This is a genomic window from Alteromonas sp. MTD1 (assembly GCF_042848195.1).
Taxonomy (GTDB): domain Bacteria; phylum Pseudomonadota; class Gammaproteobacteria; order Enterobacterales; family Alteromonadaceae; genus Alteromonas.
In genome coordinates, this window is the sequence record NZ_BTGG01000006.1 from 1 (window position 1) to 57,671 (window position 57,671).

Below are 57,671 nucleotides of genomic sequence, written 5' to 3' on the forward strand. Positions count from 1 at the left end.
AAAGAAACCCGCCTTACGGCGGGTTTTTTGCTTTCTAGCGTCCTAATTTCTTCGTTTCAAAAATCAGCGTTATTGATTTAATGAAAGTCTCTAGAGGGAAGTGTGATGTCTTCCAACCAAGGGGTACGATCAATAAGTTTCCCTGCAATAATATGAATCACACCTTCTTTTGAGCACTCTATAATACCGTTCACTTGCAGTAATTTAGCTTTCAAAAAGGTTTGCTGCTGAGCACGTGCTGTGGCCTGCCAAACAACTACATTCATATTTCCGCTATCATCTTCTAAAGTTAGAAAAGTAACACCCGCAGCGGTACCAGGGGCTTGTCTGCCTGTTACAGCGCCAAGTACCTTAACTACCGATTTATTCTTTTTACCCTTTAAAGTATTCGACCAGCTAATATTGTTAAGTTTATGCTTTTTCTTTAGCAGTGCGATTGGATGATTTTTTACAGAAAGACCGGTAGAAGCATAGTCCTCTAACAGGTTGTCTGCGTCAGAGGGTTGTTTAGATAAGCCATCATTGTGTAAGTCTTCATGCTCTTCAAACAGCGGTAATGAACCCTGCGTGTCCATCATCTTCCAACGTGTCTCGTATCTATTGCCACTTATACTCTTAAGCGCATCAGCGCTAGCCAGTGCCTGAAGGTCGCTGCGTGTTAAGCCCAACTGTTGAATTTCATGCATGGCTACATAACCATGAGTAGGGCGATAGGTAACAACAACAGAAGCACCTGACTCACTTAGCCCTTTTATAAGGCATAACCCCAGCTGAATTTCTTTTTGCTGACCATTCACAACCATGGTGTGCTCAACACTTGATTGGTTAACACAAGGCGCGTGTACAGTTATGCCATGGCGCTTTGCATCTTGCATTAGTTGAGAAGGTGAGTAGAAGCCCATAGGCCAGCTATTTAGTAGCGCAACATAGAATTCGACAGGGAAGTAGTGCTTAAGCCAACAAGACACATAGGCAAGCACAGCAAAAGAAGCAGAGTGTGACTCCGGAAATCCATAGCCCGCAAACCCTTTAATTTGTTCGAATAGGTTATGGGCAAACGTAGGGTCGTAACCTCTATCGGTCATCCCTTTAATAAGCTTGTCTCTAAACTCGAAAATACGTCCGTCTTTCTTCCAACTGGCCATTGCTCGTCTTAGCTGATCGGCTTCACCACCACTAAACCCAGCGCCCACCATAGCAAGCTGTATAACTTGTTCTTGGAATATAGGTACGCCCATTGTGCGGGCCAGAACACGTTCAACGTCTTTTGAAGGGTATGTGATAGTTTCATTGCCATGGCGACGAATAAGGTAGGGGTGCACCATATCACCCTGAATTGGCCCAGGTCTTACTATGGCTATTTGTACAACAAGGTCGTAATAGGCACGGGGCTTAAGCCTTGGCAACATTGACATTTGAGCTCGAGACTCTATTTGAAATACGCCCACTGTATCGGCTTTACAAATCATATCGAATACTTGTGCGTCATCACCTAGTTTAGTGATAAAAGGAATGCTGACGTCTACAGGGTATTGTTTATTAATAAGCTCGAAAGTACGCCTAATTGCACTTAGCATTCCCAAGGCCAACACATCTACTTTCAATAACCCCAGTGTTTCAATATCGTCTTTGTCCCACTGAATAATGGTTCGTGCTTCCATGGCTGCATTTTCAATGGGCACTAAATCGTAAAGCGGTCCTGCACTAATAACAAAACCACCAACGTGTTGCGATAGATGCCGCGGTGTACCTAACAGCGCCTCGGTTAACGTAATAAGCTGCGTTACTTTGGGGTCTTCTGCATTAAGGCCCAAATTGGCTAGCTGAGATTTCCACGGAATAACGCTGTCTCTGCGATTAATTTGTTTTACGATAAAGTCGAGCTGAGACTCACTAAAACCGAGCGCCTTTCCGACATCTTTAAATGCTGATTTAAAGCGGTAGCAAATAACTGTAGCAGCAATGGCTGTGCGCTCTCTGCCATACTTTTCGTAAATATATTGAATAATCTCTTCACGTCGTTGGTGTTCGAAGTCAACGTCTATATCTGGTGGCTCATTACGTTCTTTTGAAATAAAACGCTCAAACAGAACGCTAATTTGTCGTGGATCGACGGCGGTAATTTCAAGGCAATAACATACGACCGAGTTGGCTGCAGAGCCTCGCCCCTGATACAAAATATGCTGCCGCTTAGCAAATTGAACAATGTCGTAAATGGTTAAGAAAAAGTATTCATACTCTTGCTCTTCAATAAGCGTGAGTTCTTTCTCAATAATGGCACGTATATCTGGTGTAATGCCTTCTGGGAAGCGTATTTTTATTCCGGCCTCAACACGCTCACGTAAATACGAAGTAGGCGTGTAGCCATCGGGCACAAGCTCCGCTGGATATTGATATTTCAGCTCGCTTAATGAAAAAGAAAATTGTGCGGCTAGTGTGTTGGTATTCGCTACCCACTTTTCAGGGTATAGCTTTTGTATTTTAGGCAATGTTCGCAAACTACGCTCAGCATTACTTATGGCATTTCTGCCAATGCGTTCTACAGTAGTATGTGCCTGTGTGGCATGTAAAACATGTTGTAATGGCAGCCTGTCGGCATGGTGCATAAGTACACCCGTACACGCAATAACCGGAAATGCATAGGTGGCCTGTAGCTGATTATAATGAGCGAAACGATGGTGATCCCGTCCGTCCAATAATCGTTGAGCCCCAATGTAGGCATCTATGGCGGTGTGGTTTTGTAGCCACTCTCCCCAGTGCTTATCTTTCTCCTCATTGCCATTGGGAAGCCATATTAGTTTACAGTGTTTAATGGTACGCAAATCCCATTCTGCTAACTGATACTCGCCTTTTTCTGAACGACGTCTTGCGTTGGTGATAATACGGCAAAGCTCGCTGTAAGCCTTTTTATTGGGGCACAAAAGTATAAAACTCAAAGCTTCATCAAAAACAAAGTAACTACCCACAATAAGTTTTATAGGTAGGCGCTGTCGTGTGATTTCATCGAAAGCACGCACTACGCCTGCCACTGAGCACTCATCGGTAATAGCTATAGCGTCGTAGCCTAAAAAGGACGCTGTGGTAACCAGCTCTGCAGGTGATGAAGCACCGCATAAAAAACTGTAATGGCTTTGACAAAAAAGCTCACTGTATTGCATTTGCAGCTCTCATAACTTACGTAGCGTTAGCAAAAAACACCTTGCGCCCACCATTCAGCATTTTCATCTTTAAAAATTAGCATGCGTACTCCCTGCGATGTTTGTGCAATAAAGTAGTCTCGTTTGTGGTCGGTATTGTGCCACCATTCGCTGTTAAGCCTAACGGGCCCAAAGCAAACCTGTGTGGCCTGCGTTAAAGGCTTTGGTGGGGTGAAAGTAAAAGTAGGTACTATATCGCTTTGATAAGGTTGGTTAGCCGTATTGCGTTGTGTCACCGTCATGCCATCAAATTGATGGCTGTCTGCGGCAGCAGGTTGATAGGTACTATTATCGCCTAGCTTTGCGTTGAGTCGTCCAATAAGTTGCTTTTGTGCTACCTCGTTGAAGCGATGATTAAAAAAGTCGCCGTTATCACTGTCGATGTCTTCAAATGATTTGCAGCTTAAGGTAAGTCCTACGGCGGGCTCTGGCAGCACTGCGTTTTCTATTTTCAATGTTAGTAGTGTTAGCCAGCTTTGGGCAGACGCTTGGGGCATTGCGGCTTGTATGGCAATATCCATTACGGGCGCTTCACGAAAGTGAATACTGAAAGTAAGCGCCGAGGTATATAGATTTCTTGCGCGTAGATAATGTGAAAGGCGTTCTAGCTGCTGAGTAATAAAAGGGTGTAAATGCTGTGTATTTTCTATATCAAAAGGCAGCTGTATAAAGTTGTCGAAATGGGTTTGTGGTCTAAATAGCGATGCTTTTGGGAAGATTTCACCGCGCAGTGCCGTTAAGTAAGTAATGGTATTGTTATCGAATCGACGACCTAATTCATGCACTGGCATAGCCAGCAGGTCGTGTACTTTTGTAATGCCTACTCTTGCGAGTGCTTCAATAACTTTAGGAGCAAGTGCCGTTTTAGATAAGTGGCAACTTTCAAGCGCGCGCTTAATATCGTCATGATGCTCGAAGTATGTATTAACGCCATGTGTCGCTAGTACTTTTGCTGCTTCAACCGACCACGCTGTTGCAAACTGATAAGACGTATTTGCATGCATTAATTCACGCGTTAATGTTTTCCATAGCGCAGCATGACCACCGTAATAGTGCGTTAAGTTATCGAGCCTAATGGCCATACCGTTATGGCTATCTAGTACGATATCTGATGCCAGCGGATACAGCCGATGCGCTAACTGTATTAATAGATCGCTTTCAGTGCTCTCATTGAATGGAATAATATTTACGTTAGGGCACAATGCTGCCGCTTGCGCTAGTCCATGACCTACCTCTATGCCTGCTTTCCTAGCATCGTCATTTAGCTGTTTGATGCCATTATTTTTTTCACAGTACACAATAACGGGTTTATCAGCAGATGAACCTAGCTGTTGAGTAATAGCTTGCTGATGCTGATCGAGCGTTAACTGATAGTAATAAAGGTAGGCCCACAGCATAGCTAGTTCACAGAATGTAATGCATGACCCGCCAACTTGTTATGCTCCATAGCCCATTTAATCGCATGATTGTCGGGGGTCCAGTTGTGGGAAATTGTTATGTTACTTGTTGGCCATCCGTGCCGCTGCTTACGTACATCAGCTGTTACTGTAGATGCCTGTGCCTGCAAAGATAGTTCGAGTGTAATGGGCAATGCATGGGACATACTGCCATGCTCATGATTTACATTGGCGCATTGCGGTAATGTATACAGTAAACACAACGCATCATTGTGCGTTGCGGCAACTTGTAAACGTCTGGCCGCTTTTGTACAAACACGGTTACTCCACAATATTACGCAGTGACAAGCTGTACTTTTCAAGCATTGCTCTGCTGCCCACAGTGATTCCTGATCGGCAGGTGTATTCACAACAAGCACTTGTTGTAAATCTAAGCCTAAGTTTGCTAACCATGGCGCTTGTAATTGTCCTGGTGGGTTAATAAACACCACCATTTTGTGCGTGCGATGCTTACACAATACGTGCTTAAACAAAGACAACTCGCCAACACCTGTTAATGACGAAATACGCACTAACCCCGACGAAGCTACTCCGCCATTAAGTGCGCTATCAAGGCGAGCAAAGCCGAGTGAAAATTTGGCTTCACTGTTTTTCTTCTCTCGCGCCCGCCAGATATGCGGGTGCTTACTTAATGTTGATAATATTTCAGTCATGGCATTCAAAATAAACTGTATTTTTATACAGTATTATAGTGAGCCAATATTCCTTTTCAAGATAAAACCCTGCTAAGTAAGACAAGAGAGTGGCAATTTGGCTTTAACTTTATGAAAAGCTTAAGAAGGTACAAGATTAAATTTAGTAGAAAGAAAAAAGCCACGCTAAAAAGCGGGGCTTATAAAAAAGTAAAGTTATGAGGTAAAGCTATGAGGTAAATTTACAAGACAAGTTAAGCGTTATTTTTCTCTTGTGACTCTGGCTGCTCTACCTTGCTCGATTTAGTGGTACCCGTTACCGATGCGGTTACTGCCTGACAAAAAGCAATAAAACCGTCGGCTGTGTTTTTTGACCACGCCATACGAATGTTACCAGGTAGCGCTTTAACAACTTCTTTTATTACCTCTAGGGTAATATCTTCATTTGCTAGTACTTTATTTAAAGACTCTTCCAGCGAGTCGCCTTTTTCACAACATGTCATTACTATGGTTGAAAAATTGCGCATCAGAGGGCTAAGTGCGTTGTACTGCTCTTGATTAATAAGACGGCTTTTGTAGGCACTTTCAATACGTGAAGATAAGCTCTTTTCCAGTGCGTCTGTCACCATTACCAAGTTGTGATAGGCGTAATTAATCTTGCTGTTGGTTTGCTTGTTAGTATGACGTGAAAGCGCTAGTTCTTTTTGTAAGTTCTGTGCGCGTAGCACAAAATAAATTAACGCTAAAATAAGTATTCCAATAACACTGAATGCGACAGCCATGCTTATTGAGCCTTTTGTTCTTCTATAAATTTATTAATATGCTGCTCTAATATAAAGAGTGGTACCGAGCCGTTTTCTAATACCGCACGGTGAAACTTGCGCACGTCAAATTGTTCGCCTAATGCTTCTTCAGCCTTGGCGCGTAACGCCTTAATTTTTATTTCGCCTATTTTGTAAGATAGCGCTTGTGCGGGCCATGAAATATAGCGGTCAATTTCGGTATTTACGTTGTGTTCAGAAAGCGCCGTGTTTTCCATCATATAGTCAACAGCCTGCTGACGGCTCCAACCCATGGTGTGCATACCAGTATCCACGACTAGACGGCATGCTCGCCACATTTCATAACTTAGGCGACCAAAGTCGTCGTAAGGATCTTCGTAAATGCCAGCTTCAATACCTAAAAATTCAGAATACAGACCCCATCCTTCACCGAACGCTGAAATATAAGTGTTGCGGCGAACCATTGGTAAACCTTCAAGCTCCGCGGCAAGTGAAATTTGCAGGTGATGACCCGGTACGGCCTCGTGCAATGTTAATGCAGGTAGAGCATACAAAGGGCGCTTATCAAGCGCGTATGTATTTACCCAGTAATATCCAGGCTGGTCGTCACGACTTGGGTGAATGTAGCGGCCTGTGGTGTACTTTGGCGCAATACTGTCGGGTACTGGAGCAACGCCATAAGGTGTTCTAGGAAGGTATTCAAACAGTGCTGGCAGCTTTGCATCCATCTTTTTGGCGATAAACGATGCCTCTTTTAGCAGTTCTTCTGCACTGGTTGCGTAAAACTGTGGGTCTTCACGTAAAAAGGCGATGAAATCGTTAATATCGCCATCAAACTGAAGTTCATCCACAATGCGCTGCATTTCGTTTCGTATGCGTTTTACTTCAGACACACCAAGCTGATGTATTTCCTGTGGTGTCATATCTGTGGTGGTGTAGTGCTTGGCTCTATTAGCATAATACGCCACACCATTTGGCCAATTGTTTGCTGCTATATCGCTTCGCGCATTGGGAATGTACTGCTTTACCATAAAATCATAAAACCGCTGGTAGGCAGGAAGCACGCTGTTTTCAATAGCGCTTACACCTTGCTGTGTTAATCGCTGTATTTCTGCTTCAGTGAAGTAGTCGGGAAAGCGTTTAAACGGTGCATAAAAACCGCTTTCGGTAGCATCATCAACAATATAAGCCGCAATCGATTCTTCGAAGCCCTGCATAACGACTTTGGGTTGTGTATAGCCTTCTTCTAGCGCTTGCTGCATATACGCTATCTGCTGATTAAAGTAAGGTGTTAATGCATCTAGGCGACTAATATAAGCGTCGTAGTCTTCTACTTGTTTAAATGTAGACATATTCGGCAGTGAAGCCATTGCGCCATGAAAACCATATTCGGAATTAATTGGCACTAGGTAAGCGCGGTACGTGTACTCATCGACATAGTTAGCTAAACGATACTGCTGCATTAACAAAGCAATGTACGCCTGGGTCGACAAATTCTCTTCGTTGTAGTTAGAAAGGGCTTTCTGAAAGCTGCGCCACTGCGTGTTTTGCTTTGCGAGCCCCTCTGGCGAAATATCTGGAAGTAAATGGACCGATTCGTTATGACCCTGTCGTGACGCAAGAAGAGGGGACACCGAAAGCTCGTACTGCCAAATATCATCTAGAAGCTGATACAAGCTTTCATCATTATATGGCTTTGCAGATAGGCCAACGCTGCCGATAAATAGTAGTGCTGCTAAAACGTAGCGATACATAGTGTCCTCCGGTAACCTTTACCGGAAATCGGTGGTTACTCTTTCGTTGGTGTATATATTGGACTAGGGAATGTAGCTACTTTATCAGATTTATTTTCTAATTTAGTAATTTTGGCAGAACCTTTTTTCTTTACTGTGTCAATGCGCAAAATATTGTGCATTGGAACGTAAGTTTTTGTTACGTCTGAAAATTCAGATTTAAGCCTTTCATGGCTAGGATCTACAACTACGCTAGTGTGGGTGTCCCATACAAATTCGCCAATTTCAACAAAGCCGAACAATGCACCTTGAATTAAGGTTTTTACATACAGTTCGTAACGTTCGCCGTTGCTAATAAATTGCACTCTGTAAAGGGTGTCGTCTTGTGACATGTGCTGCTCTTAACTCTTACTAATAATGATAGGAAACGATGGCTTAATAGCCTCATTTCATACGTGGTAATAGGAATTAGGATTTTACAATGACACTAAAATACGGGCAATGGCATGAAACATGTGTTGAACGTTACGCTACACAATAGCCACAGCACCAGCTGCTGCGTTATTATGTTATCTAAAACATATAATGGTGAACCACAATGATAAAAAAACTCCTTATTGGTAGTGCATTGACGGCTATGAGCTTAGCGTCAATTGCACACGACCATACCGCGACAGACAATACTTTTGCTCCTGATACTCAGCGTATCAAGTCTCATCTATTCTTTTTAGCTGATGACTTATTAGAGGGTCGTGATACTGGCTCTAGAGGACACGAAATTGCGGCATTGTATATTGCCACTGAGTTCGCCAAATATGGCCTGAAACCAGCGGGCACAAATGGCTACATTCAAGATGTTACGTTTAGAAAAGCTAATCTCATCCAAGAGTCGCCAGTATTTACCTTCACGCAAGACGGCGAAACGACAAGTTTTGAATACCCTAAAGAGTACCTTGCAGGACCAAGCTTACTAAGTACCGATGCTCACGTAAAAGGTGAAATGGTATTTGTGGGTTACGGTATTGTTGCAGATGAGCTGTCGCATAACGATTACAAAGACCTTGATGTAAAGGGCAAAATTGTTGTGACTTTAGCGGGCAAGCCAAGTGACTTTCCATCGGAAGAAGGGGCACACTTTGCTTCTGGATACCAAAAGCAAAAGTATGCAGTAGAAAATGGCGCTATTGGAATGATTACCATTACTACGCCTAAGAACGAGAAAGTGCGCCCTTATCAAAGTCGCTTGAACTACATTCACACACCACGTATGGCATGGCTAAATGATGAAGGTGAGCCAGCAAACAGCTTTGCGCAGCTAAAAGGCGGCGCATACTTGAGCGAAGGCGCGGCACGTAAGTTATTTAACGGTGCTAAGCAAAGCCTAGATGAAATTTATGCACAGCTTAATGCCGACAAAGTACCTACAGGCTTCGCGCTAAACGGTGTTGTTGATATAAGCAAGAAAAGCACGCACGACACCATCACTAGCCCTAACGTAGTAGGTATTCTTGAAGGTTCTGATCCAAAGCTTAAAGACGAGTACGTTGTATTCTCTGCGCATTCAGACCATATTGGTTTTGCTAAAACCGTGAAGAAAGACAACATAAATAACGGTGCAATGGACAATGCATCGGGTACATCCGTTATGTTAGAAACGGCGCGCTTGTTTAGCGAAATGGAAGAAAAGCCGAAACGCTCTATTCTGTTTGTATCGGTAACAGGTGAAGAGAAAGGCCTATTGGGCGCAGATTATTTTGCACGTAACCCCACTGTGCCAGTAACGTCAATGGTTGCTAACGTAAACCTTGATATGCCAATTTTGACCTATGAGTTTGCTGACGTTATTGCCTTTGGTGCAAATCATAGCGATCTTCAAGCGTCGGTAGAAAAAGCAGCAGCAAACGCTGACATTCAATTAAGCCCAGACCCATGGCCTGAACAAGCACTATTTACGCGCTCAGATCACTATGCGTTTGTTAAGCAAGGTGTGCCTGCCGTATTCATGGTGCCTGGTTTGAAGTCGAAAGATCCGGAAGTAGATGGCAGCAAAGTGTTTGGCCAGTTTTTATCAACGCACTACCACAAACCAAGTGATGATATTAACCAGCCATTTAACTGGAAAGCTGCGGAAACGTTCACTAAGGTAAATGCACAAATTGGTTGGACGCTAGCTAACCAAGAAGACAAGCCAAAGTGGAATGAAGGTGATTTCTTTGGTAATACATTTGCTAAATAACAGCTTATGTTGTTACTGAGCTTTAGTAAAAAAGGCGTCATATCGACGCCTTTTTAATTAGATAAACATTTGCTTAAATGCATTCCACTGTTCGTTAAACTGCTCAGTGGGTTTTCGCGTAAAACCGCTTCGAATAAAACCGTTAATACGTCCATCGGTATAGCAAATAAGCATATTCGCGATAATTGCTTCATCGGCCGATAGCGTTTTACCTTCTCGTAGCTTGCGTTCTCGAAGTACCTGCTTTAGCTGTGTTTCAAGGCGCTCATACAGCTTGGCTATACGTGCACGCAAACGCTCTTGTTCGCCCATTAGCGCATCGCCATTCAATATACGTGTAATGCCAGGGTTCTTTTCTGCGAAGCCAAGAATAAGGTGCAGAATGAGTTGGCAGCGAGTAAGAGAATCTTTTTCTTCATTCACAATCTTGTTTATACGAGTGAATAAAGTTTCTTCGATAAACTCAATCAAGCCCTCAAACATACGTGCTTTGCTAGGAAAGTGACGATAAAGGGCGGCTTCAGATACCCCCACTTTTTCTGCAAGTTTAGCCGTAGTAATACGTTGACCTGGGCTGGTTTCTAGCATTCCAGCAAGTGCTTGCAGAATCTGAGCTCTGCGATTTGTTTTTTTGACTGCAGGCATGACGAAAGTATTTCCTCCGCGACCGAGTGAAACACACTCGGACTCCATGTTAAGTTGGCTTGAACCAATATGTTGTTATTTATTATTTTTATTATCGACACCAATGCAGTGTCGGTTAGTTTTTCCGCGTAGCTGAATATTGTTTTGCAACAATGGCAAGCAACTGTGTTGCAAGTTCTGCTTTACTGGTTGCTGGTAGCTTTTCATCGCCGTCACGCCAAATAACGTGAAGCGCGTTTTTATCGCTATTAAACCCTAAACCTTCAGCTGTAATATCGTTCGCCGCTATCATATCGAGGTTTTTCTTAGCTAGCTTGTCGCGCGCATAAGCCTCTACATCTTGGCTTTCTGCAGCGAAACCTACGCAAAATGGTCTGTCTTTTCGAGCAGACACAGTAGCTAGAATATCAGGGTTTTTTATAAAAGTAAGTGTTAACTCATCGCCGGTTTTCTTTATTTTATTATCAGCAATGGTTGTTGCCTTGTAGTCAGCTACCGCAGCAGTACTGATAAAAATATCTGTTGAAGGCACTAATGCCTCGCAAGCAGCTAACATATCGTCGGCGCTTATTACATCTTTTCTACTACATAGGGTTGGCGTAGAAAGCGCAACCGGACCCGCTACAAGTGTGACATTAGCACCAGCTTGTGCAGCAGCCTCTGCAATGGAAAACCCCATCTTTCCAGAGCTATGGTTTGAAATATATCGAACCGGATCGAGCGGTTCTCTTGTAGGGCCTGCCGTTATAGTGATATTAAGCCCATGTAATAAGCCAAGTGTCGCAACGCGCTCTGTTGATTCAACAAACGTATCGTTAACGAATTCAGCAATGACCAATGGCTCTTCCATTCTGCCAGCACCTACGTCGCCGCAGGCTTGCTCTCCACTTGCTGGCCCAATGAAATGAACGCCATGTTCGCGCAAAATATCGATATTTTTAGTGGTAGCATGCGCTTTCCACATTTGTTGATTCATTGCTGGGGCAATAAATATCTTTGCTGTAGTTGCAAGGTACAAGGTGGTTAGAAGGTCATCAGCCATGCCATGTGCCAGTTTTGCAAGCGTATTTGCTGTAGCCGGTGCAATTAACAAAATGTCTGCCCATTTTGCCAATTCAATATGACCCATTGCAGCTTCTGCTGCAGGATCGAGTAAATGCTGATGTACGGGGTTACCCGATACCGCTTGCAATGACAACGGGCTCACAAACTCAGCAGCTGAGTCGGTAAGCACTACGCGCACATTGGCGCCAAGGGCAGTGAGTTTTCTTACCAGATCAGGTGCTTTATAGGCAGCAATACCACCGGTAACGCCTAATAAAACATTTTTATTAGCTATCGACATAGTTCACACACACATTTCAAATTACCGTAAGCCTACCATGCAGTTCATAAATCGGGTAGCAGCACAAAGGTACTAGGAAGCAATAAAACGTGTACTTTATATAAGCGGTTATAAGTCTTGTTCTGCAAACCCGCCATAAAGACAGTCGATGACGTGCACTAATTTCTTTATAAAGTGACAAAGGGGCAAGATAAGAGAGTAGTTAATGTCAATTAAAGTATGGCCTGAAAGCGAACGGCCGCGAGAAAAATTGCTTAAACATGGAGCGAACAGTTTAAGCGATGCAGAGCTTATTGCTGTGATTCTAGGAAAGGGAACGAAAGGGCGTTCGGCTGTTGCACTCGCGCACGACATACTGAATAAATTAGGATGTTTGCGCGGCGTAGTTACCGCATCGCAAAGTGAGTATGCGCTGATTAATGGCGTTGGGCCATGCAGATATGCACAGTTACAAGCTGGTTTCGAGGTATTTAGGCGTAATTTAGAGATTCAACTTTCACGACAAGATGCTTTTCACAATGTCGATGACACCAAGCGATTTTTGCAAGCTAAGCTACGTGATTGTGAACAGGAGCAATTTTGTATGCTAATGCTCGACAGTCAGCATCAACTTATTGCATTTCGTGTAATGTTTACAGGCACCATAAATAGCGCTGCTGTGTACCCGAGAGAGCTGATCAAGCAGGTAATTATCGACAATGCGGCAGCCGTTATCTTGGTCCATAATCATCCTTCAGGCGTAGCAGAACCAAGCGATGCTGATATTCGGTTAACGCGAGAGATCGCAACGGCCATGAAAGCGATCGATGTACCAGTGCTAGATCATTTTGTTGTTGGTGACAAAGAAACTGTTTCATTTGCGCAACGAGGCTTGATACGATAATAAAGTCTAATTGATTTTTTTGAGTGATTTGTAGTCAAGACTGGAAAAATGAATTAGAATGGAAGTTAGTGGGTTATTTTTTTAAAAGGACTGTTATGAAAAAGTCAATTATTGCTTTAGTTGCTGCGGCGGCTTTGGCGTCTGGCGCTAACGCGCAAGAAGAGACAGGTAATACTGCTGCATCAGGTTCAACTATCGGTGGTATTGCCACACAGACTGTTGTACTAGGTGCTGTCGCTGCTGGTGTTGCAGCTGGAATTATTGCAAACAACAATTCAGACGATCCTACCGAAGGTCCAGGTCCTGGCCCAGGTCCAGATCCAGAGCCAACTTGTGAAGGTACCGATCCTTTGGTTGATGGCGTTTGTGTTGGTACTACAACTACTGTAACGGTAACGGGTACAGGTACAGCAACTACTACGGTTACAGTTCCAGTAACTTTTACTTACGCACCTACGCTATAGTAAAAACGTTAGAAATTCGGAAAGCCGCTATTATTAGCGGCTTTTTTATTGTAATAAATATTTCTTTTTACGTTTGATGTTACTGGCACTGTTTTAATGAAACTACATATTCGTACGACCCTTGCAGGGATTGCAGCTCTTCTGTTCTCTTTTGGCTGTTCTAATACCACAAACGCTTACTACAATACTCTACTCCTTGCTTTAGAAGACCGCTCAATAAATCTTACTGTTGATGAAATTAAAAATAGCAAAGCAGATCTTATTGAAATTAAAGCTGGTGTTCGTGACTCAGCTGCGCTAGCACTCGCTTACATCGAAGACAATAAACACAAATGGGTGTCGGGTGATAACGCTGTATTGACGATGCACCATGGGTTAATCACACATACCGACGGTCTTAAAGCCGACCTCTATTTCACTGGAGATCTTAATAATAACCCTTTAGCTAATGATCCATTTTCTTCACAGCGCTGGGAGAGAAAAGTAGATGTTGAAGACGTTGGCTATGGCTTAACGGTAGAATCTTCATGGAAGGTTGAGGGCGAAATAACAAGGGAGTACATAGGATTTCAGGTACCTTTAATAAAAGTTGTTGAATCAGTTTCGTTTCCCGCTCACTCACCTTTTATCAACTTAGACTTGCATTGGGAAAATACTTATTATTTCCATCAGGCTACAAAAGAGCTAATGGCTTCAAAGCAAAAATTTAGCCCAAAAGGCGATGAATACGTCATGGTTTATTTGAGCCGTATTGTACGAGAAATGGATAAGCAAGGAGCTGCTAAATGAAGCAAGTTTTTTATAGCCTTATAGCTTTCTTATGTTTGTCTTCTGCATCAGTTTTTTCTAAAGAGTACGACGTACTAAACGTAACACTTAATCAACAGACATATAAATTTGAGAGACCAGTGCGTCTTGCTAGTGTACTGTCTATAGTTGCTAATCAAGACGATTGGTATTGGCCTGCATCCGCTGTTTACAATTTGAATGCAGTTGCCGCAGAACAGGAAAGAGAAGCAATAAAAGCTGAAATTAGTGCACTGCTTCCTCTTATTGAACGACACTCTGACAAATATTCTGCACTTGGGCATTTGTATCGACAAGTATCTTCTTGGAAGTTGGCGACTCGAATTCCTATGCCAGTTTCTTATGATAAGGCCCGCCTCTTTTTTACAGATAATCCCATGTTTCAATTTGGTGACTATTCAATACAGCTTAAACGTCGTCCCGAAGTCATTCATTTTTTGGGTGCTATTAGGAGGCCTGGTACTTATAAACATCAGAGCGGGACGCCTGTTTATAAGATGGTTGAAGATGTAAAGACTCACATTCATGCCGATCAAAGCTTCGTCTATGTAATCGACCCAACGGGAAATATAGAAAAGCGTGGGGTTGCTTACTGGAATTTAGATGCATCTCAACTCATGCCTGGAAGTCAGGTATACGTTCCCATCACTTCAGAGCTTTTCAGCGATAGAATAGAAAAGCTCAATGAGCGTGTTGCAGCGCTTGCAGTAAATAGGCTTCTACCATGATTAATGCGCAAAGAAAAAATAAAAAAAAGATACTCGCGCTTGCTATTGGTAGCGTAATTTCAGCTACCAGTTACTCGGAAGCGTCTTCGTTAGTTAATGTAAAGCCATCACAAATGGTTCAAGGTGGAAACGGTCTTATTCAAACACCCACAGCGCGCATGCGTGACGAAGGTGGCATGGCTATTAATTACACCGATAATGGCGAGTATCGCTTCTGGTCTGTAAACATTCAGCTGTTCGAATGGATGGAGGCAACAGCAAGATATACTGATGTTCGTACAAGGCTTTACAGCCAATCCGAATCGTTTAGTGGTGATCAAACCCTCAAAGACAAAGGTTTGGACGTAAAATTTAGACTATGGGAAGAAAGTTATTATCTTCCAGATATCAGCGTTGGGTTTAGAGATTTCGGCGGTACAGGTTTCTTTGAAAGTGAGTATATAAATGCGAGTAAATCAGTAGGGCCGTTTGATTTTCATTTAGGGCTAGGTTGGGGGTATTTAGGAACCCACGACGATTTTACAAGTCCATTCTGTGAGATAAAAGATAGCTTCTGCGAACGTCCAAGTGGTTTTTCCGGTCGTGGTGGAAAAGTAGACTACGATCAGTTCTTTAAAGGGCCAATGGCGGTATTCGGTGGTATTGAATATCAAACGCCGTGGGAGCCACTTACACTAAAGTTAGAGTACGAAGGCAACAACTACGTTAATGACAGAGCGGGTGAATTACAACAAGACTCCCGTTGGAACATTGGCGCTGTTTATCGTTATAAAGACATTGACCTCTCACTAAACTATCAGCGTGGTAACACCATAGGTTTTGGTCTTACTTATCGCTTTAATATGCATACTGCTTCTCAAGCAAAGTTCGATGAGGAGCCGAGAGACTTAATGAGAAGGCGTGTGCCTTCATCTGTTGAAGAAGTCAATAAATCCCGTTTATATAATGATTTATATCGTGACGGTGGCTTTGTTTTGCACGATGCAAATCTTGAAGAAGATAAAGCTATTTTTTATGGCACACAAACGAAATACCGCAACCAAGATGAGGCCATAGAACGCATAGGAAGAGTTGCAGCCTCAGAGTTACCGGACTCAATTGAGACTTATCATATCGTTGATAATCGCGGAGGACGACCTTTAGTCGATACGCAAATTGATGCTGAAGCATTTATTGCTGCTGCGCGTTATGAGTCAGTAGAGTCAGATATAAAGCAGACTTATCATAGAACATCGCCTTCTAAAGAGGTCATTGACGCCTATGACCCTGAAAACACAAACGGGTTCTTCTACAGCACCGATTTTTTCTGGGTTCAGACTTTTGGTAATCCTGAAGAATTTTATCTTTACCAAACAGGTTTACTGTTAAATAGCGGCTATGCGTTCAACAGTAAGTTTTCCGTAATGGGAAGCGCAAGAGTTACCGTGTTGGATAACTTCGATAAGTTCAATTTCTTGGTTGATGCTGAAGACGTTGTGCTACCAAGAGTAAGAACTCGTGTTAGAGAATACGTTAATAATGACGTATGGATTGACACAGGCTTTGCCCATTATAAAGACAACATTTCTGAAAATGTGTTTGGGCAAGCTTATGCGGGTTATCTTGAAACTATGTTTGCAGGTATTGGTGGTGAAATTCTATATCGTCCTGTCGACAGTAATTTAGCATACGGAATTGACTTGAATTACGTTAAACAACGCGATCCGAACAATCAGCTACGATTAGAAGATTACGATGCCATTACAGGTCACGTAAGTGTTTATTACAAGCCAGAGTTTTTAGAAGGTTCGCAATTAAGTGTAAGCGCGGGGCAATTTCTTGCTAAAGACAAAGGCGTAAATATCGATTTTGCTAAACGCTTTGATAGCGGCATCATTGTGGGGGCATTTGCTGCATTTACTGATGTCTCAGCAGAGGATTACGGCGAGGGTAGTTTTACAAAAGGATTTTATATCTCTATACCAACTGATCTTTTCCTATTAAAGCCTTCGAAAGGAAGGGGCTTTATTCCATGGATCCCAATTGGACGCGATGGCGGGCAAATGTTAACCCGTCCTACACGACTGATAGACATGACAGAAGTAAGGTCGCCTTTCTACGACTAACACTTTCTTCAATAAAAAAGGAGCTACCGCTCCTTTTTTTGTGCCCTTTTTTTGAGTATTACTGTGCTTCTTAAACTGACAATATCTAAGAGTTACAAATCGGTTTCTTTAATTATTTCAATAATTTCAGTGGTAGAAATAGAGGGAGTACGTGGCAAATAAATCACGTCACAAATATCTTCAAACTCGTCAAATTTTCCTTCCCAATCATTTCCCATAACAAGCGCATCTGCTTTGTGCTGAATAATATATTCTCGCTTTTTCTCTAGCGACTCTTCCATGAATACGGTGTCTACAAAACGAAGCGCCTTAAGTATGGTTTGACGGCTTGTAAAAGGGTAAACGGGCGCACGCCCTTTTTTGGCAATGCTTAAAGCATCTGATGAAAGGCCAACGGTAAGATGATCGCCCATATCCTTCGCTCGCTGTAGTATTTTAATGTGACCAACATGTAGCACATCAAAAGTGCCAAAAGTTATTATGCGGCGCAAAGCTCTCTCCACCCAATTTCTGTCTTTAAAATGCAGCAATTATTTCTACTATTATCACTATAACGACCTTGGCCTGAGTATGTTTAATATTTTTGCATTCAAAGCTAAAAACTAAGCGCGCTTACGTATATAATGTCGCGAAATGGTGAGCGTGCTAATTTTTTGAGCATAAAACAGCTAAAAAGTAACCTTTTTGTAGTTTCTTATTGAAATGATCCTGCCTTTGCTGTATAAAATGCGCCCTCTAATTTATAGTAATACGTCATTTGACCCAACGACTGTTTGAGCGCTTGGGATTATCTGACGCGACAGTTATCGTTGTTCTGGAGACAAATACAATGTCAAGAGTATGCCAAGTAACAGGTAAGCGTCCAACGGTTGGTAATAACCGTTCACACGCACGAAATGCGACTCGTCGTCGCTTTTTACCAAACCTTCAAACACACCGTTTTTGGGTTGAGAGCGAAAGCCGTTTTGTAAAACTACGTTTGTCTGCTAAAGGCATGCGTATCATCGATAAGAAAGGTATTGATTCAGTACTTACTGATATCCGTGCCCGTGGTGAGAAAATCTAAGGAAGCCGACAATGCGTGATAAAATTAAACTAGTTTCTTCAGCAGGTACAGGTTTCTTCTACACTACTGATAAGAACAAGCGTAACATGCCTGGCAAAATGGAGATCAAAAAGTTTGATCCTGTTGTGCGTAAGCACGTTATGTTCAAAGAGGCAAAAATCAAGTAAAGCCCTTTTAGAAAGAGCACTTGCTTTTGTCTCCACGAAAACCCGGCCTTTGCCGGGTTTTTTGCGTTATATGCATTGTGTAGAATTATTGCTGCTTCGCGCTTAAAACCATGCTGGTGGCCAAATAAGCGTTAGCATCTGCCTACACCAGCCTTTATGATAGTGGCATCAGTTAATAATCCTTAAGGCTAAAATGTGGCGAGACTTTCACAACGAGCCATGAATAATGTCGTGATCATTGCAATGTTGATCATGATCGCGCTCTTTAACCTTGAGAGCTTCACATCTTCTCCTGAAGCACCGGCTCAAAGAATGCTGCTGCCCCAAGATGCCTATGTGTTGAAAATAGAGCATGATGGCAATGCACTCGAGCGCACAGGTCAGCAATGGCGACAGCGAAGCAACAACAAGGTACTGGGTATTACACCAGACAGACAATTTTCTGAATGGCAGCGCGCTATACTGGTGCCTACCAATGAAGTACCAGAAGATGTGGTATCGCAACAGCCGCTTATTGTTGTGGTATGGGTTGCGGGCAACACCAATGGGTTGGTTTATGCCTTTTATCCAAGTGCTACTATGACAGTAGTAAATGTCGACAATAATTGGTACACGCTGTCGAATGCGAAGCTAGAAAATTTATTACCGTGGAACACATAAATGCCCGAGTTACCAGAAGTTGAAGTAAGCCGTCTAGGGGTATCACCGCATTTAATTGGCAACACCATCGAGCGAATCATAGTGCGCGAACGCCGTATGCGATGGCCTATTCCTGATGAAGTGGCTACCGCGCAAGGCCACAAGGTCATCGCAGTAAAACGCCGCGCTAAGTATCTGCTTATTGAAACCTCAGTGGGTACCCTGGTGATGCATTTAGGTATGTCTGGCAAGCTAAGAGTTATTGATGCAAACACGCCAGTGATAAAGCACGACCACGTTGATATTGTGCTTGATACAGGGAAATGTCTGCGCTTTAACGATCCAAGACGTTTTGGTGCAGTATTATGGCAAGCGCCAAATGAAGCCCTGCCACTTATGCAGAACCTTGGTCCTGAACCATTAACTGATGCATTTGACGACAAACGCTTATTCACGCTTTCTCGAAACCGTAAAAGCCCCGTTAAGAATTTCATCATGGACAATGCTATTGTAGTGGGAGTAGGCAACATTTACGCTAACGAAGCATTGTTTTTGGCTGGTATCGATCCGCGTCGTCAAGCAGGAAATATCAGTGCAGCACGCTACAAAGCGCTAACTGCAAGAATAAAACAAGTATTGGCTAAAGCCATTGAGCAGGGTGGTACTACGTTAAAAGACTTTGCGCAAACTGACGGCAAGCCAGGGTATTTTGCACAGCATTTAAATGTATATGGTAGAGCAGGTGAGCCTTGCGAGGTATGTGAAAAAGAAATTCAAAGTAAGGTTATCGGGCAGCGAAACACGTTTTTCTGCACTCACTGCCAGCGATAACTTATTTGTGCTTATTGGCTATACCTTTTCGTGTAGCCTATCTCTTCTCATTAAGCCTATTTTGTAGGGCTTGCTCCACCACAGGGTGGCAAAACCCGCTAACCGCGCCTCTATGAAGCGCCACTTCTTTAACCAGCGTGGAAGATATAAAAGAGTTTTCTTCAGCTGGTGTTAAAAACACGCTTTCTAATTTAGGATTTAAGCGCCTATTCATATTGGCTAGCTGAAATTCATATTCAAAATCTGACACTGCGCGTAAGCCGCGAATGAGAATGGTCGCGTTTTGTTGGTCAGCAAAGTCGGCTAGCAAGCCCGTAAAACCCACTACTTCTACATTAGGTAAGTCGGCTGTTACCTGCTTAATCATTTCAACCCGCTCTTCTAACGTAAATAACGGCTTCTTGCTGGGGTTAGAAGCAATGGCCACTATAACGTGAGAAAAAAGCTGTGAGGCGCGTTCGATTAGGTCTGCATGACCATTTGTAATAGGATCGAAAGTACCAGGATAAAGTGCTCGTGTATGCATAGGGTTGTATCTTTTGGTTATGACGCTGTTTTTGATTCAACAGCATGTAATGTAACACACTGGCATAATATACCAATGACGGCTAAATCAAGGCCAAATGAAGGCTAGTCAGCTTATTCGCCATTGTAGCCCTCAAGGCAATATTTCCAGTCCTCGTCACTCCAGTGAAAAATAGTGTTTTTGGTCTTTTCTTTATGAAGCGATCTTAGTAAACGATCGACATTGCTCTGTTTCCAGCTTTCACCTGTGCGCTTCTCACATCTATCAAAGTCGATCAGCCATATATTGCGTTTGTCGTCCATCATAATATTGCGAATATTGGCGTCGTGATGGTGCACCTGACATTTATGCATTTTCGACAACGCTTTGCCTATATGTCGCCAATCGTCTGCTGACAAGGCAGACTCACATAAAATATGATGCAGATCGCGGCTATTGGGAATCGCTTTTGTAATGAGGTCGCCTCTATAGATTGCACCTCTACGATGGATTCTAGCTGCAACTGGTTCAGGTACACGAAGGCCTTTTTCACGCATATATTCAAGTAAACGAAACTCTTTAAATGGCCTAGACTTTTCTACGCCAGTAAAAAAGTATTGGTCGCTAAGCAGTTTGCCTATCAACCCGCCTCGATTGAAGTGGCGTAATACCCATTGATGCGTTTCGTGCGTGATAAAAAGGGTGGTACCGCGGCCTTTGGCTTTACCCGTTACTTTGTTCTGCGCTTGCCATAAATTGGGATCGAACAAATCCTCGTTTGGGTTATCAACCACAGTGTCGTCGAAAATAAAATGATGCCCAGCACCGATGTCTCGTCGTATTGTCGCCATGTTGCCCACAACGTAGAGTAAATTTCACATTCTAATGATTTATTTTAGTTTTTCAGCAAACACAGAGCGCTAGTATAAAAAAGATTTGCTTAGCTCACTTATTGGTACTGATCGATGTTCACGATGCGCCTCTCTGTGGTGTTAATTATTTTTGATTAGTCGCTGTAAAAGGCATAGCTGTTAGAAAAGTTAGGTTCTAGAAAAGGCAGCAACTTGTTAAGCATGTCATTATTTCATCAGGCGCCTGCTAAACATAAAAAAGTGGGTCGCTGCTGCAATACAGAAGTATTACTAAATATAACCAAAAACAGAGGCTTGCCATGATATTTTGTATAATGTTTGACGTGTTGGGTCAAAAAACTACAGCTGCTGAAATAGCATTTTCTACCGCTGTTATATAAGAATTCTGTAGCCTAATCCGCGAAGCTAATTTACCAAGTTGCTAAAAAACGAAACTACGGAGTGGAAAAAATTTCCATGATGTCGAAAAAACGTACTGTGATTAAATTTGTACGTTAATTTACTTCTCGGTAAGGTAAAACCTCTAACTTTTATCTACACTTAACACTGTGCAGTGTTCCTCCGAGAAAACAGGGAGTCGTTACTAAATGAATAAGCCCGCTTTGCGATGGCTGGCTACTGGGTTTGAATACGCCACTTTTCTTAAAGTTCTGCTTTTACTAGCAGCACTCGCCTTCTGCGTGCCTAAAGCAAATGCGTCAGACCTTAACGTCATGGTAAATGAAAGCGTAATGCTTTCTGCGCTTAATCGTACAGAACTTCGACAAATTTTTACCGGCCATCGCCAATATTGGAGCGATGGCACCAAAATTACAGTATTTGTACTGCAAGATAATGACGAACTGCATAAACAGTTCTGTCGTGAAATTCTACAAATGTTCCCATATCAATTATCTCGCCTCTGGGACCAAATAACTTATTCCGGTCAAGGTGTTACACCAATACGCGTATCTTCCTACGAAGAATTAGTAGAGGCGCTTGAGGGCACAAAAGGTGCCATTGGTTATATAGGTAGCGATGAAATTGTGAAGCTGCGACGCGTAGAGGTAAATGAATCATGAGAACAAAAATAACAATCGCGTTGTGCATGCTTAGCGGGGCTGTAAATGCCGCCCAATCAGACTTCTCTTGGCATGGTTATGTATCGCAAGGCATTACACAGTCGCAAGGCAGCTCTTTCATTACCGACAACGATGCTGTTACCGCTGAACTTACTGAAATTGGCTTGAATGGATACTATCGTCTGGCTGAAAACATTTCTATTGCCGGGCAAGTTAACTACTTAGACGGCGGTAATCGCTTCGAGCAAGGTACGCGTTTAGATTACCTCTTTATTGATTGGAAAATTCCAGAGCTGGCATTTGGTTGGAAAGCGCAAGTGCATATCGGTCGCTATAAAAATCGCCATTGGCTTTATTCTGTGACTCGCGACGTTCCTCAAACTCGATATACATCTGTACTTCCTCAATCAGTGTATTTTGATGGTTTTCGAGATGTGGCGTTAGGCAGTAACGGTATTCAAACCAGTTTTTCTCACTTCTCAACAAACAATATTTGGGAAGTAAATTGGAGTTACGGACGCTCTGCTATTAACGACTCTCAGCGCGATTTTTTGTTGGGTAATGAAGCGAGAGGCAAAATAAAGCAAGAGTTTGTTCACCAAGCAAGCGTGTTCTGGCAGCCGTCCAGTATGAAGTGGAAGCTTGGCGCAAGCTGGCTGAACTCCGATTTTACCTATTCCCCGGCTCAGCAAGATAATCGTCTAGCAGGTAACTCTAACGTCGAGCGTATTATGCTTACCGCCCAGTACTTTGCTGAAAATTGGGAAATCTCAAGTGAGCTTTTGCGGGAAACACAAGATAACGAAGGGTTGTTCGCGCCTAACTTCGCAAGGAAGACTCGTGGCGAAGGTGGTTTTGTACAAGTTCGATACATCTTTAACAGCGAGTTTAGCGGCCTAATTGGTTACGATACTTATGTGAGCGACGAGTCTGATCCAGACGGCAAAAAGCTAGAAGCTATGTCTGGCGGTACTATCCCCGCTTACTTTGGTTATCAAGACACTGTAACGCTAGGGGCGCGCTGGGATATTGCGCCAAAATGGCGTTTGCAAGGCGAATATCACTGGGTTGAGGGTGCAACGCGAGTAGTAAGTTTGCTAAACAACAACGTCGCGTCTCACGCTGATAAAAGGTGGGAAATGTGGTCTTTACAATTGATGTATAAGTTCTAGGGGCGCCCTTATGAAGGTAAGGGTTTCATTTACCACTAAAACTATCGTTCTTCTGTTGGCGATGGTGCTTACTGTTAGTGTAGTTATCTCTGCTGTACTGATTAAAGAGTCGGAAGCAAGGCTATTACTGCAACAAAAAGAAAGTCAGGTAAACAATCAGCGTCGAGTGCAACTTTTCCAAGAAATATTGCACAATCGAATGATTACGCTGATTGACGTTGTCAGTCACAGTACATCTACACAGCTAAACGATCTTAATTCACTACAAGAAACATTAAATGGGCTTAGTGAATACTTAGCGCTTAATTTTCAAGTCGATAAACTCTATTTGTTCGATGAAAACGGTCTACGCAATATAACGTCATCACAGCCCGATAGTACCGTTACAAAGCTTGTCAATGTTACGCGCGTAACATTTGATAGTCGCTCTGTTATGGCATGTGACTCTATTTGTACTCATTACATTTCTATTCCTGTTATGTCTGCTGACGAAGTGGTACCCGTTATCGTGGTATCCACCTCAATGCGCGAGCTATTATCGTTATTTAGCCGAGCAACTGATGTGCATAAGGTTGCAGTGGTGCAGCCTAGAGAAACGTCGTTGGGACGTTTCGAGCTTTCTATTGCAAGTCAGCTTTCTGCGGCTAATCGTGCTTACATGGAAGATTTGTTCAATGAACTTCCCCAAAATTGGCGTATTGATGATTTAGTCATTAGAGGCGTAAATGCGAAGCTTGGCGAACAACAACTTCTTGTAAGTTTGTTGCCATTTAATAATACAGAAGGCGATACACCTTATCTGCTCATTGTGCAGGACATTTCTACAATGGTTGCGCAAAACAAGCAGTATCAGTACATCGTAATTTCATCTGCCGTCGTTCTGTTTGTTGTGTTTTCGTTGCTTCTGTATTTGTTTTTAAACCAATACCGAACACGATTATTAAACGTCAGCGAGCGTTTGCCGATGTTGGCAGAGCATAAGTTCAGCGAGTTCTACGCCAGTGCGGCGAAGCAACGAAAGTCTCCATTATTTAACGCCACCGACGAGCTAGATGTGGTTGAAGATGCGGCCAATAATTTAGCGCGACAGCTCGAAAGCTTCGATGGTCAAATGGCAATTAATACCGCTAAACTAGAAAAAATGGCGATGTTCGACACGCTAACCGGCCTTCCAAACCGCAATATGCTTACTTTCCAAATAGAAAAGCAATTAGCGGGCTCGATGCGGGATGACAAGCTCGTCGCGCTGATGTTTATGGATTTAGATGACTTTAAAAAAGTAAACGATAGCCACGGTCACGAAGTCGGGGACAAGCTGTTAAAAGCTGCCGCAATGCGAATATCAAAACCTATTCGAGAAACCGATATTGCATCTCGATTCGGTGGCGATGAGTTTGTGGTGTTGCTATCGAATATTGAAAATAAAAAGCAGGTGGACATTGTTGCTCAAAAGCTTATCGATGAATTTGAATCTCCTATCATCGTAGATGGCATCACGTTTTATGTGTCTATTAGTATTGGTATTGCTATTACCAGCCACTCGCGTGCTACACCAATCGATTTGCTAAGGCATGCCGATATTGCTATGTATGAGGCGAAAGCGAAGAAAGGTGCTGAATACCGCGTTTACGATGCCACTATGAACCTTAAGGTAATGCAGAAAGTTGAACTTGAGGCCGAGGCACGTGAAGCGATGCGCGAAAATCAATTTAGTTTAGCGTTACAGCCTCAAGTGCACATGCATACAGGTAAACTTATTGGTTTTGAGGCACTGCTTCGTTGGCATCATCCCACAAAAGGGCATATCTCACCTGCAGACTTCATACCGTTACTTGAAAGCACATCGTTTATGCTTGAACTCGATTACTGGGTAGTCGCAAGGTCAACATCTTTAATTCGTGAACTTAAAAACAGCGGTTATGGCGATGTAAAAATGGCGATTAACCTGTCCGCAGGTCAATTCTTAGATCCAAGCTTGCCTGAGTTTTTACAACAACAAATTATAAAAAATGACATCTCACCTAATCAGATATGTTTAGAACTTACCGAAACCGTATTGGTGTCTGATATAGAGCGCGCTATGGATATTATGCGAAATATTCGTGATATGGGATGCCTTATCGCCATTGACGATTTTGGTACGGGCTATTCATCGTTGAGTTATCTTAAATCGTTGCCTGCCGACTATATCAAGATAGACCGTTCTTTTGTTGCACATATCACTAGCAGTTCAGATGACAGAAACATCGTGCACTCTACTATCTCAATGGTACGTAATATGGGAATGCAGGTGGTTGCTGAAGGGATAGAAACAACTGAACAGTACGAGTTACTTTGTCATTTCGACTGTCATATTGGTCAGGGGTATCTTATTAGTCGTCCTATTCCAGAGGTAAATATTTGGGATGTACTCTGCGATAAGGTGTCTCAGGGCGTCTGGAAAGAGTCGGCGTAATTGGGTTATAGCAACCATGAAACCCCTAAGTGTGCTGAATAATTTACAGCATTAATCGATGAACCCATTAAATACACCGTAATGGTGTATACCCTGCAATGCGCTTTTATTAAAATACACTTTTTATACCTACACTCGGAGAATGGCATGTCTGCGGCATTTATTACGCATTTGCAATCGCAAATTGAAGCCACTAAACAAGATGGTTTGTACAAAAAAGAGCGCGTTATTACGTCTCAACAACAAGCAGATATTGGTGTGTCTAATGGCGACCACGTTATTAATTTTTGCGCAAACAACTATCTTGGTTTAGCCAATAACGACAGTTTAATTGACGCAGCCAAACAAGGTTTAGACAGCCACGGCTTTGGTGTTGCATCAGTGCGCTTCATCTGCGGCACGCAAGACATCCACAAAGAGCTAGAGTCATCAATCAGTGATTTCCTTGGCACTGAAGACACCATTTTGTATCCATCGTGCTTTGACGCTAACGGTGGTCTATTCGAAACCCTGCTTGGTCCGGAAGATGCCATTATTTCTGATGCGCTCAACCATGCCAGTATCATTGACGGCGTGCGCTTATCTAAGGCAAAGCGCTATCGCTACGCCAATAACGACATGGTTGCGCTAGAAGAGCAGCTTAAACAAGCCAATGCAGACGGTGCCCGCTTCAAAATCATTGCAACGGATGGTGTATTCTCAATGGACGGTGTTATTGCCGACCTTGCCTCCATCTGCGACCTAGCTGACAAATACGATGCCATGGTAATGGTAGACGACTGCCATGCTACTGGATTCTTAGGCGAGAATGGCCGCGGAAGCCACGAATATTGTGGTGTAATGGGGCGTGTAGATATTATTACTGGTACGCTGGGTAAAGCACTTGGTGGCGCGTCTGGCGGTTACACGTCAGGTAAAAAAGAAGTGGTTGAATGGCTGCGTCAGCGCTCTCGTCCATACCTTTTTTCAAACTCAGTTGCGCCACCTATTGTGTCTGCGTCAATTAAAGTGTTTGAAATGATGAAAGACGGTGACGCGTTACGTGCACAGCTTTGGCGCAACGCTAATCACTTCCGTACCCGTATGGAAGAGGCTGGCTTTACACTAGCGGGTAAAGATCACGCTATTATTCCTGTGATGTTAGGTGATGCGCGTTTAGCAAGCGAGATGGCAGATAAACTACTCGAGAAAGGCATTTACGTTATTGGCTTTTCTTACCCAGTGGTTCCAAAAGGTCAGGCACGTATCCGCACGCAAATGTCTGCAGGGCACTCGCTTGAGCACGTTGACAAAGCCATCGATGCATTCATTGAAGTAGGTCGTGAAATGGGAGTTATTTCATGAAGTCGTTGGTAAAAGCCAAGGCCGAAAAAGGCATTTGGCTACAAGATACGCCAAAGCCGGAAGTAGGGCATAACGACCTGCTAATAAAAATTCGCAAGACCGCTATTTGCGGCACCGACATGCACATTTACAACTGGGATGAATGGTCACAAAAAACCATTCCTGTGCCAATGGTTGTAGGTCACGAGTATGTAGGCGAAGTAGTTGGCATGGGCCAGGAAGTGAAAGGCTTCAATGTGGGCGATCGGGTATCTGGTGAAGGTCATATTACTTGTGGACATTGCCGTAACTGTCGCGCGGGTCGTGTTCACTTGTGCCGTAACACAGAAGGTGTAGGTGTAAACCGTCCGGGTGCTTTTGCTGAATATTTAGTTATTCCTGCGTTCAACGCCTTTAAAATACCCGACAATATCAGTGATGAATTAGCATCTATTTTCGACCCGTTTGGCAACGCAGTGCATACAGCACTAAGTTTCGATTTAGTGGGGGAAGACGTGCTTATTACTGGCGCTGGCCCTATTGGTATTATGGCTGCAGCGGTGGCTAAGCACGTAGGTGCCCGACACGTGGTTGTAACCGATATTAATCCATACCGTTTAGAACTAGCTAAGAAAATGGGTGCTACACGTGCGGTAGACGTTAGCAAAGAAGATCTAAAAGACGTCATGAACGAGCTTGGAATGACCGAGGGTTTCGACGTTGGTTTAGAAATGTCGGGTGTGCCAGTGGCACTTCGCGGTATGCTTAACAAAATGAACCACGGCGGCAAAGTAGCAATGCTGGGTATTCCTCCGCAAGACGTTGCTATTGATTGGAACCAAGTGATATTCAAAGGCCTTGTGATCAAAGGTATTTACGGTCGTGAAATGTTTGAAACCTGGTATAAAATGGCAAGCTTGCTACAAAGCGGCTTAGATTTATCGCCTATCATTACCCACACCTTTTCTATTGATGACTATCAAAAAGGGTTTGATACCATGGGCTCTGGGCAATCAGGTAAAGTTATTCTGGACTGGCAATAATGACAACATTCTCACACATTAGCGTGCAAGACGTAGCAAGCTTTGAAGGTGAAGTTACTATTGTAGATATTCGCGATCCGCAGTCTTTTGCAAACGGCCATATGCCAAATGCAGCGCCGCTTAATAACGACAACTTCGCTGCGTTTGTCGAGCAAGCACCTAAAAATACCCCTGTAGTGGTAGTGTGCTATCACGGCGTTAGCAGCCAGCAAGCTGCACAGGTCATTGCTCAGCAAGGTTTTGAAACCGTTTACAGCATGGATGGTGGCTTTGAAGCGTGGCGACAAGCAAATCCAGTGGTAACTGAATAAAAAGTTTAATTAGGCACAAGAACAGTGCCAGCTAAACGCAAAATAAAGGTGCTTTAAACGCACCTTTATTTTTATGTAGAAGTAACTTCTATTACACTTCAAATTCACTCGTTACAAAAAAGGTATGTACCGTTCATGGGTCAACCGCTTATCGCCTTCAATCAACAAAGCGCAGCGCATCTGCTCGCCAACTATTTAACCAGTCAAGGTTTGCCCGCCTCAGTAACAAGCAGCAGCCAACGTAATGAGTTTATTGTAGTGTTGGCAAACGCTGGACATAGACAGCAGGCACAGCAAATTGCAGAAGATTTTTTAGCAAATCCACAGCACCCTAAATATCAACAAGCAGCGTGGGATAAAGGGCAGAATGTTGACTTAGCGCCATCCGAATCAGCCTTCTCTATTCAAAACGTGGTCAGTGATGCCATCAAAGCCCCGTTTACGTCGGCCGTATTTTTACTTTGCGTTGTTGTCTACGTTCTTTCGTTTTTGGGGTTGTTTGGCCCTATAGCACAACAATTACTTATGCAGCCGTTGGGCACAGTTGCACAAACCAATGAATGGTGGCGTTTGCTTGGGCCAGCTTTTATTCACTTCTCGGCACTACATATTATCTTTAACCTTCTGTGGTGGAGTATGTTGGGCGCTAAAATAGAGCGCACCTTTGGCGTTAGTATGTTGTTTATTGTGTTTATGGTGTCTGCCATTGTGTCGAATATGGCGCAGTCATTCTTTACTCAACCTGTTCAGGGCAACCTTTTATTATTCGGTGGTTTGTCTGGGGTGGTATATGCCGTAATGGGTTTTGTATGGTGGTGCGGGTGGTTGCGCCCAAGTTGGGGGGTGTCGCTTCCTAATTCTATTGTCGGCTTTATGTTAGTGTGGCTTGTGCTTGGTTATGCCGACATTTTGTGGGTAAGCATGGCCAATGCAGCACATACGGCAGGGCTGTTCTCTGGGTGTTTATTCGCGGCTCTGCTTAGCTTAGGGTCAAAAAAAGCGAGGTAAAACCTCGCTTTTAAAAGTGCATAAGCTAAAAGATTATTTAAGGCTTAATCGCCTTGATACAAATATTTGGTGAAAATAACGTTCTTAATAACTTCAGCACCAGTTTCTTGCTTCATGTGATCTTGAAGTGCTTTTAAAATAGCGCGGCGAATGTCCTCACGCCCTGTAAGCGACTTCACTTTTTCCGAGGGCTGTTGCCCAAATATTTCAATGGCCGTCGCTCGCAACAGCGGCATGTGGTGCTCGGCAATCTCCAATTGACTAACATCCATCATTAGCTCAACAGAAACACGCACATAGCCAAGCTTTCTTGCGCTTTCACTAATGTAGTTAGTAACAATTTCTGGCTCTAAACCAATGTAAGCATAGTTTGCTTTTTCTTGTGCATGTACTGCATGAACGCCAGAAAAAACGAAACAAAGAACAATAAAACCGCGTGTTAATAAAGTCTTAAGCATGGTGAAAACCAGTTACCTAATAAGAATATGAGATCTATTGAGTAGTGTAGCAAAACTCAGTTCAAACGCACTAGTGTAAAAGTTGTAGCCTATGAAAATACACACGGCTTAAATAGCAACGCGCAAAGATACCGAAAAAAAACCATGATATGATATTAACAGTTTAATAATACGAGCTTTTCACGTGAGTTTTAACGCCGCCTTTCCTGTTGGGCTAGATGTACAATGGCAAACGCCACAACAACTTCCCGTCGGTAACGCACATTTAAAGAATTGGCTGTTAGATACGGGGTCGCTAACTGAACGCGTGCAGGCATTAAGCCGTAAGTTTTCACTAGAACTACTAGGGCAAAAAGCCTTAATGCCACACAACAGTGAATTACAGTTGCTTGAATGTAACAACAGCGTGTGTGATGACTGCGTTAATGAAAAGTCGTATCAAATCCGTGAAATATTATTATGCAATAACGGCCAGCCTTGGGTGTTTGCTCGCTCTGTTATTCCTCAAGTGATCATCGATGCAGAGCTTTCCAATTTAGGCAAAGAACCATTGGGTAAACGGTTATTCAACGATGCCCGCTTTAAACGCTCCGACTTTGAAATTACCTCAATGCCTGCAAGCCAATTTGGATATGCGCAAACGCAAAATAAAGAAAGTATGTTGTGGGGGCGACGCTCCCGCTTTACTTTAGATAACCACAGTATGATAGTGGCAGAGGTGTTTCTGCCTAATTCACCAGCCTACAGCACAATGCCAAGCAGCGAGAACCTATTATGAAGTCGCCACAGTGGAACGCCTATGCACGCCTAATGCGTTTAGATAAGCCGGTAGGTATTTATTTATTACTATGGCCAACACTGTGGGCACTGCTTATGGCGGGGCAAGGTTTTCCACCTTTAGATATCAGCATTATTTTTGTTGCCGGCGTAATTGTTATGCGTTCAGCTGGCTGTGTAATTAACGACTATGCCGACAGGAAGGTAGACGGTAGCGTAAAGCGCACCGCTCAGCGCCCACTAGCTACCGGTGAAGTAACTGCCAAGCAGGCACTTCAACTTTTCGCGGCTCTCATTGCCATGGCGTTTGTGTTGGTGTTATTTCTAAACTGGCAAACTATTGCTTTGTCGGTAGTGGCTTTACTGCTGGCATCGTCTTACCCCTTTATGAAGCGTTATACGCATTTACCGCAGGTGGTGTTAGGTGCCGCATTTGGCTGGGCAATACCCATGGCCTTTATGGCTGTGCTAGAAACTGTGCCTACTTATGCATGGTTGCTGTTTGTTGCTAATCTTCTATGGACGGTCGCTTACGACACTATGTATGCCATGGTAGACCGCGACGACGACCTTCAAATAGGCGTGAAGTCTACCGCTATATTGTTTGGTAAAAACGATGTGCTTATTGTTATGTCGCTTCAAGCGCTGGCGCTTGGTATATTGGCCTGCATAGGCGTTGCCATAAACGCCACATGGCCTTACTACGCGGCTATCGCCTTTTCGGCGCTTCTGTGCGTACGTCAATACCAGCTTATCAAGCGCAGACAACGCGAAGGGTGCTTTACCGCCTTTCTTGAAAATCATTATGTTGGCTTATCTATTACTATAGGTACTGCACTTCATTTTTACTTGGTGTAGCTGTACCAATACAGCGGGTAAAAAAAAGCGCCTAAAAGGCGCCTCTCATAATTCTTTTAGTAATTTCTTAACTCGTTCTGAGGTAATAGCCTTACTTCTCTTCAAGCTTAGCTTCCAACTCAGAAATGCGGCTTTCCATAGCATCAAGCTTTTCGCGCGTGCGAATTAGTACTTGGCTTTGAATATCAAACTCTTCGCGCGTTACTAGGTCTAGTTTTGATAGCTGCGACTGCAGTACCGTTTTAGCGCGGCCTTCTACTTCTTCGGCCATATTTTTTACGCCAGGAGGAATGGCGTCGGCAATTTGTTTTGCTAATTCTTCGAGTTTCTTCGGATCCAACATGGAATTCCCTTATAATGCGCGGCTCAAGATAAAAGCTATTCTATCGGTATCGACACGACATGCAATGAAAACCGTGTGTAGGCCAATATGTACGTTGTTTTAGGACCCCAATGAAACTAAATGAAGCTCAAGAATCTGCCGTCACTTTTGTATCAGGCCCATGCTTGGTATTAGCAGGTGCTGGAAGTGGTAAAACACGAGTTATCACCAACAAGATTGCACATTTAGTTAGAAACTGCGACATGCCAGCGCGCTACATTGCTGCGGTAACCTTTACCAATAAAGCGGCGCGTGAAATGAAAGAGCGTGTGGCGCAAACGCTAGGAAAACCAGAGGCCCGCGGTCTAAAAGTTTCTACCTTTCACACCTTAGGGTTAAATATTATTAAAGCGCACGTGAAAGACCTTGGCTTAAAGCCCGGCTTTTCGTTGTTTGATGATAAAGACTCAACGGCGCTGTTGAACGACCTTACTACCGATACCATCGATGGCGATAAAGATCAGCTTCAACTATTGCAAAGCTGCATATCTAACTGGAAGAACGATCTTATTCTTCCAGATGCGCTTTTAAAGCAGGCAAACAGTACAGGCGAGCGTGAATTTGCCGAAGCGTATAAGCGCTACCAAGACAACCTAAAAGCGTATAATGCGCTCGATTTCGACGACCTTATTTTATTGCCCACACTGTTGCTGAAGCACAACGAAGAAGCTCGTGCGAAATGGCAAAGCAAAATTCGCTACTTGCTAGTAGATGAATATCAAGACACCAATACCAGTCAGTACGAGCTAGTTAAACTGCTGGTGGGTGAACGTGCACGCTTTACCGTGGTAGGCGACGACGACCAGTCTATTTATTCATGGCGTGGCGCAAAACCACAGAACCTGCATTTGCTTCAGCAAGACTTCCCGCGCTTGAACGTAATTAAGCTTCAACAAAATTACCGTTCTTCAGGCCGCATACTGCATTGCGCAAATATTCTTATTCAAAACAACCCACATTTGTTCGACAAAACGCTTTTTTCTGAACTGCAATACGGTGAACCGCTTAAAGTCATTGAAGCCAAGAATGAAGAACATGAAGGCGAGCGGGTAGTGGCTGAATTGCTGGCGCATAAGTTTATGAATCGCACACAGTTTAAAGACTACGCCATTTTGTATCGCGGTAATCATCAAAGCCGTATTTTTGAAAAACTGCTTATGAGCAACCGCATTCCCTACAAAATTAGTGGTGGAATGAGCTTTTTTGGTCGTGCGGAAGTGAAGGACATCATGGCGTATTTGCGCTTGTTGGTGAACCAAGACGACGATAACGCCTTGTTGCGTATTATCAATACGCCAGGGCGCGGTATTGGACGCGCTACGTTAGAGAAGCTAGGTAATTTTGCTAACTCGCTGGGTGTGTCTATGTTCGAAGCTTCAACACACCCAAACTTAAACAGCGTACTGCCTGAAAAAGCCTTTCACGCTGTGTCTACGTTTTCACGCTGGGTAGTTGAGTTGTCTGACAATGCACAGCGTGGAAATACCGTAGACGCTGTACGCTCTATGATACGCACCATGGGCTATGAGGAGTGGCTTTACGAAACTAGCGCAAGCCCAAAGGCCGCTGAAATGGCTATGGCGAATGTAAGCACCTTGTTTGGTTGGGTGAATGACATGCTAGAAGGCAATGACTTAGACCAACCAATGACCCTCACTGAAGTAGTAAATCGTTTGATATTGCGCGATATGATGGAACGCGGTGAAGACGATGGGGAAGGGGACCAAGTACAGCTAATGACGTTACACGCTTCTAAAGGGCTCGAGTTTCCTATCGTGTTTCTCGTAGGAATGGAAGAGGGCTTGTTACCGCACCAAAGCAGCATAGATGAAGACAATGTAGAAGAAGAGCGAAGGCTTGCTTATGTTGGTATTACCCGGGCGCAGCGTGAACTTATTTTCAGCCTAGCGAAAGAGCGCAGACAGTTTGGTGAAGTCATACAGCCCGAACCAAGTCGCTTCTTATTTGAACTGCCAGCCGATGACGTACAGTGGGAAAATCAAAAGCCCAAAGCTACAAAAGAAGAGCGTCAGCAAAAAGCGCAAGTGGGTATTGCGAACCTACGAGATATACTGGGTAAAAAATAAACGTGGCCGTTTATTACTTCTGCATTCGCAGTGCTTGTGAGTGCTTACATACACTGTGAGTCAGGCTGGATAATTGCTATGGCGGAGGAGTTAGCTCGCAAGTTGCGTCATATCTAGCACTTTTGCGTGCTTTAATACCTTACCTTGGCCATAAACACACTCAATTTCATTAAGTGCTTCAAGCTGTGCGTTTGAATCTACACCTTCTGCAATTACTTGAAATTTCAAATGCTCAGAAATAAGCATTACAGACTGTATGAGTTTCAAATTACGCTGCGAACGTGGTAACGACTTAACAAACCTATGGTCAATTTTTATAAAGTCGAAGGGGTAAGCAAATAGGTAACTGAGTGATGCCAATCCACTACCAAAGTTATCAAGCACCAGGGTTACGCCCGCGCGTTTCAACTTTTTAATGGCAGGCAAAATAAACTGCGAACGACGATTTAAATCGTTTTCATCAAACTCGAAAACCAGCTGGCTTGGCGTAATTTCAGCGTTTTCGATTACGTCTATCATCTGGTTAACCATCGACGCCTGAAGTAAATGGTTTATCGACACATTTACAGCAATTTTATTTATCTTTTCATCGCTGTTTTCATAGTGCTTTAGTAGTTCGCACGCTTTAGTCAGCTGGAACAAGTCTAAGTCTAGCGTAAGGCCGCTGTGTTCAGCCACTTGCCTAAATTGCTCGCGCGCAATTTTGCCATACGCAGGATGGGACCAGCGAATATACATCTCTTTGTACAGCGTACTGTTGTCTTGAATGTTAACAACGGGCTGTAAGAAGTAGTCGAACTCTTCTTCGCGCAGTGCTCGCCTAAATTCATTCTCTAATTCAAGCTCTTCAATTAGGCGGTCACGCATGCTTTTATCAAACATAACGAAACGGCCGCGCCCCAGCGTTTTCGCTTGATACATAGCTGCATCGGCATCTCGAAGTACTTCATCTGCACTGCGGTAATACGTGTCTAGAGTCGCTATACCAATACTGGCGCCAGAATACATTTCGCGACCATCTAGCAAAAAAGGTTCAGAGATTGATTTGATAATACGGCCGGCGACTTCTTTAACATCGGCAGCATCTTCAAAGTTATCAAGTAACACCACAAACTCATCACCGCCTAACCTTGCTAATAAGTCATGGCCACGAATACAAAGTGTAATGCGACGTGCCACTTCAATAAGGAATTCATCACCAGCATGATGGCCTAGTGTGTCGTTAATTACTTTGAAACGGTCTAAGTCGATAAACAGCACGGCAAACATGTTTTCGCTGTAGCGCTGCTTGCTGGCAATGGCTAGCTCTAAGCGGCTGGTGAACATTGCACGATTAGGCAGGTCGGTTAGCGAGTCGTGGTGAGCGTCGTGAATAAGCTTAAGCTCTATTTCTTTACGCTCTTCAATTTGCTGTTTTAGAAACTTGTTGGCGCGATCTAATTCTGCAGTGCGCTCTGTAACGCGTGTTTCTAGCTGCATGTTGTAACGCTGCATCGACTCAGTATTGCGTTTGCGCTCTATAGCTACTGCAATATGGTGCGATACAAAGCGAAGCAGCTCTTTGTCTTTAGACGTGTATTTCGCGTGTCTGCCGTACGTTTGAACAGCAATAACACCTGCAATTTCACCGTCAACAACAAGCGGTGATCCAAGCCAAGAATTAGCGCTGTTAAGCATGGTTTGCGCAACCGATACGTCAATTTCGCCTAGTTCAGCCAGCTCTAATACCCGCGGCGGGTTTAGTAGTTCCGCTTGTCCAGTTCTTAGTACAAGCTCTGTTAAACCAAGCCCAAGTGGTCTTGGTTTAGCCTCTTCTTGCATGCTGTCGCTAAAGTACGGGAACTCAAGCAGGCTATTTTCTTTGTCTAAAATAGCAATGTAGCAGTTGGGTGCGCTTATCAGCCGCGCCAAAATTTCATGCAGGCTGGAATAAAACGTACGCATGTCGCCTTCAAGCGTGGCGGCTAGTTCCGATATTTCAAACAATGCTTGTTGTAGCGACTCTACTTTCTGGCGCTCTAAAATTTCTTCTTGAAGGTCGTCATTTATCTTTCGCAGCTGACGCGTGCGCTCGCGAATGGTGCGCTCTGTAAGCTCTCGGTTTTTTACACGGTCAACAGTGGTAACAATATGTTGCGAAACGAATAGCAGTACTTCTAAGTCTTCCTGCGTGTAGTGAATACCTTCATCGTAGGTTTGAACTACCATGGCACCAATCACCTGGCTGCCACGTTTTAAAGGAACGCCTAACAACTCGTAAGGTTGCGAACCTACAAGTTTAACGTTGTTTTCTGTAGCAAAAAGCTCTTCATCTTCGCGTTTGTAAAAAAGGTGATTACCCGTTCTTAGAATGTAACCAGTTAGGCCATCCATTAACTGATCGGCGGGTAACTGCTGAACCGTCTGTTCGTCAAATTCGTCAACAAAGTAAGCAAAATCGACAATGTTGTTTTCAGGTTCGTAGAAAGCAACAAAGAAATTATCGGCATTTAAGAATTCACCAATAATTTCATGAATAGCAGAGTAAAGGCGGTTTAGATGACTTACAGAACTGGCAAGCTCAGAAATATCAAAAAGCGCCTTTTGAACACGTTCAGCGCGCTTATATTTTTCTGTAAGTTGTTGAAGCTGTGGTATTAATTCCCTCAGTTCCTCTTCAGTCAACTCATGTTGCGTTGAATCAGATGACATTCCGTTCGCCGATATAAAAAAAGTAACGTTACCCCAGCGAGCTAAGTTACCCGATTAGCTGGAGAAACGCTACTTTTTCAAGCAACATAGTGCATGTTAGATGGCGTTAGATACCTTCAATCATGTACTCAATTGCTGCTTTAATTTCTTCGTCGGTACAGTTACCGCACGTACCACGAGCTGGCATAGCGTTGATACCGTTAAGGGCATTCTGCCATACACCGTCAAGGCCACGGTCGTCCAAGCGTGGTTGCCAGTCGGCTGCTACTTGAAGCTTAGGTGCGCCAAGTACACCTGCTGCGTGACATGCCACACATGCAGAGTTGTAAACGTCTTCACCCGACTTTGCACCGCCAGCTGCAGCTGCGTTACCTGCTGGCGCTGCGCCTGCTACGTGAACCTGACCCGATGGCTTAATGCGATCAGCAATTTCATCGTTACTCATTTCTTGTGCTTGTGCTGCAAAAACGGTTAGCGCAGTAGCAGCAACAGTTAACCAAGTCTTTAATTTCACATCTGTCTCCAGGCAATGATGAATTTGTATAAAATATAACTGGCCAGATTATAACGGTAAATTGGGACTGGACAACTATTTGAGGCTAATTACATAGAAAAAGTAGGGATTTTTAATAATGTGTAATAACCCCAGCCATAAGATTTTCATAAAAAAGTTGCTGACAGCCCATGGCCTAAGTATCATTACGCCCCGTTAGCAGAACGCGTTTATTAGCGTATTTTCATCTTTGTAAACATCAATCTACGCACCCGTAGCTCAGCTGGATAGAGCGTTGCCCTCCGGAGGCAAAGGTCGCGCGTTCGAATCGCGCCGGGTGTGCCATTATCCAAATTTTTCACTTTTTTTCAGCCTAATGCCTTCGTTGGTAACTTTCTTGTGCCTTAAAAATTAAACTTTGTTCATAACTCTGCTTGTAGGTCATTGTTTATATGGCGTTTGTTGGCGGCGTAAATCCTCTATATACGGCTTGCTGTCAGCGTTTAAAAACCTAAAAACTCACACTAATCATTTCTGCATACCCACAGTTCACCAATAAAAAGTTTATTAAGGCTATTTGAATACCCGAAAACTTCGTGCTAATTTAATGCAAATAATAATGGTTCTCATTTGCATCCTCATTAGTTGTAGGGTTAAACACATATGAAATTTTCTAAAATCGCACTCGCTTTAATCGTTTCCGGCCTTAGTTCAGCCTCAATTGCAGAAACATTCGAAGATACTAACTTCGAACAAATCACCGTTACTTCCTCTCGTTTCGATACCGACATAGATGAAATAGCCTCTAGCGTAAGCGTTATCGATTCTGAACAAATGGATAAAATGGTAGCAACCGACATTCGTGATTTAGTGCGATTTGAACCTGGGGTAGTTGTTGAAGGTGGCGGGCGCTTTGGTTTGTCTGGCTTCAACATTCGGGGTATTAATGCCGACCGAGTTTTAATGCTACTTGATGGTGCGCCTATTGCTGATGAGTTCAGTTTTGGCCCCGGGTTGTCTGCTCGCCGCGACTTCATTGATGTAGATATGATAGATCGCGTTGAGATAATTAGAGGCCCCGCATCCACATTGTATGGAAGCGACGCAATTGGTGGAGTGGTATCGTTTATTAGTAAAGATCCTAACCAGCTTCTAGATGACAACGAGCAAATGGGCGGTCGAGTAAAAGTTGGTTATGCGTCTGTTGCTAATGAGTGGATGACCAATGCGCAGCTATATGGCAAAAACGGCGATTGGCAATGGCTTTTAAACGCCACCGCACGAAACGGTTCTGAAACAGAAAACTATTTTGACGGCGAAGGCACAGGCCTTGAGCGTAACGCCACAAACCCACAAGACAATGCAACAGAAAGCGCGCAGCTTAAACTTATCTATCAACCAAACGAAGCACACCGACTAGAGTTCCTTGCCGACTACCTGCAAGGCGAAACCGAAACAAACGTATTGTCGCAAGTCGACACTTTTGTACGAGGTGTACGCATTACCGAAAGTCGCGGTATTGATGAACGTGACAGAACACGCCTTCAATTAAACCACACATATCGCAACGAAACAGCGTTGTTCGATAAGGTGCTTACGCGTTTGTATTGGCAAGAAACAGATAACGTTCAAGCAACGCGTGAAGGGCGCTTCGGTGCTGCATCAAGGCAAGAGCCAACACCTGTGCAGTTAGGCAGAACCCGTGATAGTGAATTCAACCAAACGGTTGAAGGCATAATTGCGCAGCTGGACAAACAGTTCACTACAGGAGATGTGAAACACCACCTTATTTACGGCAGCGAGCTTCAATATACCAACAGTGAAGCGCTGCGAGAAGGCACAACGTTTGTGGCCGAAACTGGCGCCATAGTGCCTGAGTTCTCGGTATTCCCTGCAAGAGACTTTCCTATTTCAAAAGCAAGAGAGCTGTCGTTTTTCGTTCAAGACGAAATCTCGCTGCTAGACGGTAAACTTACGCTAAGCCCTGGTGTGCGCTACGACGAATTTAAGCTAACCCCTTATCCAGACGAAATCTTCATTAACGCGAACCCAGGTGTAGAGGCAGTGCCTTTCGATGATTCGCAGGTGTCTTTAAAACTGGGCGCGGTATACGACTTAAACGAAACTACCAATGTATGGTTGCAGTACGCAGAAGGGTTTCGCATTCCACCTTTCGATGACTTAAACGTAGGCTTTACCAACTTTGCTGGTGGCTACACGTCACTACCTAACCCAAACCTAAAACCAGAAAGTGTTGAAAGTTGGGAAGTAGGGGTTAGACAACGCCTTGACGCAGTAAAGTGGAGCGTTAGTGCTTATCACAACAACTACGACAACTTCATCGAATCTAGAGCTACGGTTGGCTTCAACCCTGTTACTCAGTTACTTGAGTTTCAAGCCACTAACCGCGACTCGGTGGTTATTGAAGGTATTGATGCACAAGCTACTTGGTTCTTAGGCGAATCTTTCTCGGGCTTAAACGGCTGGGAGCTACAAGGCGCATTAACATGGTTAGACAGCGAAGATGAAGCCACGGGTCAAGAAATTGAATCAATTTTGCCACCGCAAGCGGTAGTGGGCATAGGTTATACCGACAGCAACGACATTTGGTCAGTTGAGCTTATCGGTACATTCGTACAGCGCTTCGATTCACAAAATCAGCCTGAAGACCCTACTGAACCTCGACTATTTGAAGCACCCGGATACGCGCAATTCGACCTGCTAGCCAACTACAACGTTAGCGAAGACCTTACGGTAAATCTGGGCATCTTCAATATTTTCGACCGCAAAAGCTGGAGCGGAACTGAGGTACGCGGTTTAGACGTAAGCGATGCAACAAACGTCAACTTCCTTACTCAACCGGGCATTAACGCGGCGGTGAATGCAACTTATTCATTCTAATTACGTGCAGTAAACACCTGCGCTGCCTGTTAGGGCGGCACAGGTGTAACTAAGCGCCTATTTAGCCTTTATCAGGAGCTAGGTTTATGAAAAAACAGCAGCTACTTTTCTACACTTTTATTGGTTTGCTTTTTACGTTTAGCGCGCATACCAGCGCTAACAAAATCAAAACAGCAACACCCGATTCGAAAGAGCTCAGAGCAGAAGAAAATACACACCGTCAAAAGCTAATTACTGCAGGCGGCACTATTACGGAAATTGTGTTTGCTTTAGGAGCCGGAGAGCACGTTATTGCCGTAGACCAGTCAAGCCAGTATCCCGAAGCAATAAAGCAGCTGCCAATGGTGGGCTATTACCGAGAGCTTGCTGCCGAAGGCGTGCTGTCTTTTACACCTGATAAAATATTGGCCATTGAAGGTGTTGGTAGAGAAGAGGTAATTAAACAAATAGAAAGTACCGGTGTACAGGTAGTTGTTTACAACAAGCCCACCAGTACCGATGGGCTTGTAGCGTTAATAAAACAGCTTGGCGATGATCTTGGAAAAGCGGAGCAAGCAGAACAGCTTATTGCCAAGTTTAATGCATCCCTGCCTAGTGAAACTACCAACAATACACCGTCAGCTAAAGCTGTATTTCTGTTGTCGGCGTCAGATCGCGGCCTAATTGCGGCAGGTACAGAAACGGTTCCTCAATTAATTTTCAACTACGCTGGAATTCAAAACATAGCGGCGAAGCACACTGGGTTTAAGGGCATTAATAATGAAGCGTTGGCATTACAACAGCCAGACTTCTTAGTAGCACCGCGTCATGTAGTTATGGGTGCAGGCGGTAAGGAAAAGTTCTGCCAAAGCCCAAACCTGTCACTGCTTAAAGCTGCGCAGCAATGCAAGCTATTGGTAATGGACTCGCTTCAGTCTTTAGGCATGACACCAAGGCTGGCAGACGCCATCGCTTCCGTTAAAAACTATCAGCTTGAAAACCTATGAACACGTTAACTCTTTCAGCACGGTCACAGCGGCAAACTATTCAGCGCAGCTGGTTTGAAAGTCATCAACGAAAAGTTGGGTTTTGGCTAGCAGGCTTAGTGGTTTTATTGCTTTTAGCTAGTGTGGCGTCGTTAAGCTTTGGGCCTGCAGGGTGGGATCTTCGCTTTGCTATAGCTTGGGCGTTGCCCGACAGTTGGCACACTATTAGTCAGCTGCAACTAAACATCATAAGTGAAATACGTTTACCCAGACTGTGCCTAGGCATGTTAATAGGCGCAGTACTTGCTCAAACAGGTGCTGCTACGCAGGCGCTATGTAGAAACCCGTTGGCCGACCCATCTGTTATTGGCGTTAGTTCAGGTGCGGCTGTTATGGCGGTTGGCATGATTGCGCTTGGCCCTTTACTGCAAACGCAGTTTGGTATTAAAGCCGAGCTGCTACTTCCCTATGCAGCTTTCACAGGTGCACTTATAGCAACACTTTTGGTGTATCAGTTCGCTAAAAGCGACCAAGGTGTGCAGGTTACGTCACTTATTCTGGTTGGCGTTGCAATGAATGCGCTTGGGTTCGCACTTATCGGCTTATTAAGCTTCTACTCAGACGACAGTTCGCTGCGATTAATTAACTACTGGACCATGGGGTCGTTGGCGGGCGCTAATTGGTCATCGCTGATTGAAGCTATGCCATTGCTGCTTTTAAGTTTATTAGGGCTATGGAGTAAAAGGCATCAGATGAGCCTACTGCTACTTGGCGAATCAGAAGCCAAATACATGGGCGTAAATATAAAGCACCTAAAAAACCAAATTGTTGTTTTTGCTGCCATTGGTGTTGGGGCCGCGGTGGCATTAACAGGGTTAGTTGGCTTTCTTGGCCTTGTTATTCCGCATCTTTCCCGCCTACTGGTGGGCGCAAATCTTAAATACATGATGCCTGTAAGCATGCTGCTAGGGGCGCTTGTGCTGTTGGCTTCAGACTGGATTGCCAGAATTATTGTTACGCCTGCCGAGCTGCCTATAGGAATAGTAACGGCCATCATCGGCGCGCCAGTATTTATTTGGATGCTAAGACGCCAACTAATGCCAAGCCGCGGCAGTCATTAATTAGGAAGGTAAACATGGAAAACATACTTTCACTTAATGAAATAACAGTAAAGCGCGGTCATAGGCGTGTGCTTAACAACATAAGCTGTCAAATTCGAGCGGGCAAGTTGGTGGTGTTGGTAGGTGAAAATGGCGCGGGTAAATCAACGCTAATTCACACAATGGCAGGCAACCTAAAGTACAAAGGCGAACTTGCCTTTAAAGGTAAGCGGGTAAGCGAGTGGGGTGACACTGAGCTAGCAAAAGTGCGCGCTGTAATGACACAGCAAAACGCGCTGAACTTTCAGCTAGGTGTGCCTGAACTTATTGCTATGGGGCGCTTCGCTATTGCCGAGCCAGAACAGCAAAAGCAGCAGCGGGTGGCCGAATACGTAAACCACCTCAACTTACAAAAGTTAGCCAACAGACACACAGGCCAACTTTCAGGAGGAGAGCTTCAACGCGTAAACATTGCCCGTTGTTTTGCTCAACTCGATGCTTTTAACAGTGAAAATGAAAGTAAATTGCTGCTGCTTGACGAGCCAACATCGGCATTAGATCTCAATTTCCAACATCATTTAATGCAGTTGGTACGCAAGTTTACCAGCACGGGCAATACCGCCATTGTCGCCATTCACGATTTAAACCTTGCTTCACTGTATGCCGACGAAGTGCTGCTACTAAGCGGTGGCGAGCTTATCAATTACGGCCCTAAAAGCGACGTACTTACACCAGAATTCTTAGAGCCTGTGTATCGCACTAACATGCATATACAGCCTCACCCAGACCTACAAATACCAATGATATTTTCTCAACCCAAGGAGCTCCTTAATGAGAACGCAAGCATTAACTGACGCAAAAGCATTACTTCGCGCTTGTGAAACGGGCGTTATTTCAACCATTTCATACAACCTGCGTGGGTACCCGTTTGGGTCGGTTTCCCCGTTTATTAGCTGCAGCGAAGGTAAGTTGTATTTCTACATAAGCGATATTGCGCAGCATGCTAAAAATTTAGAAAAAGACAGCCGCATGAGCCTAACGGTGTTCCATCAAGCAGAAGAGGGCGATCAAAATGCACATGGCCGTGTAACCCTAGTAGGTGACGCTACACCACTTAAAGGCGATAAAGCAGCAGAAGTGCTTGAGCAATACGTACTGCGTTTCCCTGAAGCAGAGGGGTACAAAAAAGCCCACGACTTCAAGGTTTGGCAAATGGATATTACTCGTGTTCGCTTTATCGGAGGCTTCGGCAAAATATTCTGGTTAGAACAACAAGAGTGGAATGCCCCGGCGAGCCCTTGGGACTTTTCTTCTGAAAAGAACATGATTGAGCACATGAACGACGACCATCAAGACGCAATGAGCTTAATTCTTGCGCACCACCACGGTGTAGAAGACGAAACACCTACGATGACAGGCGTAGTTACCGACGGCTTTTATATTCGCTCGAAAGACAAAAACTATTATGTGCCCTTTGAAAATGTGTGCAGCAAACAAGAAGATGTACGTATGGAGCTAGTAAGGCTAACCAACCGCGCAAGAAAAGCACAGGCTGCTTAGCACTTAAGTAATTAGCAATAGAAAAAGCGCTGCGTTAAGCATTTATAAATGCAGCGCTCTTTATTAGATAAACGCTTAAAATGGATTAACGGTGTAACCTTTTTGTTGCAGAAGTGCATGGGCGGTCATTGCTGACAATTGCATTTCAACGCCCTCTATTAGCTGACTACTTTTCACCGCATTAGCAGCAGCGCTTTGGCCGCAAACTATAACCTGTACATTGTTCTCCTGAAGGGCTTTGATTAGCGGCTCGTTCGGGTTTGAAGCGTTGTATTTTGCCCTGTACGACGCCTCATTTAATAAATCTAACGTCGCCTTCCCATGAACCACTAGCGCCAAACGAATATTTTCTTTTTTAACCCCGGCTGCCGCATGCATGTTAATAAAACGAGCAAGGCTTTCAAATTTTCTGTTTAACGTTGCTGTCCCGCCGGTACTTGCAACATCAAACGCTACTTTAAATTCACTTTCCTCACTTACAGAGTGATTTGGTACAGGCGCATGTTTGCCAAAGTTGCTAATTACAGGCCCATAGTTAAATGCCGACATCTGTGCGCTAACAGACAAAGAAAAGCCAAATAGAGTAATGAAGCAACAAACTGCAAGGTTTATATTTTTTACGTTAAACATAATGTGTATTCTCACTATTATTTTATGTTGACGTCAGATAGCACTTTTTAACACTATCAATATATCGTCAAAAACCTTTTTCGAATACAAGGCTACCGTAATGAAAATAGATATCGCCCTTTTAGACGGACAAAAATTACAGGCCAGTTTTGGCAAGCACCAAATAATCAGCGACCAAAGTGTATCTGCAGGTGGTGACGAAGCTTACCCTGAGCCCTTCGACTATTTCTTAGCTAGCATGCCGTTGTGCGCAGCGTTTTATATTCGCAAGTTTTGCGAAGCCAGAGACATTAGCACTGATGGTATTAGCCTTAGCCAAGAACACACTACAGTGGGCGAGGATAAATACAAAAAAGCGTTTTCAATTAAAGTGACGCTGCCAGAAAATTTTCCAGAAAAATATAAAAAGCCACTTCTAGCCGCTGCCAACAGTTGTACGGTTAAAAAAGTAATTCAAGCAATGCCTGAGTTCGATATTCAAATTGAAGAGTAGTTTGCTTTAGTCTGTCACTTGTAAACAAAAGCGCTGCTTAGGTCAGCGCTTTAAATAGCACGAAAAATAGCGTGTTTATCACTTTTTAGCGGTTACAAAATGCTGTGCAAGCATGCCCACTACCATCGCACCCACAAACAAAAGAACGTCTGACTGCAGCGATGCAATAGCCACTACCGCAGGACCCGGGCAAAAACCGCTAATTCCCCAGCCAATACCAAACATGGCTGAACCTGTAATAAGCTTTGAATCGATAACCTTGCTAGTGGGGATATCGAAGTTATCGGCAAATAAAGGTTTATTGCGTTTGCGAACCCAGTAGATCCCCGGTGCGGCAATGGCTATAGCGCCGCCCATTACAAAGGCCAATGTGGCATCCCAATTTGTGCTGAAATCTAAAAAATTTAAAACGCGGGCAGGGTTACTCATGCCAGACACAATCAAACCAAAACCGAACAAAAGCCCACTTAGTAACGATGCAATAATTACGTTCATCAATAGTGCTCCTGTTTTTAAAAGTGTCTGATTAGGTTGGTAGTAATGATAGCTGCAGCCATAAACGTAAGTGTTGCCACTATCGAGCGTTTAGACAGTCTAGAAAGGCCCGCCACACCATGGCCAGACGTGCACCCTGAACCAAGGCGAGTACCAAAGCCAACTAACAAACCCGCTACCACTAAATAGCCTGAACTCATTTGCGTTTGTACCTGCAAAGCGCCGGTAAACACAATGTATAAAACGGCCGATAACACAATGCCCACAAGAAACGCCAGCCGCCAAAATCGCTCAGTGCCTTTTTGAGTTATTGCGCCTGCTGCTATACCCGAGATGCCGGCAATACGGCCAAGCGTAAGTAGAAGTAGCACTACAGACAAACCTATTAGCAGCCCACCGAGCAAGCCGGCTAAAGGTTCAAACGGTGTTGTTGTCCAGTTTTCCAATTTTCTCTCCTATACCTTGTGCAATGCCAAATGAAACAAAAACCTCAAACGAAAAATTAATTAAGCTCATGATTTAATTGGTTTTTGTTGTTAATTTCTTGAGTAAATATTTCAAATGTAACAGCGGCATTAAATGTAACGCTTATATTTAAGATGTACATTAAAATAAATTTTGTTATATGATATATCAAAATGAAATATGGTGTCGACATGATTTTTCTTGGTTACATTGCCGCGGTATTAATGGGAGTCGTTTTAGGCGTGATAGGCGGTGGCGGCTCTATTCTTACCGTTCCTATTCTGGTTTATTTAATGGGCGTTTCACCAAATATTGCTACTGGCTACTCGTTACTTATTGTGGGGGCAACTGCGGCGTTCGGTGCAGTAAGGTACTACAGAGAAGGCTTAGTTGACGTAAAAGCATCTATTCTGTTTGCGGTACCCTCTATCGTTGCTGTGTATATGTCGCGGGCTTATTTAATGCCGGCCATTCCTGAAACTGTGTCTTTTCAATCGCTAACTATAGAGAAAAATCTAATCATTATGGTGCTTTTTGCCACGCTGATGCTGGCCTCGGCAACCATGATGTTGAAAAAGGCCTATAGCAAATCGGTATCCAAAACCAAGATTATTCAAAACAAGCAACCTAGCATTGGGCTGATAATCATTGAAGGCGCAGCAATTGGCGTAATTACCGGCATACTGGGTGCCGGCGGGGGCTTCCTGATCATACCCGCTTTGGTTCTTTTTCTGGGGATGCCTATGAAAAACGCGGTGGGAGCGTCGTTATTCATCATTGCTTTGAAATCGTTGCTTGGCTTTGTTGGCGATTTACAAACCGGTATTCAACTGCAGATGCCTTTACTACCACTTATGTTGGCGGCCACGTTTCTTGGAATGGCTGTGTCTACCAAGGTAGCAGGAAAACTAGACGGTGCAGCGCTGCAGAAATTCTTCGCATTTTTCACCCTAGCCATTGCCATTTTTATCATGTTCAAAGAGCTTATTTAGGAAAACCTTATGAACGTTGAAACTTTCTACGATGACCAAACATCCACGTTTACCTATGTGCTATTCGATCCCATTTCGAAAGAAAGTGCTGTAATAGACTCGGTTGCCGACTTTGATATTTTTTCAGGTCGCGCATCAACAGAAAATGCCGACAAGGTAATCAACTTTATTACCCAAAATCAGCTAACCAATAAGTGGATATTAGAAACCCACGTACATGCCGACCACATAACTGCGGCACACTACTTAAAGGCTAAAATTGGCGGAAAAATTGGCATTGGCTCGGGTATAAAAACGGTAATTGATATGTGGGTTGATATATTCGAAACGTCGAACGATACGCCGCGCGATGGTAGTCAATTCGACGTGTTGTTTGAAGAAGGTGACACGTTCAATATTGGTCGCTTTGACGTATGTGTATGGCATACACCTGGGCATACCCCCGCCTGCGCCAGCTATTTGGTAGATGGCAAAGCCTTCGTTGGCGATACTATATTTGCCCCTAACCTTGGTACCGCGCGCTGCGACTTTCCAGGGGGCAGTGCTGAGCAGCTATACAATACTATACAGCGCCTATTTACGCTTCCCGATGATACAACGGTGTACCTTGCCCACGATTACCCAAAAGACGGTGCTGCCCCCCAATCAACGGTATCAATAAAAGAGGCGAAGGAAACAAACGCGCAAATTCGCCCGGAAGTCACCCTTCAAGAGTATGTGGAAAAACGCGAAGCAAGAGACGCAACGCTTGCGGTACCCAAATTACTTCTACCCTCAATACAAGCAAACCTTCGAAACGGCCAATTTGGTTCGCCCTCTGAAGGTGGTAAGCAGTTCATTAAAATCCCTGTAAATACCATTTAAAGAGGTGGGAAATGCAATACGCTAACGTAACACAACAGCTATCTGTTGGCCCTCAAGTATCAGTTGAAGACATTGAGGCAATTCAAGCAGCAGGTTTTAAATCAATTATTTGTAATCGCCCCGACGGTGAAGGAGCAGATCAGCCTGATTTTGCTGAAATAGAAGCTAAAGCATTGTCACTTGGTTTGTCGTGCATATATCAGCCGGTGGTAAGCGGTAAAATAACGCCAGACGATGCAATAACGTTTGAGGCCAACCTACAAAAACTAGACGCCCCGGTGCTTGCTTACTGCCGTACTGGTACACGTTGCATTACCTTATGGGCTATGACGGCTAGTAAAACCCTTTCTTATGAGGCAATACTTAGTATTTCACAAAAGGCGGGATACGATTTAAGCGGGGCATTGTTGCAAGTAAAACCCGCATAATTCACTTTTTTAGACAGCTAACTGTGTTAACGTGGCCAGCACTAAGGGCTTCCAAGTTATAACGAAAGGCGCATGTCTGTAAGGAATTATCAAAAGTTTTACAAGCCTCTTCATGCAAAGCATTCTGCCGACTTTGGCCGCTGTATTTACTGCGGCTGTGAGGCAGCGAGGCAAGACTATATTCCACCCATAAAATTCATTCACGACTGGCGAGACGGAAATCGTGAAGCCGACTTTATTTCTGTGCCAGCGTGTAATGAATGTACTGACCTTTTAAAAAATGAAAACAACAGTACGCTAGGGCAAAGGCAAAGCGTACTAAAAAGAAAATTAGCCGAGAAATACAGCAAAGCCATAAGGGTGTTTAACCACTGGAGCATAGAAGAAATTGAAGAAATGGATGCGGCGTTTCAAGTAAGCCTTAAAGGCGGAATGCGATTAGGTAAAGAAACACTAACAAGAATTGGTTTTCCCGGTTTCGATTATGAAGTAGATGGCAGCTTTATACGCGCTGCACTACCACAGCAGGAAGTGTTTACGGTTTTTGGAGAAGAGTTCGATAGTTTTAGAGAAGCACTGGCGTTTGCTAGCAGTGCCTACCAAATAAAGAAAAGCCGACTAAGCCAGCTTTATTTCGATAACGATGAAAGCTTTGATAGAGCGATTGAGGTTTTTCATGGGTTGGTTGAGGGTAACCAATAAGAACTTAATTGATGGTTTTGCGCCCCGAAGTCAGAGGTTCGAACCCTATCGGGGCCACCATTATTCTTGGCCGTTTTTTAAGAAGTACAAGTCAGAAAACCCCATTTTTACGAACTCGGTATCTCTGAAGTTTCTTACGGTTTTTTTGTCTTTGCTGATAGCGGCAAGTTGCTGTTCAGTTTGAAGGAACTGGGAAAGGTCTATTCCTTCAGCATCGGCCACGGCTTCATGCATATTTTGATGGCGGCTGTAAGAGAAATTTATCTCTTTTGCCACACCTTTAAACTTATAACGTACTTTATGGGCCATGTTCTACTCACGTTGGTCGATGTAATTCAAAAACTGTTTAACCGCTATTATAAACTTAATTAGTGCTAATAATTAGCGTGTTAAAAAAGTGGGTGGCAAAACCACAGTGCAAGGTGTTTGAAGTATTCGATGAAGAATTTAGTCGTTTTAAAGAAGCGCTGACCTTTGCCTGCACTACTTAAAGAATAAAGAAAAGCCGACTAAGCTGGCTTTATTTCAACAATGATGGAAGCTTTGATAGGGCGATTGAGGTTTTTCATAGTCTCATCGAAAATAAGTGACTGATAGTAAAAGTAACGTTCCGTGATCTAAGAAAAATGCTTATATTCAAATGGCTTACTTAAATACTTAAGTTTGGTTAATTATACCAATCTGTCGACGAATTCCATTGTATCTGCGAAACTTTTAATGTTAGCTTATTAGACTAAAGGCTAACTATAGGGATGTGGTTCTAGATTAAAGTCTTCAGTGTTAATTTCTTTCGAAATATTCCAGAACTCCTTTCAATACCCCTATAGATAACGTTTTTAAATGGCTTCTCAAGTGCGAGACGATAAAAAATGAAGTTCTTTTCTGATGTGATGTTTTGGACTCTTTAGAATAATATGAATATTAAAGTTTCTCTCTATCCCCATTCGCTAGTTAACTTCTCAAAAGATTGCGGTCTTCTTTATATCCTCTACGAGAAAAAGCCTTTTTTATCTAGGTATTAGAATACTGAGGAAGCAAGGTATAGATATATGGCTGAGTCTAATGTAGCAAAGCTAAAAGTTGCTTTATACGTCTGCTCCGTAGACGGCGTCCTTTCGGATATTGAAGAAAAAACGCTAATCCGACTTTACAACGAGAGTTTTGATAAAAAGTCAACTGAGTGGTTTGAAAAGCACATTGAAAACTTTTTCTCGGAAGACATCGATGTAGAAGAATATTGCATGGCGGTAGAGCCTAAAAATAGAGAAAAAGTTTTATATATCGCCTCACAGGCTGCAGCATCTGATGGTTTAGATCTTCAGGAAAGTATAGCTTTCAAAAGAATATTAAATTTCTGGGGGCTAAATAGATGAGCAACCTCATAAACGCTGAGCCATCGCCTCGTTCACATATAGAGACACTGCGAAAAATGGGATACACCTTGCAGTCAGCTGTAGGTGATATCGTTGATAACTCAATAAGTGCAGAATCTAACAATATTTCCATAGTGGTTGGACTTAAAAAAGAGATTCCTTATTTAGCAATTATTGATGACGGCGCAGGTATGTATTTCGATGAGCTAATCTCGAACTTAAGAATTGGGTGTAAGGACCCTATCGAAAAAAGAGAAAAAGGTGATTTGGGAAGGTTCGGTTCAGGTATGAAAACTGCAAGTTTCTCTCAAACTAAGTATCTAACCGTTATAACTAAGTCAGAGAATGAAGAAATCTGTGCTGCTAAATGGGACCTTGACTTAGTAAAAGAAACGAATCAATGGCTCTTAAAATCGTTAGATCATAACGAGATTAAAGACCTATTAAAGCAATTCGAGTTTAATATTGGATCTTCCGGTACCATTATTCTTTGGGAATCACTAGACAAATACGCAACTCTCAGTTCAGAAGAAGCTGAAGAAGTTATTAAACAAGACGTGTCTGATCTCAGAAGCTTTGTAGGCCTTTATTTTCATAAGTTTTTTACTAACCCACACAACATAAAATTTGATATCAATCGGATACCTTTGCGCCCAATTGATCCTTTTCTGGTGGGAGAACCTGGCTATCACGAAGGACAAGAAGAAAACTTTAGGGTCAAAGGTGGAAAACTAAATATAAAGGTTCATATTCTTCCTCATGAATCAAAAATTAGAAAATCAAAGCTTATAGAGTTAGGTGGTGTAGAAGGTATTAGTGCGAAACAAGGGTTATATATTTATAGAGAGCAGCGATTAATAGTAGCTGGTGGTTGGCAAAATTTAGCTCGACTAAGTCAGTTGGGAAAGCTTGCAAGGATAGAGGTTAATGTTCCTTCCTCCGTTGATGATGAATGGTCGACAGACGTAAAAAAGTCGTCGCTTCAGATACCTAAAAAAGTCAGAGACCGACTACGTCACCTTATATCAAATCCAATAGAAAAGGCTAAACGGGTCGTTAAGTTTAAAGGTGAAAAAGAATTAGTTGGCGACTATTGGTCATTACAAAGAAACCCAAGGAACGATAAAAGCTTATATCTAATAAATCCCAAAAACGAAAAAATTAGAAATTTAATGAGTTCACTTTCTTTTGAGCAGAAGGAAAACTTTAAACACATCCTTTGCGAGATAAGTCACTCGTTACCAACAACTAACATCTATTACAACATGTCTACTAAACCGCAAGATATCGATCAGGGGTTAGAAGAAATGACTAGAATTTTTAAGGAACTAATGAATGAAGTTGGAAGTAACAGCTAAAACATTTATAGAAGAGCTATTAGAAAAAAAATTTATTGATAAGAACCCTACTCCAGAAGAGTTATTTGAGGAGCTAAACGCTGCGCTTGAGCATTTGATGAAAGTAGGACTTTCTGAAAAATCAAGAATAAGAATTACCAAGGACATTTACTCACATTACCAAGCTAAAAACAGCGAAGTTCCATTCTCGATAACTGATAGAAGTGCACCGAAATGGATTAAAAGTAAAGAAGCGGATATTAATTGGTTTTTCTGGCAAAGATTTAAATCACTTATTAAAAGCAAGCTTAGAGGAAGAGAGTATATAAATAGGCTTGAAGAGACAGTTAACAAGGTAATGGACGGGATAGGCGATCCATCTAATGAAAGCAATTGGTCACGAATAGGCCTTGTTGTCGGTAATGTCCAATCAGGTAAAACAGAAAACTATTTAGGTCTGATTAATAAAGCTATCGACTCAGGTTTCAAGATTATAGTGGTATTGGGCGGGCACTTAGTTGACCTCAGAGAGCAAACGCAGGCTAGGATAAATGAAGGAGTGATTGGCTTAAATAGAAACAAAGAGCCATTCGGCGTTGGCCTAGATGTTCACCAAGCAGGATTAGAAAAGAAGCCACAGCCAATATGCTTAACAGTTGATGATGATTTTAAGCAAAAAAATATGCATATTAATCTCGACAGTATAAGCGGCGCTGTAATTCTCGTCGTTAAGAAAAACTCTTCAGTGTTAAAAGGGCTCTTAGAAAGTCTAGTGAAAGATAACCAACTAAAGCCTGATTCGGGCAAAAAGTCTAATCACCAATTGATGCTTATTGACGATGAAGCTGACTACGCCTCAGTCGACACTAACTATGATAAAGATAAAGACCCAACAACAATTAATAAAAGAATTCGCGACCTTCTCAAGTTATTTAATCGTTCGGCATATGTTGGTTATACTGCAACTCCATTTGCAAACATTTTTATGGATCCCTCAAGTTACTCAGCTAAACTTGAAAAGGATCTTTTTCCATCTCATTTTCTTGTAAAAATACCTACGCCTGACGCTTATGTTGGTCACAAGCACTATTTCCTTCAAAATGATCTGAGTGTTGATTACGACCCCGTTGTAGAAGTGTCAGATTACCTCGATATATTTCCTGAAAAACACGGAAAAGATTTAGAAGTCCACTCATTACCAGAATCTATGATTGATGCGATTTATATTTTTCTTATAGCCTATTCTATTCGAATATGTAGAGGAGAAGAAAATCGTCATTGCTCTATGTTGGTAAATGTTAGTCATTATACTGCGGTTCAGAATCAAATTGAAAAATTGATAGCTGGTGAACTTGATTATCTGAGGGATGAATCAGATTTCTCTTTTGGATATGAGTTAGAAGAAGCAAAAAATAAAAGTAATAAAAGCAGGTATGTAATTGAACGATTTGAGAAATTATTTAACGAACATTATTTGAACGTAGATGATATTGAACATGATTTCTCAAAAGTTTTTAAAAATTTGAGAAGAGCAATTAAAAAAACTGAAGTCATCGCGACTAACTCTTCCAGCGATAAAAGCTTAGACTATGGAGCCTCTGAGGAGAATGGGTTAACTGTAATTGCAATTGGTGGTAATAAACTCTCTCGAGGACTAACCTTGGAAGAATTAGTTGTATCCTATTTCACCCGCACTACGAAAATGTATGACACTTTACTACAGATGTGCAGATGGTTTGGGTATAGGCCAACAACGAAGTCACTTTGTCGTCTCTTCATCTCAGAGGATTCATTTAATTGGTACAGGCAAATATCACAAGGGATTGAAGAGCTATACGAAGATTTTAGAATAATGAGCCAGTCTGGAAAAACTCCAGCTGAGTTTGGTTTGAAAGTCAGGTACCACCCAACATCTCCGCTTTTGATTACAGCTAAAAATAAACTTCAAATAGCAGATATTATACATAGAGACATTTCTTTCCATGGAACAAAGGTTTATAGGTTTGAATTTAAGCGAGACGAAATAGTTAACAAGAAAAACTTGGATTATTTCAAAAGTTTTGCAAACTCACTGTTGATGGAAAATGATTGCGAATGCTTGGATGATTATTCTAACTCTTTACTCATAAAGAATGTTGGATATGAAAAAATTATTGAGTGGGTAAATAATTTAGATTTAATAGGTTTACATTACGTATCAAACGATATTCTAACTAAACAGTTACATAAGTTCTCTGAAACTGGGCAGAGTAAATTTCGCGTATTAATTAAGAATATAAGCAAACGAAGTGGAAAATATAAGATAACCAATCCAGATAATGGATCTCTTGAATCAATAAAAATTAATGCTTTTAAACACGGCATACTACCATCTCTTCGCGTTTTGGAGTTAAGTAGGGCAGACACTTTCAAGTCAAAGAGTTTGGAACTGGGTGAGAAAAGCGATGAGTGGGCTGTCCTTGATAAAAATATCAGAGATAAACTAAGAGACAAACGTGGGAGTAGTTCATCAAGCTATCTTACGTTCATGAATGACGCTAGCAGAAACTTTCCGGTCCTTATCATATATACGATGGCTATTTTAACAAAGCAAGATAACGGCGAGTATAAGTGCGTTTTTGACGCACCTACAGTTGGCTACTCTTTAAGCTTCCCTCTTCCGCCTGAATACCGAGACAAAGGCTATACAATTAAGGACTTGAAGAGACTAAATAAAGAAAACTCTGTGACATATATGGGGAATGATATTCTTATCAAAGAAATGAATGACTTAGAAGACTGGAGAAGTTATGAAGAATGACTTCTTATTTAGAGATGCATTCACAGATAACCCTTGGGAGAACTGTAAGCGCAATACGTTTCCTGCTTACGGTCACCTATACTTTTCAAAAGACCCAAGGTTTACCGTTTCAATTAAAGGTAATAGCAGTTTTGTGTTTTGCGTAAAGTGTCCGAAGTTTATTCCAATAAAAAGCTTTAGTGATCTCAGCTTTGACAGTATTACGTGCTATTTATTAGAAACTGAATCAGCAAATATGATTGTATGTCAGCTAGAAAACAGCGATTTTTTTGAAGAGTTTAAATTACTAGCGAAGGATATGGCGGCTCATCTCTGTAAGTGCTCCGATATCGAAATACCAAAAAGATATCGCGAGCGTATGCTTAGTTGGAGAGAGTTTTTCAAACCTGTGCGTACGGGACTTGGTTTTGAGAAGCTCATTGGTTTTTATAGCGAGTTGAGGTTTTTTAGAGACTTTTTGCTTCCTAAATTGGGAGCATATGAAAGTTTAGAGAGTTGGTTTGGAATCCAAAAAAAACCGCAGGATTTTGTAACATCGAACACTGCTTTTGAAATCAAATGCATGTTTTCAAGAGAAAAAAACATGATAAATATTCAGTCGCTGGATCAGTTAGATACTGCAACAAAAAGTATATTTCTTATTGTTTATAGTGGGCATATCGGAGACAAAGGTGATGAGACATTAAAAGAAGTGTATGAAAGCACAATAGCTGACATGAGCGAAGAGGAAAAGCTATATTTTTTGAGACATACATCACCTTACTATACAAAAGCGTCTATAGAAGAAATTAATCAAAAGCTATTTCTTGGCGCACCAGTAATTTATTCAGTCGGAAAAAAATTTCCTGCCTTGACGCGGCAAAATGTCGATAAACGTATTAAACAAGTGAGCTACAAACTATCTCTCGACCAGTTGACTAGCTTTAAGGTAGATAAGGAAATCTTGGATTTATTATGAACTATAGAGACGAATTAATTAGTACCGTTAGCGAAATTGCAGAGAAAGATAAAGCATATGCAGAAGAAGCTTTCTTCTTTACAGTAACGGAGTCACTTTCCGAAGCGGGTATAATTGACAACGTCGAGTACTCTTCTTTCAAAAATACAGCGAAAGGAATGAAGGTAGATGGATTTAGCTGGAATGAGCTAGAAAGATCTTTCTCTGTAATATGTATTGATTATGATATTGATGATGACGCTCCAGCTTTGGGCGCTTCCGGAGTAAATAAATTAGCTAATAGTGCATTGAAGGTTTTATCGAACCTAGATGAAAAAAAGTTTCTAAGCTCATTAGAAGAGTCGACAGACCTACCCGTAATAGAGAGCTATCGATATTATGCTGAACAGGCAATAAAATTTAAAGTTATTGTTCTAACAACAAAAACAGCAAGTAGTAGACTCAAAAAGATTAAAGAGCAAAGCATTTACGGGAAGCCCGTTTACGTCGAGCTTTGGGATTCTGAAAGAATCTTTAATATCATAAATTCCGAAGCTGAAACTGAGCCGTTCGAAGTAGATTTTCAAAAGTTTAGTGAGGAGGTTTACGTTTTACCTGCAAGTTCAACAAAAGCAGGCTCAAAGTCTTATTTGTGTGCTTTGCCTGGAGTGATTTTATCTGAACTGTATGATGAATTTGGACAAAGGCTTTTGGAAGCGAATGTTCGCTCTTTTTTAGACTTCAGATCCGGTGTTAACAAAGGTATTCGAAAGACATTAGTAGAACAACCAGAGAATTTTTTTGCTTTTAACAATGGCCTTACTTGTACCGCTACTGATATTGAGTTGGAAAATACTGCATCTGGACTGGTGATTAGAAGAATCAACGATTTACAAATAGTGAATGGAGGGCAGACGACGGCTTCCATCTATTTTGCACCAAGAGAGAAAGGTGGAATTGGTAATTTTCTCTATAAAAATATTGACCTGACAAAAGTATTTATTCAAATGAAACTGACCGTTTTAGAGGACCTTGAGGAGCAGGACTCACTCAAAGCAACTATATCTGAGTCAGCGAATACTCAAAACGCAATACAGAAATCAGATTTGGTTTCTAACCATCCGTTCCATTTAAATTTAGAAAAGCTTTCTAGAAAAACTCCAATGCCTGCGAATGAGAGTGGTTTCAGTTCGAAGTGGTTTTATGAACGTTCTCGTGGCCAATACGGGATTAAACTGAGAGCTCTCAATGGGAGAGCGAAGAGTAAGTTTGAGCTTGAGTATCCGAAAAAGCAGAAGTTTAGTAAGACAGATATGGCCAAGTTTGAGAACACATGGCGACTCAAGCCTTATGAAGTCAAGCGAGGTGCGCAAGCTAACCTAAAGCTTTTGAGTCAAAGAATTGTAGAAGAGTTCGAAAACTCTCCCTCAGATTTCGGGCAGGCGTTTTACAAAGAACTTATTGCCAAAGCAATCCTATTTACCGAGATAGATTCGGCAATTGGGGCGTCTGAGTGGTACAAAGCGGAGCGAGGACTTAAGGCTGAAACGGTTACCTATACAATTGCCATGATGCGCTATCTACTACTCCAACAGAACTTAGAAATTAATTTGAATCGAATATTTAAGAATCAACGCCTAAGTGCCTCCATGATTCTTCAAGCTGTTAGCCTTGGAAAATTTGTCAGAGATAAAATATTCGATATTGATTTTCGATTTGGCGTTGCCAATCCTTCAGAGTTTTGTAAGTCAGAGAGGGCATGGAAAAGGTTCAAAGAAATCGATGATTATGATCTGACAATGCTAGAACCTGAAGATTACCTAAACCAAGACCAGCTGAAAAACTTAAAAGCGGAAAACGACGAGCTGAACGGAGTTGAAGAGCAGTTAAGTAAGCAAACCAGTATATTGGAGGTAACTTCTCAGGAATGGCAGATGGTGAAAGACTTTTTTATCCAAAAAGGTTTTCCGAAAGATCATAAAAATGTTGGCTTGCCATCTTTATGTTCAAACATCTCGCTTGGAGGGAAGCTTCCGACGGATAAACAGAGCAATGAAGCGCTTAAAGTTCGTTCACTCGCTTACGAGATGGGATTCGACTATATAGCATAAGTTTAATGTGAGGATGCTCTTTCTAGCTAATTGGTTAAGCATATCTTTAGTCGATGTAAGTTCGGTTCAGACAAATTGGTTCAAGAAAGCTGTAGAGAAGCCGCGCAATTTTTGAAGATAGAAGCGGAGGCACTGCATTACCAACCTGAATATACTGCTGGGTTCTATTCCCCACGAAAAAGTAGTTATCTGGAAAGGTCTGAACTCTAGCTGCTTCTCTAACAGTAAAGCTTCTACACTGCTTATAATCTGGGTGTATATAATAGTGACCGTCCTTTGCTATGTGGCACGTAATTGTAGTTGCC

55 protein-coding genes and 1 tRNA gene (1 of these 56 running past the window's edge) are annotated in these 57,671 nt (G+C 42.8%); 36 read left to right on the forward strand and 20 right to left on the reverse strand.

The window, feature by feature from the left end; genetic code table 11:
- Positions 1 to 77: 77 nt before the first annotated feature.
- The 6 genes from ACGHAV_RS09065 to ACGHAV_RS09090 all read right to left on the reverse strand — a co-directional run bounded on the left by ACGHAV_RS09065 (position 78) and on the right by ACGHAV_RS09090 (position 8,193).
- Positions 78 to 3,158: an error-prone DNA polymerase gene (locus ACGHAV_RS09065; RefSeq protein WP_390379353.1), complete on the reverse strand. Its 3,081-nt coding sequence runs from the start codon at positions 3,156 to 3,158 to the stop codon at positions 78 to 80.
- 26 nt (positions 3,159 to 3,184) lie between these two features.
- Complete coding sequence (locus ACGHAV_RS09070) at positions 3,185 to 4,594, reverse strand: Y-family DNA polymerase (protein WP_390379355.1); 1,410 nt, start codon at positions 4,592 to 4,594, stop codon at positions 3,185 to 3,187.
- Positions 4,595 to 4,596: 2 nt separating this feature from the next.
- On the reverse strand, positions 4,597 to 5,307 hold the full coding sequence (locus tag ACGHAV_RS09075) for a recombinase RecA (protein WP_390379358.1): 711 nt from the start codon (positions 5,305 to 5,307) through the stop codon (positions 4,597 to 4,599).
- Between the two features lie 233 nt (positions 5,308 to 5,540).
- Positions 5,541 to 6,068: a hypothetical protein gene (locus tag ACGHAV_RS09080; protein ID WP_390379361.1), complete on the reverse strand. Its 528-nt coding sequence runs from the start codon at positions 6,066 to 6,068 to the stop codon at positions 5,541 to 5,543.
- A gap of 2 nt (positions 6,069 to 6,070) precedes the next feature.
- Positions 6,071 to 7,822 carry a DUF885 domain-containing protein gene (locus ACGHAV_RS09085; protein WP_390379364.1) on the reverse strand — a complete coding sequence of 584 codons (1,752 nt, stop codon included), beginning with the start codon at positions 7,820 to 7,822 and terminating at the stop codon, positions 6,071 to 6,073.
- Positions 7,823 to 7,857: 35 nt separating this feature from the next.
- A complete protein-coding gene (locus tag ACGHAV_RS09090) occupies positions 7,858 to 8,193 on the reverse strand; it encodes a DUF1820 family protein (protein ID WP_390379367.1) in 336 nt (111 codons plus the stop codon).
- Between the two features lie 206 nt (positions 8,194 to 8,399).
- Between ACGHAV_RS09090 and ACGHAV_RS09095 the strand changes: the two genes are divergently transcribed.
- Positions 8,400 to 10,037: a M28 family metallopeptidase gene (locus ACGHAV_RS09095; protein ID WP_390379370.1), complete on the forward strand. Its 1,638-nt coding sequence runs from the start codon at positions 8,400 to 8,402 to the stop codon at positions 10,035 to 10,037.
- A 57-nt stretch (positions 10,038 to 10,094) separates the two neighbouring features.
- Here ACGHAV_RS09095 and slmA read toward each other — a convergent pair whose 3' ends face one another.
- Positions 10,095 to 10,682: a nucleoid occlusion factor SlmA gene (slmA, locus tag ACGHAV_RS09100; protein ID WP_334014730.1), complete on the reverse strand. Its 588-nt coding sequence runs from the start codon at positions 10,680 to 10,682 to the stop codon at positions 10,095 to 10,097.
- Positions 10,683 to 10,797: 115 nt separating this feature from the next.
- Positions 10,798 to 12,027 (reverse strand): bifunctional phosphopantothenoylcysteine decarboxylase/phosphopantothenate--cysteine ligase CoaBC, encoded by a 1,230-nt coding sequence (coaBC, locus tag ACGHAV_RS09105; protein ID WP_390379374.1) that lies wholly within the window; start codon positions 12,025 to 12,027, stop codon positions 10,798 to 10,800.
- Positions 12,028 to 12,232: 205 nt separating this feature from the next.
- Between coaBC and radC the strand changes: the two genes are divergently transcribed.
- From radC to ACGHAV_RS09130, 5 genes are all read left to right on the forward strand, one after another.
- A complete protein-coding gene (radC, locus tag ACGHAV_RS09110) occupies positions 12,233 to 12,910 on the forward strand; it encodes a DNA repair protein RadC (RefSeq protein ID WP_334014727.1) in 678 nt (225 codons plus the stop codon).
- Between the two features lie 95 nt (positions 12,911 to 13,005).
- A complete protein-coding gene (locus tag ACGHAV_RS09115; RefSeq protein WP_390379378.1) occupies positions 13,006 to 13,374 on the forward strand; it encodes a hypothetical protein in 369 nt (122 codons plus the stop codon).
- 96 nt (positions 13,375 to 13,470) lie between these two features.
- On the forward strand, positions 13,471 to 14,163 hold the full coding sequence (locus ACGHAV_RS09120; protein WP_390379381.1) for a YjbF family lipoprotein: 693 nt from the start codon (positions 13,471 to 13,473) through the stop codon (positions 14,161 to 14,163).
- Positions 14,160 to 14,909 (forward strand): capsule biosynthesis GfcC family protein, encoded by a 750-nt coding sequence (locus ACGHAV_RS09125; protein WP_390379384.1) that lies wholly within the window; start codon positions 14,160 to 14,162, stop codon positions 14,907 to 14,909. The genes ACGHAV_RS09120 and ACGHAV_RS09125 overlap by 4 nt, the downstream gene beginning before the upstream one ends.
- Positions 14,906 to 17,014 (forward strand): YjbH domain-containing protein, encoded by a 2,109-nt coding sequence (locus ACGHAV_RS09130; protein WP_390379387.1) that lies wholly within the window; start codon positions 14,906 to 14,908, stop codon positions 17,012 to 17,014. Before ACGHAV_RS09125 ends, ACGHAV_RS09130 begins: the two co-directional genes overlap by 4 nt.
- A 92-nt stretch (positions 17,015 to 17,106) precedes the next feature.
- Here ACGHAV_RS09130 and ACGHAV_RS09135 read toward each other — a convergent pair whose 3' ends face one another.
- A complete protein-coding gene (locus ACGHAV_RS09135; protein WP_390379390.1) occupies positions 17,107 to 17,505 on the reverse strand; it encodes an adenylyltransferase/cytidyltransferase family protein in 399 nt (132 codons plus the stop codon).
- 338 nt (positions 17,506 to 17,843) lie between these two features.
- Here ACGHAV_RS09135 and rpmB point away from each other — a divergent pair, with 338 nt between their 5' ends.
- The 4 genes from rpmB (at position 17,844) to mutM (ending at position 19,717) form a co-directional block, all read left to right on the forward strand.
- Positions 17,844 to 18,080, forward strand: coding sequence for a 50S ribosomal protein L28 (gene rpmB / locus ACGHAV_RS09140; protein WP_012516576.1), 237 nt, complete (start codon positions 17,844 to 17,846; stop codon positions 18,078 to 18,080).
- Between the two features lie 11 nt (positions 18,081 to 18,091).
- A complete protein-coding gene (gene rpmG / locus ACGHAV_RS09145; RefSeq protein ID WP_013786148.1) occupies positions 18,092 to 18,247 on the forward strand; it encodes a 50S ribosomal protein L33 in 156 nt (51 codons plus the stop codon).
- A gap of 195 nt (positions 18,248 to 18,442) precedes the next feature.
- On the forward strand, positions 18,443 to 18,907 hold the full coding sequence (locus tag ACGHAV_RS09150) for a hypothetical protein (RefSeq protein WP_390379396.1): 465 nt from the start codon (positions 18,443 to 18,445) through the stop codon (positions 18,905 to 18,907).
- Positions 18,908 to 19,717: a bifunctional DNA-formamidopyrimidine glycosylase/DNA-(apurinic or apyrimidinic site) lyase gene (gene mutM / locus ACGHAV_RS09155; RefSeq protein WP_390379399.1), complete on the forward strand. Its 810-nt coding sequence runs from the start codon at positions 18,908 to 18,910 to the stop codon at positions 19,715 to 19,717.
- 37 nt (positions 19,718 to 19,754) lie between these two features.
- Here the strand turns inward: mutM and coaD are convergent, their stop codons facing one another.
- Together coaD and ACGHAV_RS09165 are read right to left on the reverse strand one after the other, a co-directional pair.
- Positions 19,755 to 20,243, reverse strand: a complete 489-nt coding sequence (gene coaD, locus ACGHAV_RS09160; protein ID WP_334014714.1) for a pantetheine-phosphate adenylyltransferase — start codon at positions 20,241 to 20,243, stop codon at positions 19,755 to 19,757.
- A 113-nt stretch (positions 20,244 to 20,356) separates the two neighbouring features.
- Entirely contained in the window at positions 20,357 to 21,073 is a 717-nt protein-coding gene (locus ACGHAV_RS09165; RefSeq protein WP_390379403.1) for a 3-deoxy-D-manno-octulosonic acid kinase, read from the reverse strand.
- A gap of 608 nt (positions 21,074 to 21,681) precedes the next feature.
- Between ACGHAV_RS09165 and ACGHAV_RS09170 the strand changes: the two genes are divergently transcribed.
- The 7 genes from ACGHAV_RS09170 to glpG all read left to right on the forward strand — a co-directional run bounded on the left by ACGHAV_RS09170 (position 21,682) and on the right by glpG (position 29,467).
- A complete protein-coding gene (locus tag ACGHAV_RS09170) occupies positions 21,682 to 22,155 on the forward strand; it encodes a hypothetical protein (protein WP_390379406.1) in 474 nt (157 codons plus the stop codon).
- The gene (locus tag ACGHAV_RS09175) at positions 22,152 to 23,327 is read left to right on the forward strand and encodes a hypothetical protein (protein ID WP_390379409.1); all 1,176 of its coding nucleotides are present in this window, start codon (positions 22,152 to 22,154) and stop codon (positions 23,325 to 23,327) included. The genes ACGHAV_RS09170 and ACGHAV_RS09175 overlap by 4 nt, the downstream gene beginning before the upstream one ends.
- 10 nt (positions 23,328 to 23,337) lie before the next feature.
- Positions 23,338 to 25,782, forward strand: a complete 2,445-nt coding sequence (locus tag ACGHAV_RS09180) for a putative bifunctional diguanylate cyclase/phosphodiesterase (RefSeq protein ID WP_390379412.1) — start codon at positions 23,338 to 23,340, stop codon at positions 25,780 to 25,782.
- Between the two features lie 147 nt (positions 25,783 to 25,929).
- Positions 25,930 to 27,126: a glycine C-acetyltransferase gene (locus ACGHAV_RS09185; protein ID WP_334014709.1), complete on the forward strand. Its 1,197-nt coding sequence runs from the start codon at positions 25,930 to 25,932 to the stop codon at positions 27,124 to 27,126.
- Entirely contained in the window at positions 27,123 to 28,148 is a 1,026-nt protein-coding gene (tdh, locus tag ACGHAV_RS09190) for an L-threonine 3-dehydrogenase (protein WP_390379415.1), read from the forward strand. Before ACGHAV_RS09185 ends, tdh begins: the two co-directional genes overlap by 4 nt.
- The gene (glpE, locus tag ACGHAV_RS09195; RefSeq protein WP_334014707.1) at positions 28,148 to 28,459 is read left to right on the forward strand and encodes a thiosulfate sulfurtransferase GlpE; all 312 of its coding nucleotides are present in this window, start codon (positions 28,148 to 28,150) and stop codon (positions 28,457 to 28,459) included. Before tdh ends, glpE begins: the two co-directional genes overlap by 1 nt.
- 135 nt (positions 28,460 to 28,594) lie before the next feature.
- Complete coding sequence (gene glpG, locus ACGHAV_RS09200) at positions 28,595 to 29,467, forward strand: rhomboid family intramembrane serine protease GlpG (protein ID WP_390379419.1); 873 nt, start codon at positions 28,595 to 28,597, stop codon at positions 29,465 to 29,467.
- A gap of 44 nt (positions 29,468 to 29,511) precedes the next feature.
- On the opposite strand, the gene ACGHAV_RS09205 is transcribed toward glpG, so the two are convergent.
- Positions 29,512 to 29,925 (reverse strand): flagellar basal body-associated protein FliL, encoded by a 414-nt coding sequence (locus tag ACGHAV_RS09205; RefSeq protein ID WP_390379422.1) that lies wholly within the window; start codon positions 29,923 to 29,925, stop codon positions 29,512 to 29,514.
- Between the two features lie 184 nt (positions 29,926 to 30,109).
- Between ACGHAV_RS09205 and ACGHAV_RS09210 the strand changes: the two genes are divergently transcribed.
- Together ACGHAV_RS09210 and ubiA are read left to right on the forward strand one after the other, a co-directional pair.
- A complete protein-coding gene (locus ACGHAV_RS09210) occupies positions 30,110 to 30,703 on the forward strand; it encodes a chorismate--pyruvate lyase family protein (protein WP_390379425.1) in 594 nt (197 codons plus the stop codon).
- Complete coding sequence (gene ubiA, locus ACGHAV_RS09215; RefSeq protein WP_390379428.1) at positions 30,700 to 31,560, forward strand: 4-hydroxybenzoate octaprenyltransferase; 861 nt, start codon at positions 30,700 to 30,702, stop codon at positions 31,558 to 31,560. The genes ACGHAV_RS09210 and ubiA overlap by 4 nt, the downstream gene beginning before the upstream one ends.
- 91 nt (positions 31,561 to 31,651) lie before the next feature.
- Here the strand turns inward: ubiA and ACGHAV_RS09220 are convergent, their stop codons facing one another.
- Positions 31,652 to 31,903, reverse strand: a complete 252-nt coding sequence (locus ACGHAV_RS09220; protein ID WP_334014700.1) for an accessory factor UbiK family protein — start codon at positions 31,901 to 31,903, stop codon at positions 31,652 to 31,654.
- Between the two features lie 110 nt (positions 31,904 to 32,013).
- Here ACGHAV_RS09220 and rep point away from each other — a divergent pair, with 110 nt between their 5' ends.
- Entirely contained in the window at positions 32,014 to 34,029 is a 2,016-nt protein-coding gene (gene rep, locus ACGHAV_RS09225) for a DNA helicase Rep (protein ID WP_390379431.1), read from the forward strand.
- Positions 34,030 to 34,119: 90 nt separating this feature from the next.
- Here the strand turns inward: rep and ACGHAV_RS09230 are convergent, their stop codons facing one another.
- Positions 34,120 to 36,720, reverse strand: a complete 2,601-nt coding sequence (locus ACGHAV_RS09230) for an EAL domain-containing protein (protein WP_390379434.1) — start codon at positions 36,718 to 36,720, stop codon at positions 34,120 to 34,122.
- Positions 36,721 to 36,826: 106 nt separating this feature from the next.
- Positions 36,827 to 37,234: a c-type cytochrome gene (locus tag ACGHAV_RS09235; protein WP_334014697.1), complete on the reverse strand. Its 408-nt coding sequence runs from the start codon at positions 37,232 to 37,234 to the stop codon at positions 36,827 to 36,829.
- A 247-nt stretch (positions 37,235 to 37,481) separates the two neighbouring features.
- Here ACGHAV_RS09235 and ACGHAV_RS09240 point away from each other — a divergent pair.
- The 6 genes from ACGHAV_RS09240 (at position 37,482) to ACGHAV_RS09265 (ending at position 43,739) form a co-directional block, all read left to right on the forward strand.
- A tRNA-Arg gene (locus ACGHAV_RS09240) sits at positions 37,482 to 37,558 on the forward strand.
- Positions 37,559 to 37,876: 318 nt separating this feature from the next.
- A complete protein-coding gene (locus ACGHAV_RS09245) occupies positions 37,877 to 40,114 on the forward strand; it encodes a TonB-dependent hemoglobin/transferrin/lactoferrin family receptor (RefSeq protein ID WP_390379438.1) in 2,238 nt (745 codons plus the stop codon).
- 86 nt (positions 40,115 to 40,200) lie between these two features.
- Positions 40,201 to 41,100 carry a hemin ABC transporter substrate-binding protein gene (locus tag ACGHAV_RS09250; protein ID WP_390379440.1) on the forward strand — a complete coding sequence of 300 codons (900 nt, stop codon included), beginning with the start codon at positions 40,201 to 40,203 and terminating at the stop codon, positions 41,098 to 41,100.
- Positions 41,097 to 42,200 (forward strand): FecCD family ABC transporter permease, encoded by a 1,104-nt coding sequence (locus ACGHAV_RS09255; RefSeq protein WP_390379443.1) that lies wholly within the window; start codon positions 41,097 to 41,099, stop codon positions 42,198 to 42,200. The genes ACGHAV_RS09250 and ACGHAV_RS09255 overlap by 4 nt, the downstream gene beginning before the upstream one ends.
- 14 nt (positions 42,201 to 42,214) lie before the next feature.
- Positions 42,215 to 43,033: a heme ABC transporter ATP-binding protein gene (locus ACGHAV_RS09260; protein WP_390379446.1), complete on the forward strand. Its 819-nt coding sequence runs from the start codon at positions 42,215 to 42,217 to the stop codon at positions 43,031 to 43,033.
- The gene (locus ACGHAV_RS09265; RefSeq protein WP_390379449.1) at positions 43,011 to 43,739 is read left to right on the forward strand and encodes a HugZ family protein; all 729 of its coding nucleotides are present in this window, start codon (positions 43,011 to 43,013) and stop codon (positions 43,737 to 43,739) included. The genes ACGHAV_RS09260 and ACGHAV_RS09265 overlap by 23 nt, the downstream gene beginning before the upstream one ends.
- A 75-nt stretch (positions 43,740 to 43,814) precedes the next feature.
- Here ACGHAV_RS09265 and ACGHAV_RS09270 read toward each other — a convergent pair whose 3' ends face one another.
- Positions 43,815 to 44,369: a DsrE family protein gene (locus tag ACGHAV_RS09270; RefSeq protein ID WP_390379452.1), complete on the reverse strand. Its 555-nt coding sequence runs from the start codon at positions 44,367 to 44,369 to the stop codon at positions 43,815 to 43,817.
- A 100-nt stretch (positions 44,370 to 44,469) separates the two neighbouring features.
- Here ACGHAV_RS09270 and ACGHAV_RS09275 point away from each other — a divergent pair, with 100 nt between their 5' ends.
- Positions 44,470 to 44,862, forward strand: coding sequence for an OsmC family protein (locus ACGHAV_RS09275; protein ID WP_334014680.1), 393 nt, complete (start codon positions 44,470 to 44,472; stop codon positions 44,860 to 44,862).
- 78 nt (positions 44,863 to 44,940) lie between these two features.
- Here ACGHAV_RS09275 and ACGHAV_RS09280 read toward each other — a convergent pair whose 3' ends face one another.
- Positions 44,941 to 45,357, reverse strand: a complete 417-nt coding sequence (locus ACGHAV_RS09280) for a DUF6691 family protein (protein WP_390379456.1) — start codon at positions 45,355 to 45,357, stop codon at positions 44,941 to 44,943.
- Positions 45,358 to 45,374: 17 nt separating this feature from the next.
- Entirely contained in the window at positions 45,375 to 45,803 is a 429-nt protein-coding gene (locus ACGHAV_RS09285) for a YeeE/YedE family protein (protein ID WP_390379459.1), read from the reverse strand.
- 210 nt (positions 45,804 to 46,013) lie between these two features.
- Between ACGHAV_RS09285 and ACGHAV_RS09290 the strand changes: the two genes are divergently transcribed.
- From ACGHAV_RS09290 to ACGHAV_RS09305, 4 genes are all read left to right on the forward strand, one after another.
- On the forward strand, positions 46,014 to 46,814 hold the full coding sequence (locus ACGHAV_RS09290; protein WP_390379462.1) for a sulfite exporter TauE/SafE family protein: 801 nt from the start codon (positions 46,014 to 46,016) through the stop codon (positions 46,812 to 46,814).
- A gap of 9 nt (positions 46,815 to 46,823) precedes the next feature.
- Entirely contained in the window at positions 46,824 to 47,678 is an 855-nt protein-coding gene (locus ACGHAV_RS09295) for an MBL fold metallo-hydrolase (RefSeq protein ID WP_390379465.1), read from the forward strand.
- Positions 47,679 to 47,689: 11 nt separating this feature from the next.
- Positions 47,690 to 48,106, forward strand: a complete 417-nt coding sequence (locus ACGHAV_RS09300) for a TIGR01244 family sulfur transferase (RefSeq protein ID WP_390379468.1) — start codon at positions 47,690 to 47,692, stop codon at positions 48,104 to 48,106.
- 72 nt (positions 48,107 to 48,178) lie between these two features.
- On the forward strand, positions 48,179 to 48,808 hold the full coding sequence (locus ACGHAV_RS09305) for a hypothetical protein (protein ID WP_390379471.1): 630 nt from the start codon (positions 48,179 to 48,181) through the stop codon (positions 48,806 to 48,808).
- A gap of 60 nt (positions 48,809 to 48,868) precedes the next feature.
- On the opposite strand, the gene ACGHAV_RS09310 is transcribed toward ACGHAV_RS09305, so the two are convergent.
- A complete protein-coding gene (locus tag ACGHAV_RS09310) occupies positions 48,869 to 49,117 on the reverse strand; it encodes a DUF2960 family protein (protein WP_071950446.1) in 249 nt (82 codons plus the stop codon).
- 740 nt (positions 49,118 to 49,857) lie between these two features.
- Here ACGHAV_RS09310 and ACGHAV_RS09315 point away from each other — a divergent pair.
- From ACGHAV_RS09315 to ACGHAV_RS09335, 5 genes are read left to right on the forward strand one after another with little or no spacing between them, the layout of a single operon-like run.
- Complete coding sequence (locus ACGHAV_RS09315) at positions 49,858 to 50,181, forward strand: hypothetical protein (protein WP_390379475.1); 324 nt, start codon at positions 49,858 to 49,860, stop codon at positions 50,179 to 50,181.
- Positions 50,178 to 51,539, forward strand: a complete 1,362-nt coding sequence (locus tag ACGHAV_RS09320) for an ATP-binding protein (RefSeq protein WP_390379478.1) — start codon at positions 50,178 to 50,180, stop codon at positions 51,537 to 51,539. The genes ACGHAV_RS09315 and ACGHAV_RS09320 overlap by 4 nt, the downstream gene beginning before the upstream one ends.
- On the forward strand, positions 51,517 to 54,318 hold the full coding sequence (locus ACGHAV_RS09325) for a Z1 domain-containing protein (RefSeq protein ID WP_390379481.1): 2,802 nt from the start codon (positions 51,517 to 51,519) through the stop codon (positions 54,316 to 54,318). The genes ACGHAV_RS09320 and ACGHAV_RS09325 overlap by 23 nt, the downstream gene beginning before the upstream one ends.
- Entirely contained in the window at positions 54,308 to 55,276 is a 969-nt protein-coding gene (locus ACGHAV_RS09330; RefSeq protein WP_390379484.1) for a PD-(D/E)XK motif protein, read from the forward strand. The genes ACGHAV_RS09325 and ACGHAV_RS09330 overlap by 11 nt, the downstream gene beginning before the upstream one ends.
- The gene (locus tag ACGHAV_RS09335; protein ID WP_390379487.1) at positions 55,273 to 57,366 is read left to right on the forward strand and encodes an AIPR family protein; all 2,094 of its coding nucleotides are present in this window, start codon (positions 55,273 to 55,275) and stop codon (positions 57,364 to 57,366) included. Before ACGHAV_RS09330 ends, ACGHAV_RS09335 begins: the two co-directional genes overlap by 4 nt.
- A gap of 46 nt (positions 57,367 to 57,412) precedes the next feature.
- Here ACGHAV_RS09335 and ACGHAV_RS09340 read toward each other — a convergent pair whose 3' ends face one another.
- Positions 57,413 to 57,671: the 3' portion of a DNA cytosine methyltransferase gene (locus ACGHAV_RS09340; RefSeq protein WP_390379490.1), read on the reverse strand. Its footprint extends 1,352 nt past the window's final position; only the last 259 of its 1,611 coding nucleotides appear in the window; the start codon falls outside the window, past its right edge; its stop codon occupies positions 57,413 to 57,415.

Coding starts and splice junctions, on each gene's coding strand:
- ACGHAV_RS09065 (WP_390379353.1), bottom strand. CDS start 3,158: ATGCAATACAGTGAGCTTTTTTGTCAAAGCCATTACAGTTTTTTATGC.
- ACGHAV_RS09070 (WP_390379355.1), bottom strand. CDS start 4,594: ATGCTGTGGGCCTACCTTTATTACTATCAGTTAACGCTCGATCAGCAT.
- ACGHAV_RS09075 (WP_390379358.1), bottom strand. CDS start 5,307: ATGACTGAAATATTATCAACATTAAGTAAGCACCCGCATATCTGGCGG.
- ACGHAV_RS09080 (WP_390379361.1), bottom strand. CDS start 6,068: ATGGCTGTCGCATTCAGTGTTATTGGAATACTTATTTTAGCGTTAATT.
- ACGHAV_RS09085 (WP_390379364.1), bottom strand. CDS start 7,822: ATGTATCGCTACGTTTTAGCAGCACTACTATTTATCGGCAGCGTTGGC.
- ACGHAV_RS09090 (WP_390379367.1), bottom strand. CDS start 8,193: ATGTCACAAGACGACACCCTTTACAGAGTGCAATTTATTAGCAACGGC.
- ACGHAV_RS09095 (WP_390379370.1), top strand. CDS start 8,400: ATGATAAAAAAACTCCTTATTGGTAGTGCATTGACGGCTATGAGCTTA.
- slmA (WP_334014730.1), bottom strand. CDS start 10,682: ATGCCTGCAGTCAAAAAAACAAATCGCAGAGCTCAGATTCTGCAAGCA.
- coaBC (WP_390379374.1), bottom strand. CDS start 12,027: ATGTCGATAGCTAATAAAAATGTTTTATTAGGCGTTACCGGTGGTATT.
- radC (WP_334014727.1), top strand. CDS start 12,233: ATGTCAATTAAAGTATGGCCTGAAAGCGAACGGCCGCGAGAAAAATTG.
- ACGHAV_RS09115 (WP_390379378.1), top strand. CDS start 13,006: ATGAAAAAGTCAATTATTGCTTTAGTTGCTGCGGCGGCTTTGGCGTCT.
- ACGHAV_RS09120 (WP_390379381.1), top strand. CDS start 13,471: ATGAAACTACATATTCGTACGACCCTTGCAGGGATTGCAGCTCTTCTG.
- ACGHAV_RS09125 (WP_390379384.1), top strand. CDS start 14,160: ATGAAGCAAGTTTTTTATAGCCTTATAGCTTTCTTATGTTTGTCTTCT.
- ACGHAV_RS09130 (WP_390379387.1), top strand. CDS start 14,906: ATGATTAATGCGCAAAGAAAAAATAAAAAAAAGATACTCGCGCTTGCT.
- rpmB (WP_012516576.1), top strand. CDS start 17,844: ATGTCAAGAGTATGCCAAGTAACAGGTAAGCGTCCAACGGTTGGTAAT.
- rpmG (WP_013786148.1), top strand. CDS start 18,092: ATGCGTGATAAAATTAAACTAGTTTCTTCAGCAGGTACAGGTTTCTTC.
- mutM (WP_390379399.1), top strand. CDS start 18,908: ATGCCCGAGTTACCAGAAGTTGAAGTAAGCCGTCTAGGGGTATCACCG.
- coaD (WP_334014714.1), bottom strand. CDS start 20,243: ATGCATACACGAGCACTTTATCCTGGTACTTTCGATCCTATTACAAAT.
- ACGHAV_RS09165 (WP_390379403.1), bottom strand. CDS start 21,073: ATGGCGACAATACGACGAGACATCGGTGCTGGGCATCATTTTATTTTC.
- ACGHAV_RS09170 (WP_390379406.1), top strand. CDS start 21,682: ATGAATAAGCCCGCTTTGCGATGGCTGGCTACTGGGTTTGAATACGCC.
- ACGHAV_RS09175 (WP_390379409.1), top strand. CDS start 22,152: ATGAGAACAAAAATAACAATCGCGTTGTGCATGCTTAGCGGGGCTGTA.
- ACGHAV_RS09180 (WP_390379412.1), top strand. CDS start 23,338: ATGAAGGTAAGGGTTTCATTTACCACTAAAACTATCGTTCTTCTGTTG.
- ACGHAV_RS09185 (WP_334014709.1), top strand. CDS start 25,930: ATGTCTGCGGCATTTATTACGCATTTGCAATCGCAAATTGAAGCCACT.
- tdh (WP_390379415.1), top strand. CDS start 27,123: ATGAAGTCGTTGGTAAAAGCCAAGGCCGAAAAAGGCATTTGGCTACAA.
- glpE (WP_334014707.1), top strand. CDS start 28,148: ATGACAACATTCTCACACATTAGCGTGCAAGACGTAGCAAGCTTTGAA.
- glpG (WP_390379419.1), top strand. CDS start 28,595: ATGGGTCAACCGCTTATCGCCTTCAATCAACAAAGCGCAGCGCATCTG.
- ACGHAV_RS09205 (WP_390379422.1), bottom strand. CDS start 29,925: ATGCTTAAGACTTTATTAACACGCGGTTTTATTGTTCTTTGTTTCGTT.
- ubiA (WP_390379428.1), top strand. CDS start 30,700: ATGAAGTCGCCACAGTGGAACGCCTATGCACGCCTAATGCGTTTAGAT.
- ACGHAV_RS09220 (WP_334014700.1), bottom strand. CDS start 31,903: ATGTTGGATCCGAAGAAACTCGAAGAATTAGCAAAACAAATTGCCGAC.
- rep (WP_390379431.1), top strand. CDS start 32,014: ATGAAACTAAATGAAGCTCAAGAATCTGCCGTCACTTTTGTATCAGGC.
- ACGHAV_RS09230 (WP_390379434.1), bottom strand. CDS start 36,720: ATGTCATCTGATTCAACGCAACATGAGTTGACTGAAGAGGAACTGAGG.
- ACGHAV_RS09245 (WP_390379438.1), top strand. CDS start 37,877: ATGAAATTTTCTAAAATCGCACTCGCTTTAATCGTTTCCGGCCTTAGT.
- ACGHAV_RS09250 (WP_390379440.1), top strand. CDS start 40,201: ATGAAAAAACAGCAGCTACTTTTCTACACTTTTATTGGTTTGCTTTTT.
- ACGHAV_RS09255 (WP_390379443.1), top strand. CDS start 41,097: ATGAACACGTTAACTCTTTCAGCACGGTCACAGCGGCAAACTATTCAG.
- ACGHAV_RS09260 (WP_390379446.1), top strand. CDS start 42,215: ATGGAAAACATACTTTCACTTAATGAAATAACAGTAAAGCGCGGTCAT.
- ACGHAV_RS09265 (WP_390379449.1), top strand. CDS start 43,011: ATGAGAACGCAAGCATTAACTGACGCAAAAGCATTACTTCGCGCTTGT.
- ACGHAV_RS09270 (WP_390379452.1), bottom strand. CDS start 44,369: ATGTTTAACGTAAAAAATATAAACCTTGCAGTTTGTTGCTTCATTACT.
- ACGHAV_RS09275 (WP_334014680.1), top strand. CDS start 44,470: ATGAAAATAGATATCGCCCTTTTAGACGGACAAAAATTACAGGCCAGT.
- ACGHAV_RS09280 (WP_390379456.1), bottom strand. CDS start 45,357: ATGAACGTAATTATTGCATCGTTACTAAGTGGGCTTTTGTTCGGTTTT.
- ACGHAV_RS09290 (WP_390379462.1), top strand. CDS start 46,014: ATGATTTTTCTTGGTTACATTGCCGCGGTATTAATGGGAGTCGTTTTA.
- ACGHAV_RS09295 (WP_390379465.1), top strand. CDS start 46,824: ATGAACGTTGAAACTTTCTACGATGACCAAACATCCACGTTTACCTAT.
- ACGHAV_RS09300 (WP_390379468.1), top strand. CDS start 47,690: ATGCAATACGCTAACGTAACACAACAGCTATCTGTTGGCCCTCAAGTA.
- ACGHAV_RS09305 (WP_390379471.1), top strand. CDS start 48,179: ATGTCTGTAAGGAATTATCAAAAGTTTTACAAGCCTCTTCATGCAAAG.
- ACGHAV_RS09310 (WP_071950446.1), bottom strand. CDS start 49,117: ATGGCCCATAAAGTACGTTATAAGTTTAAAGGTGTGGCAAAAGAGATA.
- ACGHAV_RS09315 (WP_390379475.1), top strand. CDS start 49,858: ATGGCTGAGTCTAATGTAGCAAAGCTAAAAGTTGCTTTATACGTCTGC.
- ACGHAV_RS09320 (WP_390379478.1), top strand. CDS start 50,178: ATGAGCAACCTCATAAACGCTGAGCCATCGCCTCGTTCACATATAGAG.
- ACGHAV_RS09325 (WP_390379481.1), top strand. CDS start 51,517: ATGAAGTTGGAAGTAACAGCTAAAACATTTATAGAAGAGCTATTAGAA.
- ACGHAV_RS09330 (WP_390379484.1), top strand. CDS start 54,308: ATGAAGAATGACTTCTTATTTAGAGATGCATTCACAGATAACCCTTGG.
- ACGHAV_RS09335 (WP_390379487.1), top strand. CDS start 55,273: ATGAACTATAGAGACGAATTAATTAGTACCGTTAGCGAAATTGCAGAG.